Origin of the sequence: Izhakiella capsodis (genome assembly GCF_900115045.1) — a bacterium.
GTDB lineage: Bacteria > Pseudomonadota > Gammaproteobacteria > Enterobacterales > Enterobacteriaceae > Izhakiella > Izhakiella capsodis.
Genome location: NZ_FOVC01000006.1, coordinates 113,599 through 171,269, shown reverse-complemented (window position 1 = coordinate 171,269; position 57,671 = coordinate 113,599). Strand labels below are relative to the sequence as shown.

The 57,671-nt window shown below is 50.7% G+C and carries 56 protein-coding genes, 2 tRNA genes and 2 pseudogenes (2 of these 60 only partly in view); 34 read left to right on the top strand and 26 right to left on the bottom strand.

The window, feature by feature from the left end:
* Both mtnC and BM191_RS10680 read left to right on the top strand, forming a co-directional pair.
* Positions 1–374 carry the 3' portion of an acireductone synthase gene (gene mtnC, locus BM191_RS10685; protein WP_092877979.1) on the top strand. 316 nt of this gene lie to the left of the window's left edge, so only the last 374 of its 690 coding nucleotides appear in the window; its start codon lies off the left edge, out of view; its stop codon occupies positions 372–374.
* Complete coding sequence (locus BM191_RS10680; RefSeq protein WP_092877977.1) at positions 371–913, top strand: 1,2-dihydroxy-3-keto-5-methylthiopentene dioxygenase; 543 nt, start codon at positions 371–373, stop codon at positions 911–913. Before mtnC ends, BM191_RS10680 begins: the two co-directional genes overlap by 4 nt.
* 89 nt (positions 914–1,002) lie before the next feature.
* On the opposite strand, the gene mtnA is transcribed toward BM191_RS10680, so the two are convergent.
* Positions 1,003–2,031 carry an S-methyl-5-thioribose-1-phosphate isomerase gene (mtnA, locus tag BM191_RS10675; protein WP_092877975.1) on the bottom strand — a complete coding sequence of 343 codons (1,029 nt, stop codon included), beginning with the start codon at positions 2,029–2,031 and terminating at the stop codon, positions 1,003–1,005.
* A gap of 102 nt (positions 2,032–2,133) precedes the next feature.
* Here mtnA and mtnK point away from each other — a divergent pair, with 102 nt between their 5' ends.
* Positions 2,134–3,333 carry an S-methyl-5-thioribose kinase gene (gene mtnK / locus BM191_RS10670; RefSeq protein ID WP_092877973.1) on the top strand — a complete coding sequence of 400 codons (1,200 nt, stop codon included), beginning with the start codon at positions 2,134–2,136 and terminating at the stop codon, positions 3,331–3,333.
* A 308-nt stretch (positions 3,334–3,641) separates the two neighbouring features.
* On the opposite strand, the gene fadE is transcribed toward mtnK, so the two are convergent.
* Positions 3,642–6,086 carry an acyl-CoA dehydrogenase FadE gene (gene fadE, locus BM191_RS10665; RefSeq protein ID WP_092877971.1) on the bottom strand — a complete coding sequence of 815 codons (2,445 nt, stop codon included), beginning with the start codon at positions 6,084–6,086 and terminating at the stop codon, positions 3,642–3,644.
* 214 nt (positions 6,087–6,300) lie between these two features.
* On the opposite strand from fadE, the gene lpcA reads away from it, so the two are divergent.
* Together lpcA and BM191_RS10655 are read left to right on the top strand one after the other, a co-directional pair.
* A complete protein-coding gene (lpcA, locus tag BM191_RS10660) occupies positions 6,301–6,879 on the top strand; it encodes a D-sedoheptulose 7-phosphate isomerase (RefSeq protein WP_092877969.1) in 579 nt (192 codons plus the stop codon).
* Between the two features lie 146 nt (positions 6,880–7,025).
* Entirely contained in the window at positions 7,026–7,793 is a 768-nt protein-coding gene (locus tag BM191_RS10655; RefSeq protein ID WP_092877967.1) for a class II glutamine amidotransferase, read from the top strand.
* Here BM191_RS10655 and dpaA read toward each other — a convergent pair.
* Positions 7,764–8,504, bottom strand: coding sequence for a peptidoglycan meso-diaminopimelic acid protein amidase (gene dpaA / locus BM191_RS10650; protein WP_092877965.1), 741 nt, complete (start codon positions 8,502–8,504; stop codon positions 7,764–7,766). The two genes, BM191_RS10655 and dpaA, sit on opposite strands and share 30 nt — an antisense overlap.
* A gap of 246 nt (positions 8,505–8,750) precedes the next feature.
* On the opposite strand from dpaA, the gene dinB reads away from it, so the two are divergent.
* Positions 8,751–9,806, top strand: a complete 1,056-nt coding sequence (dinB, locus tag BM191_RS10640; protein WP_092877961.1) for a DNA polymerase IV — start codon at positions 8,751–8,753, stop codon at positions 9,804–9,806.
* 148 nt (positions 9,807–9,954) lie between these two features.
* On the opposite strand, the gene pepD is transcribed toward dinB, so the two are convergent.
* On the bottom strand, positions 9,955–11,412 hold the full coding sequence (pepD, locus tag BM191_RS10635) for a beta-Ala-His dipeptidase (protein WP_092877959.1): 1,458 nt from the start codon (positions 11,410–11,412) through the stop codon (positions 9,955–9,957).
* 264 nt (positions 11,413–11,676) lie between these two features.
* Here pepD and gpt point away from each other — a divergent pair, with 264 nt between their 5' ends.
* The 3 genes from gpt to crl all read left to right on the top strand — a co-directional run bounded on the left by gpt (position 11,677) and on the right by crl (position 14,003).
* Positions 11,677–12,135, top strand: coding sequence for a xanthine phosphoribosyltransferase (gene gpt, locus BM191_RS10630; protein ID WP_092877957.1), 459 nt, complete (start codon positions 11,677–11,679; stop codon positions 12,133–12,135).
* 154 nt (positions 12,136–12,289) lie between these two features.
* The gene (frsA, locus tag BM191_RS10625) at positions 12,290–13,540 is read left to right on the top strand and encodes an esterase FrsA (protein WP_092877955.1); all 1,251 of its coding nucleotides are present in this window, start codon (positions 12,290–12,292) and stop codon (positions 13,538–13,540) included.
* Positions 13,541–13,592: 52 nt separating this feature from the next.
* A complete protein-coding gene (gene crl / locus BM191_RS10620) occupies positions 13,593–14,003 on the top strand; it encodes a sigma factor-binding protein Crl (protein WP_092877953.1) in 411 nt (136 codons plus the stop codon).
* 86 nt (positions 14,004–14,089) lie between these two features.
* Here crl and BM191_RS10615 read toward each other — a convergent pair whose 3' ends face one another.
* Positions 14,090–15,217: a porin gene (locus BM191_RS10615; protein WP_092877951.1), complete on the bottom strand. Its 1,128-nt coding sequence runs from the start codon at positions 15,215–15,217 to the stop codon at positions 14,090–14,092.
* A gap of 270 nt (positions 15,218–15,487) precedes the next feature.
* Between BM191_RS10615 and proB the strand changes: the two genes are divergently transcribed.
* From proB to BM191_RS10600, 3 genes are all read left to right on the top strand, one after another.
* Positions 15,488–16,591, top strand: coding sequence for a glutamate 5-kinase (proB, locus tag BM191_RS10610; protein ID WP_092877949.1), 1,104 nt, complete (start codon positions 15,488–15,490; stop codon positions 16,589–16,591).
* Positions 16,592–16,602: 11 nt separating this feature from the next.
* Positions 16,603–17,856 (top strand): glutamate-5-semialdehyde dehydrogenase, encoded by a 1,254-nt coding sequence (gene proA, locus BM191_RS10605; RefSeq protein ID WP_092877947.1) that lies wholly within the window; start codon positions 16,603–16,605, stop codon positions 17,854–17,856.
* Positions 17,857–17,945: 89 nt separating this feature from the next.
* Positions 17,946–18,242 (top strand): carboxymuconolactone decarboxylase family protein, encoded by a 297-nt coding sequence (locus tag BM191_RS10600; RefSeq protein WP_092877945.1) that lies wholly within the window; start codon positions 17,946–17,948, stop codon positions 18,240–18,242.
* A gap of 10 nt (positions 18,243–18,252) precedes the next feature.
* On the opposite strand, the pseudogene BM191_RS10595 reads toward BM191_RS10600, so the two are convergent.
* Positions 18,253–19,176, bottom strand: a pseudogene (locus BM191_RS10595) (aldo/keto reductase).
* Between the two features lie 521 nt (positions 19,177–19,697).
* Here BM191_RS10595 and BM191_RS10590 point away from each other — a divergent pair.
* The 4 genes from BM191_RS10590 (at position 19,698) to ymcF (ending at position 21,389) form a co-directional block, all read left to right on the top strand.
* Entirely contained in the window at positions 19,698–20,174 is a 477-nt protein-coding gene (locus tag BM191_RS10590) for a cold shock domain-containing protein (RefSeq protein ID WP_092877943.1), read from the top strand.
* 18 nt (positions 20,175–20,192) lie between these two features.
* The gene (locus BM191_RS10585; protein WP_092877941.1) at positions 20,193–20,438 is read left to right on the top strand and encodes a DUF2543 family protein; all 246 of its coding nucleotides are present in this window, start codon (positions 20,193–20,195) and stop codon (positions 20,436–20,438) included.
* Between the two features lie 575 nt (positions 20,439–21,013).
* Positions 21,014–21,226, top strand: coding sequence for a transcription antiterminator/RNA stability regulator CspE (gene cspE / locus BM191_RS10580; RefSeq protein WP_092877939.1), 213 nt, complete (start codon positions 21,014–21,016; stop codon positions 21,224–21,226).
* Position 21,227: 1 nt separating this feature from the next.
* Positions 21,228–21,389 carry a cold shock small protein YmcF gene (gene ymcF / locus BM191_RS17640; protein WP_456236152.1) on the top strand — a complete coding sequence of 54 codons (162 nt, stop codon included), beginning with the start codon at positions 21,228–21,230 and terminating at the stop codon, positions 21,387–21,389.
* Between the two features lie 451 nt (positions 21,390–21,840).
* Here the strand turns inward: ymcF and BM191_RS10575 are convergent.
* The 9 genes from BM191_RS10575 to BM191_RS16790 all read right to left on the bottom strand — a co-directional run bounded on the left by BM191_RS10575 (position 21,841) and on the right by BM191_RS16790 (position 26,226).
* Positions 21,841–21,915: transfer RNA gene (locus BM191_RS10575), tRNA-Gly, on the bottom strand.
* 1 nt (position 21,916) lies between these two features.
* Positions 21,917–21,992, bottom strand: a tRNA-Lys gene (locus BM191_RS10570).
* A 21-nt stretch (positions 21,993–22,013) separates the two neighbouring features.
* Positions 22,014–22,202: a hypothetical protein gene (locus tag BM191_RS10565; RefSeq protein ID WP_092877937.1), complete on the bottom strand. Its 189-nt coding sequence runs from the start codon at positions 22,200–22,202 to the stop codon at positions 22,014–22,016.
* Between the two features lie 482 nt (positions 22,203–22,684).
* On the bottom strand, positions 22,685–22,858 hold the full coding sequence (locus BM191_RS16795) for a hypothetical protein (protein WP_177203326.1): 174 nt from the start codon (positions 22,856–22,858) through the stop codon (positions 22,685–22,687).
* A 525-nt stretch (positions 22,859–23,383) separates the two neighbouring features.
* Positions 23,384–23,644 (bottom strand): helix-turn-helix domain-containing protein, encoded by a 261-nt coding sequence (locus BM191_RS17550; RefSeq protein WP_092877935.1) that lies wholly within the window; start codon positions 23,642–23,644, stop codon positions 23,384–23,386.
* A 110-nt stretch (positions 23,645–23,754) separates the two neighbouring features.
* A complete protein-coding gene (locus BM191_RS10555; protein ID WP_092877933.1) occupies positions 23,755–24,363 on the bottom strand; it encodes a LuxR C-terminal-related transcriptional regulator in 609 nt (202 codons plus the stop codon).
* A 638-nt stretch (positions 24,364–25,001) separates the two neighbouring features.
* Entirely contained in the window at positions 25,002–25,322 is a 321-nt protein-coding gene (locus BM191_RS10550; RefSeq protein WP_230479576.1) for a SymE family type I addiction module toxin, read from the bottom strand.
* Between the two features lie 352 nt (positions 25,323–25,674).
* A complete protein-coding gene (locus BM191_RS17405; RefSeq protein WP_269017637.1) occupies positions 25,675–25,806 on the bottom strand; it encodes a hypothetical protein in 132 nt (43 codons plus the stop codon).
* Positions 25,807–26,055: 249 nt separating this feature from the next.
* The gene (locus tag BM191_RS16790) at positions 26,056–26,226 is read right to left on the bottom strand and encodes a hypothetical protein (protein WP_092877931.1); all 171 of its coding nucleotides are present in this window, start codon (positions 26,224–26,226) and stop codon (positions 26,056–26,058) included.
* Positions 26,227–26,824: 598 nt separating this feature from the next.
* On the opposite strand from BM191_RS16790, the gene BM191_RS10540 reads away from it, so the two are divergent.
* Complete coding sequence (locus BM191_RS10540; protein ID WP_092877929.1) at positions 26,825–27,379, top strand: class I SAM-dependent methyltransferase; 555 nt, start codon at positions 26,825–26,827, stop codon at positions 27,377–27,379.
* A 481-nt stretch (positions 27,380–27,860) separates the two neighbouring features.
* On the opposite strand, the gene BM191_RS10535 is transcribed toward BM191_RS10540, so the two are convergent.
* Both BM191_RS10535 and BM191_RS10530 read right to left on the bottom strand, forming a co-directional pair.
* A complete protein-coding gene (locus BM191_RS10535; RefSeq protein WP_230479575.1) occupies positions 27,861–28,874 on the bottom strand; it encodes an acyltransferase in 1,014 nt (337 codons plus the stop codon).
* Between the two features lie 887 nt (positions 28,875–29,761).
* Positions 29,762–30,430, bottom strand: coding sequence for a MarC family NAAT transporter (locus BM191_RS10530; RefSeq protein WP_092877927.1), 669 nt, complete (start codon positions 30,428–30,430; stop codon positions 29,762–29,764).
* A 204-nt stretch (positions 30,431–30,634) separates the two neighbouring features.
* Here BM191_RS10530 and ppnP point away from each other — a divergent pair, with 204 nt between their 5' ends.
* Positions 30,635–30,919 (top strand): pyrimidine/purine nucleoside phosphorylase, encoded by a 285-nt coding sequence (gene ppnP, locus BM191_RS10525; protein WP_092877925.1) that lies wholly within the window; start codon positions 30,635–30,637, stop codon positions 30,917–30,919.
* Positions 30,920–30,953: 34 nt separating this feature from the next.
* Here ppnP and rdgC read toward each other — a convergent pair whose 3' ends face one another.
* The 3 genes from rdgC to sbcD form a co-directional block, all read right to left on the bottom strand.
* Positions 30,954–31,865, bottom strand: coding sequence for a recombination-associated protein RdgC (gene rdgC, locus BM191_RS10520; RefSeq protein ID WP_092877923.1), 912 nt, complete (start codon positions 31,863–31,865; stop codon positions 30,954–30,956).
* A 346-nt stretch (positions 31,866–32,211) separates the two neighbouring features.
* On the bottom strand, positions 32,212–35,877 hold the full coding sequence (locus BM191_RS10515) for an AAA family ATPase (protein WP_092877921.1): 3,666 nt from the start codon (positions 35,875–35,877) through the stop codon (positions 32,212–32,214).
* Positions 35,874–37,100 carry an exonuclease subunit SbcD gene (gene sbcD / locus BM191_RS10510; RefSeq protein ID WP_092877918.1) on the bottom strand — a complete coding sequence of 409 codons (1,227 nt, stop codon included), beginning with the start codon at positions 37,098–37,100 and terminating at the stop codon, positions 35,874–35,876. The genes BM191_RS10515 and sbcD overlap by 4 nt, the downstream gene beginning before the upstream one ends.
* Before the next feature lie 195 nt (positions 37,101–37,295).
* Between sbcD and phoB the strand changes: the two genes are divergently transcribed.
* The 4 genes from phoB (at position 37,296) to proY (ending at position 42,599) form a co-directional block, all read left to right on the top strand.
* Positions 37,296–37,985 (top strand): phosphate regulon transcriptional regulator PhoB, encoded by a 690-nt coding sequence (phoB, locus tag BM191_RS10505; protein WP_092877916.1) that lies wholly within the window; start codon positions 37,296–37,298, stop codon positions 37,983–37,985.
* Between the two features lie 24 nt (positions 37,986–38,009).
* A complete protein-coding gene (phoR, locus tag BM191_RS10500) occupies positions 38,010–39,332 on the top strand; it encodes a phosphate regulon sensor histidine kinase PhoR (protein WP_092877914.1) in 1,323 nt (440 codons plus the stop codon).
* 505 nt (positions 39,333–39,837) lie between these two features.
* Positions 39,838–41,157 (top strand): branched-chain amino acid transport system II carrier protein, encoded by a 1,320-nt coding sequence (gene brnQ, locus BM191_RS10495; RefSeq protein ID WP_092877912.1) that lies wholly within the window; start codon positions 39,838–39,840, stop codon positions 41,155–41,157.
* A gap of 65 nt (positions 41,158–41,222) precedes the next feature.
* Entirely contained in the window at positions 41,223–42,599 is a 1,377-nt protein-coding gene (proY, locus tag BM191_RS10490; protein WP_092877910.1) for a proline-specific permease ProY, read from the top strand.
* A gap of 258 nt (positions 42,600–42,857) precedes the next feature.
* Here the strand turns inward: proY and BM191_RS10485 are convergent, their stop codons facing one another.
* Together BM191_RS10485 and BM191_RS10480 are read right to left on the bottom strand one after the other, a co-directional pair.
* Entirely contained in the window at positions 42,858–43,460 is a 603-nt protein-coding gene (locus BM191_RS10485) for a peroxiredoxin C (RefSeq protein ID WP_092877908.1), read from the bottom strand.
* A gap of 134 nt (positions 43,461–43,594) precedes the next feature.
* On the bottom strand, positions 43,595–44,176 hold the full coding sequence (locus tag BM191_RS10480; RefSeq protein ID WP_092877906.1) for an ACP phosphodiesterase: 582 nt from the start codon (positions 44,174–44,176) through the stop codon (positions 43,595–43,597).
* Between the two features lie 146 nt (positions 44,177–44,322).
* Here BM191_RS10480 and queA point away from each other — a divergent pair, with 146 nt between their 5' ends.
* The 5 genes from queA to secF all read left to right on the top strand — a co-directional run bounded on the left by queA (position 44,323) and on the right by secF (position 49,827).
* Entirely contained in the window at positions 44,323–45,393 is a 1,071-nt protein-coding gene (gene queA / locus BM191_RS10475; RefSeq protein ID WP_092877904.1) for a tRNA preQ1(34) S-adenosylmethionine ribosyltransferase-isomerase QueA, read from the top strand.
* 98 nt (positions 45,394–45,491) lie between these two features.
* Positions 45,492–46,622, top strand: a complete 1,131-nt coding sequence (tgt, locus tag BM191_RS10470; protein WP_092877902.1) for a tRNA guanosine(34) transglycosylase Tgt — start codon at positions 45,492–45,494, stop codon at positions 46,620–46,622.
* 18 nt (positions 46,623–46,640) lie between these two features.
* Complete coding sequence (gene yajC, locus BM191_RS10465; protein ID WP_092877900.1) at positions 46,641–46,973, top strand: preprotein translocase subunit YajC; 333 nt, start codon at positions 46,641–46,643, stop codon at positions 46,971–46,973.
* A 27-nt stretch (positions 46,974–47,000) separates the two neighbouring features.
* Positions 47,001–48,848 (top strand): protein translocase subunit SecD, encoded by a 1,848-nt coding sequence (gene secD / locus BM191_RS10460; RefSeq protein WP_092877898.1) that lies wholly within the window; start codon positions 47,001–47,003, stop codon positions 48,846–48,848.
* Positions 48,849–48,858: 10 nt separating this feature from the next.
* Positions 48,859–49,827 carry a protein translocase subunit SecF gene (gene secF, locus BM191_RS10455; RefSeq protein WP_092877896.1) on the top strand — a complete coding sequence of 323 codons (969 nt, stop codon included), beginning with the start codon at positions 48,859–48,861 and terminating at the stop codon, positions 49,825–49,827.
* 22 nt (positions 49,828–49,849) lie between these two features.
* On the opposite strand, the pseudogene BM191_RS17545 reads toward secF, so the two are convergent.
* A pseudogene (locus BM191_RS17545) lies at positions 49,850–50,260 on the bottom strand (DUF3251 domain-containing protein).
* Between BM191_RS17545 and BM191_RS17155 the strand changes: the two are divergent.
* The gene (locus BM191_RS17155; RefSeq protein ID WP_230479574.1) at positions 50,167–50,367 is read left to right on the top strand and encodes a hypothetical protein; all 201 of its coding nucleotides are present in this window, start codon (positions 50,167–50,169) and stop codon (positions 50,365–50,367) included. The pseudogene BM191_RS17545 and the gene BM191_RS17155 sit on opposite strands and share 94 nt — an antisense overlap.
* A 50-nt stretch (positions 50,368–50,417) precedes the next feature.
* On the opposite strand, the gene lysM is transcribed toward BM191_RS17155, so the two are convergent.
* Positions 50,418–50,843 (bottom strand): peptidoglycan-binding protein LysM, encoded by a 426-nt coding sequence (lysM, locus tag BM191_RS10440; RefSeq protein ID WP_092877890.1) that lies wholly within the window; start codon positions 50,841–50,843, stop codon positions 50,418–50,420.
* 175 nt (positions 50,844–51,018) lie between these two features.
* On the opposite strand from lysM, the gene nrdR reads away from it, so the two are divergent.
* From nrdR to pgpA, 6 genes are all read left to right on the top strand, one after another.
* Positions 51,019–51,468, top strand: a complete 450-nt coding sequence (gene nrdR, locus BM191_RS10435) for a transcriptional regulator NrdR (protein WP_092877888.1) — start codon at positions 51,019–51,021, stop codon at positions 51,466–51,468.
* A 2-nt stretch (positions 51,469–51,470) separates the two neighbouring features.
* Complete coding sequence (gene ribD / locus BM191_RS10430; protein WP_092877886.1) at positions 51,471–52,574, top strand: bifunctional diaminohydroxyphosphoribosylaminopyrimidine deaminase/5-amino-6-(5-phosphoribosylamino)uracil reductase RibD; 1,104 nt, start codon at positions 51,471–51,473, stop codon at positions 52,572–52,574.
* 94 nt (positions 52,575–52,668) lie between these two features.
* Entirely contained in the window at positions 52,669–53,139 is a 471-nt protein-coding gene (gene ribH, locus BM191_RS10425) for a 6,7-dimethyl-8-ribityllumazine synthase (protein ID WP_092877884.1), read from the top strand.
* Positions 53,140–53,156: 17 nt separating this feature from the next.
* Positions 53,157–53,576 carry a transcription antitermination factor NusB gene (nusB, locus tag BM191_RS10420; RefSeq protein ID WP_092877882.1) on the top strand — a complete coding sequence of 140 codons (420 nt, stop codon included), beginning with the start codon at positions 53,157–53,159 and terminating at the stop codon, positions 53,574–53,576.
* Between the two features lie 51 nt (positions 53,577–53,627).
* Positions 53,628–54,605 carry a thiamine-phosphate kinase gene (gene thiL, locus BM191_RS10415; protein ID WP_092877880.1) on the top strand — a complete coding sequence of 326 codons (978 nt, stop codon included), beginning with the start codon at positions 53,628–53,630 and terminating at the stop codon, positions 54,603–54,605.
* On the top strand, positions 54,592–55,083 hold the full coding sequence (gene pgpA / locus BM191_RS10410; RefSeq protein WP_092877878.1) for a phosphatidylglycerophosphatase A: 492 nt from the start codon (positions 54,592–54,594) through the stop codon (positions 55,081–55,083). The genes thiL and pgpA overlap by 14 nt, the downstream gene beginning before the upstream one ends.
* Before the next feature lie 369 nt (positions 55,084–55,452).
* Here the strand turns inward: pgpA and dxs are convergent, their stop codons facing one another.
* The gene (dxs, locus tag BM191_RS10405; RefSeq protein ID WP_092877876.1) at positions 55,453–57,318 is read right to left on the bottom strand and encodes a 1-deoxy-D-xylulose-5-phosphate synthase; all 1,866 of its coding nucleotides are present in this window, start codon (positions 57,316–57,318) and stop codon (positions 55,453–55,455) included.
* Between the two features lie 13 nt (positions 57,319–57,331).
* Positions 57,332–57,671 carry the 3' portion of a (2E,6E)-farnesyl diphosphate synthase gene (ispA, locus tag BM191_RS10400; RefSeq protein WP_092877874.1) on the bottom strand. It continues 560 nt past the right edge of the window, so the window shows 340 of its 900 coding nt (coding positions 561–900); the start codon falls outside the window, past its right edge; the stop codon is at positions 57,332–57,334.

Sequence of the window (57,671 nt, the reverse complement as noted above, 5' to 3'; positions counted from 1 at the left end):
ACGTGCCGCCCGCGCTGCGTGCCTGGCAACAGCGGGATATTATCCTCTGCGTTTATTCTTCAGGCTCGGTTGCGGCGCAGAAACTGCTGTTCGGTTACAGCGACGCAGGTGACCTTACCGGACTGTTCAGCCACTGGTTTGATACCCATGTCGGTGGAAAACGTGAAGTGACATCATACCGTAATATCCAGCAGCAACTGGGCCTACCGCCGCAGGAGCTGTTGTTTCTCTCTGATATTCATCAGGAGCTGGATGCCGCCCGATCGGCAGGCTGGCACACGCTGCAATTGGTTCGTGACCAGCCGGACACTGGCAGTACCCACCGTCAGGTCGCCAGCTTTGCAGAAATCAACCCGGAGTTATTGCCGATATGAGCGCATTGACGATCTATTCTGACACCGAAACCCGCCAGCTAACGTGGCACAGCGATAATCCTGATGAGATACGTAGTCGGCTGGCGACGAAGGGGATCCGTTTTGAGCGCTGGCAGGCCGACTGCGATCTTGGTGCCGCGCCTGACGCCGATACGGTGCTGGCCGCCTATCAGCATGCTATCGACCGGCTGGTGGCTGAAAAGGGCTACCAGAGCTGGGACGTTATCAGTATCCGAGCCGACAATCCGCAAAAAGAAGCGCTGCGCAGTAAGTTTCTCGCTGAGCATACTCACGGCGAGGACGAAGTGCGCTTTTTCGTTGAGGGCGCCGGTCTTTTTTGTCTGCATCTGGAGGGTGAGGTTTATCAGATTTTGTGTGAAAAAAACGATCTTATTTCAGTGCCTGCCGGTACGGCACATTGGTTTGATATGGGGTCTGAACCGCACTTCACCGCTATTCGCATTTTCAACAATCAGGAGGGCTGGATTGCCCGCTTCACTGGCGATAACATCGCAGACGCCTATCCGCGACTCCCCTGACGCCTGGAGATGCTGGCCTGGTGCACCGCAGAAAAAAGACGTCGTCAGGCGTTAACCGCCCGAAGTGGGGTCGCTGCAGGTCGGGGCGATCACTCCGCGGAAGGCTGAAAAATGCCGGCTTGTACCTGATCCGGGGTTATTACGCCGCTGTCCAGCACCCAGCCGCTAATCAGCTGCGCGGGGGTGACGTCAAACGCTGGGTTCCAGACGCGGGTATCTGGCTGCGCCCACTGCACCGCACCAAAGCTGCCGGCAACGCCGGTAACCTCAGTGGCAGCGCGTTGTTCTATTGGTATCGCCGCGCCGTTTGGGCATGCCGGGTCCAGCGTGGTATGCGGTGCGGCAACGTAAAATGGGACGTCGTGATAGTGCGCCAGCACCGCTAAACTGTAGGTGCCTATTTTATTGGCGACGTCGCCATTAGCCGCGATACGATCGGCTCCAACCCACACGGCATCTATCTGCTTTTGCGCCATCAGCGTTGCCGCCATCGAATCACATATCAACTGACAGGGAACGCCCAGTTCGCCCAGTTCCCATGCGGTCAGGCGCCCTCCTTGCAGCAGTGGCCGGGTCTCATCAACCCAGACGTTCTGCACTTTACCTTGCTGCCAGCCAGCGAGGATCACGCCCAGCGCGGTTCCGACACCGGCCGTCGCCAGTCCGCCAGTATTACAGTGAGTCAGTAGTTGGCTACCGGGAGTAATCAAGGCGCTTCCTGTCCGGGCGATACTTTCGCACAACGCCCGATCCTCAGCGACCAGTCGTAGCGCTTCCTCAACCATCCTATGGACATACTGCGTACTGGCCAGCGCCTGGTTCATGCGTTCCAGATTGTTCATCAGGTTTACGGCGGTCGGTCGGGCGATGCGTAGCTGTTCGAGCGTTTGCGACAATTCAGCTTGTGCCATGCCTTTTTCTGCCAGCAGCGCCAGTAGCAGGCTGGCGGAAAGGCCGATAAGTGGAGCGCCGCGCACCCGCAGCGCCTTAATATGATTAATCAGGGTGGCAGCGTCGGGCGTAAGGCACCAGTTTTTCTGCTGCGGCAGCGCCTGCTGATCGAGTATCCACAGCTGGTTATCGCGGATTTGCAGGCTGGTGGTGGTTAATGGTTGCATTGTTAATTCCATGTTGCTTTGGTGTGTACTATTGTGCCAGGATGCTTTTCAGCTGTATAGACGTCTGAACGTCTTATAATGAATTTTGTTGAGGATACGTACATGGCGCAATATCGCACGTTCACCGCCGCAGATGCCATTCAGTACGCCCGCCAGCACGTCGGATGGGACGATGCATCAGCGTTGGTCGATGCGCAGGAAGTAGGCGACGGTAATCTGAACCTTGTTTTTCGCATTGTCGACCATCAGGGTGTGAGCCGGGTGGTGGTTAAGCAAGCCCTGCCTTATGTGCGCTGCGTGGGTGAATCCTGGCCGTTGACGTTAGATCGTGCCAGGCTTGAGGCGGAAACGCTGAGGGCTCACAGCCAGCATTGTGCCGAACATACGGTAAAAATTTTGCACCATGATCCACAGCTGGCGGTAATGGTGATGGAAGATCTCTCCAGCCTGCATATCTGGCGTCGTGAACTGGTGCAGGGGCGCTATTACCCGCAGGCCGCCGCTCAATTGGGTCATTACCTGGCGCACACACTGTTTCATACCTCTGATTTTTGGCTGCATCCCCATGAAAAAAAGGCGCAGGTGGTGCGTTTTATTAACCCGGAGATGTGCGAAATCACCGAAGATCTCTTTTTTAACGATCCCTACCAAAAGCATCAGCGCAACCGCTATCCATCTGAGCTGGAAGACACGGTCGCGTTGCTACGCAATGATGATCAATTGCGAACGGCGGTGGCCGCGCTCAAACATCGTTTCTTCAGTCAGGCAGAGGCACTGCTACACGGTGATCTTCACAGCGGTTCGATTTTTATCGGTGAAGGGCAGCTGAAGGTGATTGATGCGGAGTTCGGCTTTTACGGGCCGATTGGCTTTGACGTGGGTACGGCGATTGGCAATCTGCTGCTTAATTACTGTGGGCTGGCAGGATTATTGCCGCCGCGTGAAGCGGCAGAGGCACGCGAATTGCGCCTGCAGGATGTTAAAATCGTCTGGCGGCAATTTGAACATCAATTTCTCACGCTGGCGGTGGAAAAAACAAACGATGATGCGCTGGCCTGGTCGGGTTATGCGCCGCTCTTTCTGCAAAAAGTGTTAGCGGATGCCATTGGTTATTGTGGCACCGAACTTATCCGTCGCACGGTCGGTATGGCCCATGTCGCCGATCTTGACACTATTCGTGACGACGCCATGCGTTCTGCCTGCATAGCACAAGCTATTCATCTTGGTAAGGCGTTGATCTTAGCTGCGCCGCACGTTGCACATGTCAATGATTTCATTGCTCGTATACGTCAGTACGGCTGACGTCAGGTCAGGCGGGAGGCCCCGGATGCCATGTGCCACGGACGATAAAGCGGCGTATTGGGCGCGGATCTGGCTGGCCTGCACGCTGAGCAAGACGAGGCGGTTGCTGAATCCGACAGCGAGGGTGTGAATAGATATCCAGGCGTAAAGCCGCCGCGTTGCAGGGCGCGGCGCGTAAGACGTCGAAATCACTGACTTGATGCTTTACCAGTCAGGATAGCCCGTTGTTAAATCTTCAGCAGCGCTTTGCCCGGTTCAGAAGCGCGTTCTGGCGATGACGGGCAGAGCGTGCAGGCGGTAATTCAGGATCAGGCCGCTTCAATCTCAGGCGCCTTTGGCGTTTTTTTCACCGGCTGAGTCGCCAACGCGTCGGGATCAAAATCATCAACGTTAATGCTACGCAGACGACTCGCCTCCGCCCGAGCCAACACCTCAGCCTCTTCCTGGCTAATTAGCTGGTTTTGCAGCCACTGTTGACCAAGATCATCAAGACGTGTAAACGAAAAATTCCTTTGTAACTGTCCACACAGGCGCTGATGGATCACTTCCGCTGCCAGTATATGCTCCAGCGCTTCCTCCATTTGTCCCGCCGGGTTATGTTCGCTCGGGGTTAGGTACTGTCCACGACCCAGCCGGCTGCGGGTCGCTGAGGGCAGTTGAAGGATCCTGGCCAGCTGATGATCGAGCTTGTCTGAGGGCGCCTTGCAGTGACGACCGGTCGGGAAAATGACCCATCGCATCAGAGCGGCGATCCCCCGGTTAGGAAAGTTTCGCAGCAGATCGTCAATGGCCGTTTCTGCCTGATAAAGTGCATCCTGTACGCTCCAGTGGACCAGCGGTAAATCAACGCTCTGCCGACCTTCATCGTTATAGCGTTTTAACACTGCGGAGGCCATGTATAGCTGGCTCAGCACGTCGCCGAGACGTGCTGAGATACGCTCGCGCCGTTTCAGGCTGCCGCCGAGGGCCGCCATCGCGATATCCGCCATAAAAGCCAGGTTTGCACTGATACGGTTCAGATGCTGATAGTAGCGGCGCGTCGCGTCGCGGGTCGGTGCGTGACTGGTCAGGCCACCGGTCAGACCCAGCCAGAAGCTGCGTACCTGATTGCTGGCGACGTGGCCAATGTGGCTGAACAATGCCTTATCAAAAGCCTTGATATCATGTTGCTGTACCGCCGCCAACTCTTTCAGCACGTAGGGATGGCAGCGAATCGCACCCTGACCGAAAATAATCATGCTGCGCGTCAGAATGTTAGCACCTTCTACAGTAATCGCGATCGGTGAGCCCTGATAGGCACGTGCAAGAAAGTTGCTATCACCCAGCATAATGCCCTTACCACCGGCGATATCCATCGCATCAATGATCGCCCGCTGACTGCGATGCGTACAGTGGTGTTTGACAATCGCCGAGAGCACCGCCGGTTTTTCACCGAGCATAATGCCATAGGTAATAAGTGTTGCGGCAGCGTCCAGGGCATACGCATTGCCGGCAATACGTGCCAGTGGCTCTTCGATGCCCTCCATCTTACCGATAGGAACTTTAAACTGGCGACGGATGTGGGCATAAGCGCCAATCGCCATTGCGACGGATTTCAGACTGCCGGTCGCGTTGGAGGGCAGCGTGATCCCGCGTCCAACCGAGAGGCATTCAACCAGCATTCGCCAGCCCTGGCCAGCCATCTTCGGCCCGCCGATGATGTAATCAATCGGTACGAAGATATTGTTACCGCGCGTCGGTCCGTTCTGAAAGGGCACGTTGAGCGGGAAGTGACGCTTACCAATTTCAACGCCCGGCGTTGTGGTGGGGATCAGCGCGCAGGTAATCCCCAGATCGTCGGTCTTCCCAAGAAGATGATCGGGATCGGCGAGTCTGAAGGCCAAACCCAGCACGGTAGCAATCGGCGCCAGGGTAATGTAGCGCTTATTCCATGTAAGACGCATGCCCAGCACCTGTTTATCCTGCCAGTCACCCATACAGACTACGCCAGTATCCGGGATGGCTCCGGCATCAGAGCCAGCTTCAGGACTGGTTAACGCAAAACAGGGGATTTCCTGACCGCAGGCCAGACGGGGCAGGTAGTGATTTTTCTGCTCATCGGTACCGTAATGCTGCAGCAGCTCGCCAGGGCCGAGGGAGTTAGGTACTCCAACGGTAATGGCCAGAATACCGGAAACGCCAGCCAGCTTCTGCAACACGCGCGACTGTGCGTAAGCGGAGAATTCCAGGCCGCCATACTCTTTTTTAATGATCATAGCGAAAAAACGATGCGCTTTCAGGTGCGCCCACAGTTCAGGGGGCAGATCGGCCATTTCATGCGTGATGGCAAAATCATTCGCCATGCGGCAGGCTTCTTCCACCGGACCCTCTATAAAGGCTTGCTCTTCCGGGGACAAATGTGGCTGCGGGTAATCATGCAGCGTTTTCCAGTCTGGATCGCCGCGAAATAGCTCGCCTTCCCACCACGTAGTGCCGGCGTCAATCGCCTCTTTTTCAGTACGCGACATCGGCGGCATCACCTTCTGAAAGGTGCGCATAACTGATTTGGAAAACAGCGCCCGGCGTATGCTGAGCAGATTAAATGGTAGCAAAATGACTGCCAGCGGCAGCAGCAGCCAGGTCGTCCAGAGAGACAGCGCGGCCATTAGCGCCGCCCAGATCAGCACAGTTGCGCTACTGAGCGTCAGATTCACTCGGTGATAAAACAACACGCCGATAAGCACTATCGTCGCTGCAATACTGATAAGCACCATAACCTGCTCCCTAAGTCATAAGAGGTCTGACCTGTTGATTTAAGGTTTAGATGATAATCTTTTCATTAGCAATATATTTACATTGCAATTACAACATGGCTCACACTCCGCCAGCGAAGTGAATCCATCGGCTCAGGCTAGCTGAAGCGCTTTGCGTGCCTGGGGCATTTGGTTAAACTGCCTGTGATATTTCTTGAGAAGGAAGGTCTAAGCTATGTACCAGGATATTATCCGCTCTGAACTGAACGAGGCGGCGGACACGCTGAACGCGTTTTTAAGTCATGATGCCAATATTCACGCTATTCAACGTGCGGCGGTCATGCTGGCCGATGCATTCAAAGCCGGAGGAAAGGTGCTCTCATGCGGTAACGGTGGCTCCCACTGCGACGCAATGCATTTCGCCGAAGAGTTGACCGGGCGCTATCGTGAAAATCGTCCCGGCTATCCGGCCATTGCTATTTCAGATGTCAGCCATCTCTCCTGCGTCAGTAACGACTTCGGTTATGAATATGTTTTCTCACGCTATGTCGAAGCGGTAGGACGTGCCGGTGACGTGCTGCTTGGCCTGTCGACTTCGGGTAATTCGACCAATATTATCAACGCCATCGAGGCGGCGAAAAAGCAGGGGATGAAGGTGATCGCCTTAACGGGTAAAGACGGCGGCAAGATGAATGGCCTGGCAGATATTGAAATCCGTGTTCCCCATTTTGGCTATGCCGATCGTATTCAGGAAATACACATTAAGGTCATACATATTCTGATGCTGCTGATCGAAAAAGAGATGATTAAATAAGCCTTTTGGGCAGCGAACCGGTCGCCATGCGAACAGGATGCTGGAACGCCGCGTGCAAGTTACGCGCGGGCAGTCTCAGTGGGCGATATTTCCGCTGAGGCTCTCTTTCTGGCACTCCTCTTTTGCCGGCAGTTCAAGGGGGTAGCATGTGTGAATTGCTTGGGATGAGTGCCAATGTCCCGACGGATATCTGTTTTAGTTTTACCGGGCTGATTCAGCGCGGTGGTGGAACCGGGCCGCATAAAGACGGTTGGGGGATCACGTTTTATGAGGGAAAAGGCTGCCGGACATTCAAAGATCCGCAGCCGAGTTTCAACTCGTCGATTGCCCACCTTGTTCAGGAATACCCGATAAAATCCTGCGCCGTTCTGGCACATATACGCCAGGCCAATCGTGGCAAAGTGGCGCTGGAAAACACGCATCCTTTTACCCGCGAACTTTGGGGGCGTAACTGGTCCTATGCGCATAACGGGCAGCTAAAGGGTTATCGTCAACTGGATACCGGCTATTTTCGCCCGGTGGGCGAAACTGACAGCGAGTATGCTTTTTGCTGGCTGCTCCATCAGCTGGCGAGCCGCTATCCGCGCACGCCTGGCAACTGGCCAGCGGTGTTTCGTTTTGTTGCTACACTGGCGCAACAGCTTCGCAGTAAAGGCGTATTTAATATGCTGCCGTCGGATGGCCATTTTCTGATGGCCTATTGTTCAACCCACCTCTACTGGATAACCCGTCGCGCACCCTTTGGTAAAGCGACGCTGTTGGATCAGGATATGGAGATAGACTTTCAGAAGCAGACCACGCCAGATGACGTGGTTACGGTGATTGCAACCCAGCCGTTAACTGGTAATGAGTCATGGCAGCGGATAGCGCCCGGAGAGTGGGCGCTATTTCGCCTGGGTGAGCGCCAGGGCTGAGGGACGGCTGTCAGAGAACGGCGTCTTCAGAGTGCTGCTGTTCAGCACATATTTGCCATCGCGGACGTTGACTGCCGGTGGCAGATGCGTTTTCACAAACTGTGCATAGGCTGGCTGTAACTGCTGCCAGAAGCTGTAATAAACCGAATGGCGATGACTTTGCATATTCTTTTCGGTCATGTGAAATGGATAAATGCTGATATCCACCCGCGGCTGTCCATTATGCAGCGCGGCAGCAACATACTCGTAAATGTCCTTAATATAGGCATTGGTCATCGCGTAGCAGCCAACAGAAACACAGGCACCGTGGATCATCAAATAGTTGCCTTCATAGCCTTTTTCACGATCGTACTGGTTTGGGAAACCAATATTGATCGCGCGATAGAAACGGCTGTCCGGCTTCAGCTGTGAAAGACCGACGCTGTAAAATCCTTCCGGGCTTTTAAAATCCCCTGGGCGATGTTTTGGTCCGAGGCCCCCTGAGAAATTGCAGATACGATAGCTGTCGAGCAGGCGATATTCATTACCGACTTTGCCATACAGTTCAAGAGTGCGTTCTTGTTTAAATATCTGAATATAAACCGGTGCGCCTAGCAGTTGCTTCTTGAGTTCTTTACTTACCGGAGCCAGCGGTGAAACCGGGCTTAAAAGGTCGGCCAGACAAATGGCCGGCAGGAAGATCATCGCAAACAGCAATGCGATTTTGCCCATCATATTTCCTTGAAGTCTTTTATTTAATCGGTACCAGCGGCGCGCTGCACTTGCAATATCAGCGTTTTCCTCTATCGCAGCGCAACATTATCACTGTCTGTTTTTTTATCAAGCAAGAGCGCGTTAAAAATCCACGTAATTCCACTCTTCTGTCTCGATCGCTTAATTTAATGACCTGGCTTATCGCCAGCACTCTTGCGGCGTCCTTATCATACTGTATACTTGTACAGTTATTGTGGAGGGGTAATGCGTAAAATTATTCACGTAGACATGGACTGCTTTTATGCTGCGGTTGAAATGCGTGACAATCCCAGCCTGCGCGATATACCGATTGCAATCGGCGGCAGTCGCGAAACGCGTGGTGTGATCAGCACCGCCAATTATCCTGCGCGTAAATATGGTGTTCACAGCGCGATGTCAACCGCGATGGCATTAAAACTTTGTCCCCATTTGACGCTGATCCCCGGTCGTTTTGATGCCTATAAGGCGGCCAGTAGCCATATCCGTGAAATATTTACCCGTTACACCTCGCTGGTAGAACCCCTCTCACTGGATGAGGCTTATCTTGACGTCAGTGAAAGCCAGCATTGTCATGGTTCGGCTACGCTGATTGCCCATGAGATCCGCCAGACCATCTGGCGGGAGCTGGCGCTGACCGCCTCTGCTGGTATCGCACCGATAAAGTTTCTGGCTAAGATCGCCTCCGATATGAATAAACCCAACGGACAATACGTTATCACCCCTCAGCAGGTGGCGGAATTCCTGCGAGCACTGCCTCTGGCTAAAATACCTGGCGTTGGCAAGGTGACGGCAAAAAAACTGTCTGAGCTTGGCCTGCATACCTGTGCCGACGTTCAGCGCGCCGATCTGCCCCTGTTACTGCGTCGGTTTGGTAAGTTCGGCCGCGTGCTCTGGGAACGCAGCCACGGGGTGGATGAACGTGAGGTTGTCACCGAACGGCAGCGTAAATCTCTCGGCGTCGAGCGAACGCTGGCTGAGGACATTCACTGTTGGGAGGACTGTCTTGATATTATCGACCGGCTGTATGAGGAGCTGGAAAAGCGTCTGACGCAAATCAGACCCGATCGACAGATTGCCCGCCAGGGGGTGAAGCTTAAGTTTACAGATTTCCAGCTCACTACTCAGGAGCACGTCTGGCCAGAGTTGAATAAAGATGATCTTATCGCCATAGCGCACAAAACCTGGGACGATCGCCGCGCGGAGCGGGGCGTGCGTTTAGTTGGGCTGCATGTGACGCTGCTTAACCCACAGATTGAACGCCAGCTGTTGTTAGGATTGTAGTCAGCTGCCTGGTGAGGGCGAATAGTGGTGAGGCCAAATGACACTAAAAAAGAAAATGCCGGGCGGTCTCTGACAGGATGTTAAGAAATCGGCCGGCGTAGTGTTTCGCGCAATCTGTTATCGGCCGGTGGTTAAACCGGCAAGACATTTATTTTGCCGGAATGGCTTTCAGCAATGCCGTCAGCAACTGCCAGTAGAGGCCTACGCTGGCAATGTGCACCTGCTCATCCGGCGAGTGGGGACCGGTAATAGTTGGACCGATTGATACCATATCCATTTGCGGATAGGGTTTTTTAAACAGACCGCACTCCAGCCCGGCATGGATCACCTGAATATTGGGCATTTTATTAAACAGCTTCTGATAAGTGTCACGCACCAGCGCCATAACCGGTGAATTGGCATCTGGCTGCCAGCCAGGGTAGCCCCCTTTGGGCGTAGTGGTGGCACCTGCCAGCTCGCCGAGTGACGTCAACATTTCTACGACGTAATCTTTACCGCTGTCGACCAGTGAGCGGATCAGGCAGTTAATGCTGGCCTGGTGCTCATCAAAGGTTACTACACCGATATTCAGTGAGGTTTCCACCACACCTTTCATAACGTCGGAATTGCGAATAACGCCGTTTGGCATGCTGTTTAGCAATGACAGAAAGCGGTCGCGGCAACCGTTTTTTAGCGGATGGGCGTTGCTCTCAATGTTTTCAACCAGCACGGTCAGGTTTTTATCCAGCGGGCTGGCTTCATTTTTTAATGTGGCGAGATAGGCCTGTACCGCCTCTTGTAACGCGACCCGTTTGTCAGCCGCAAGCGCCAGCGTGGCGAATGCCTCACGAGGGATCGCGTTGCGCAGCGTGCCACCACTTATATCGAGTAAACGCAGATCCAGCGGGCGAGCCTGAGCAAACAGAAAACGCGCAAGCAGCTTGTTAGCGTTGGCGAGACCCATGTGGATGTCGGCGCCGGAATGGCCGCCGCGCAGCCCTTTTATTGTCAACTTCACCGTCTGAAAACCCGTCGGCAGCGCTTCACGCTCCAGCTTCAGCGTCGAAGTAAAATCGATGCCGCCGGCGCAACCCATATAAATTTCGCCTTCCTCTTCGGAATCGGTATTAATCAGAATTTCCGCTTGCAGCCAATTGGGCTGGAGGCCGAAGGCACCATCCATGCCAGTCTCTTCGGTCATCGTCAGTAACACTTCCAGCGGACCGTGCTCAACGCTGTCATCAGCGAGCACCGCGAGCGCCGAAGCCATACCGATGCCATTATCAGCCCCCAGTGTTGTGCCGCGTGCTTTGACCCATTCACCGTCAATCCATGGCTGAATTGGGTCTTTAGTGAAGTCATGCGGGGTATCGTTGTTTTTCTGCGGCACCATATCAAGGTGGGCCTGTAGCGCGACCGGCTTGAGATTCTCCAGCCCGACGCTGGCCGGTTTCCGGATCAGAATATTGCCGATAGCGTCGCGTTCAGCAAACAAGCCTTTCTCCTGAGCCCAGGAAAGAATATGCCTCGCCAGCGCTTCTTCATGGTGAGAGGGATGGGGGATAGCACAAATTTCGGCAAAAATATCCCACAGCGGCTGTGGTGAAAGTTGAGACAATTCAGACACGATCGGTCTCCTGTTTAATCGTTACCCGGGTCGATGACCAGGCGATCAGCTAGCATTAGCGTCGAATAGAACCTGCCGACGGCGGGTCGGCACCAGACCGCCAAGAATATCACTGTTTCAACCGCAGCGCTTGTTCATGCCAGGGAAAAAAGTTATCGCGTGCCGGGCGGCATACTGGTCTTTCACATTTCACAACACTATAATCTCGCGCAATATTTACCACGGTGTTTTTAGCCAGTGCTTCTGGTCGGGGTCCTTCTATCTATGAGTGAAAAATACGTCGTTACCTGGGATATGCTGCAAATACATGTTCGTAAACTCGCCGAGCGTCTGCTGCCGGTAACACAATGGAAAGGCATTATTGCCGTCAGTCGTGGTGGATTAGTTCCCGCTTCCCTGCTGGCTCGTGAGCTCAATATTCGCTACGTCGACACTGTCTGTATCTCCAGTTACGATCATGATAATCAGCGCGACATGCATATTCTTAAACGCGCCGAGGGAGACGGTGAAGGTTTCATCGTCGTAGATGACCTGGTTGATACCGGTGGGACAGCTCAGGCAATCCGCGAAATGTACCCAAAAGCGCGCTTTATCACCGTTTTCGCCAAGCCTGCTGGTCGGCCGTTGGTTGACGACTATCAGGTGGATATTCCGCAGGACACCTGGATTGAGCAACCCTGGGATATGGGGGTGGTTTACGTTCCACCGATAGTTAAGAGCTGATTGACATCGATCAGGACATCGCCTGCTTATTACGCTATGTTTCAGGTTCATTGCGTATTTTGCCTTGGCGGGCGGTTAACTTGCCGATCCGTGTCATGCATCCCAGTGCTTTGCTATCTGTCGATGCAATGCACTATCCGGGGGAGACCTGATAATGACATCAAAAAATTTAAGTGAAGAACTCTTTAAACCCCGCTTCAAACATCCTGAAACTTCCTCTTTAATTCGGCGTCAGTCCCATCCACACCCCGGTGCGATCCATACCGCGCTTGACGGTGAAAATCAGCCCAGCTGGTATCGCATGATAAACCGCTTGCTGTGGATCTGGCGTGGCATCCCGCCTATCGAGCTGATTGAAGTGATGGCACGCATTGCGAACAGTCAGGAAGCGCGCACGCAGCAGCACCAGTTAGACACCGTTATCGGTTACCGTAACGGTAACTGGATATATGAATGGTCAAAGCAGGCTGCGGAGTGGCAGGATAAAGCTCAGTCGCTGGAAGAGACCCCACAAGCCGGTGATTGCTGGATGCGTGCCGCGACGTTGTTCAGTCTCGCTGGCTATCCTTATCTTAAGGGAGATCCGCTTGCTGAGCAGGCGCAAGTACTGGCCAACCGGGCCTATGAGCAGGCAGCCTGCTATTTGCCCGGCGAACTGAAAGAACTGAGTTTTACTATTTCCGGCGGAGGGGCCATCAACGGTTTTTTGCATATGCCAGCGGGTGTCAGCGCGCCTTACCCTACGGTACTCATCTGTGGCGCTCTTGATGCTTTGCAAAGCGACCACTACCGACTGTTCCATGATTATTTTGCCCCGCTTGGACTGGCTATGCTGACGATTGATCTGCCTTCGGTCGGCTTTTCTGCCAGGTGGAAACTGACCGAGGATGCCAGCTTTCTCCATCAGCAGGTGCTCAGGCAGCTGGTCGATATTCCCTGGATTGACCCTACGCGAGTGTCAGCATTCGGCTACCGGTTTGGTGCCAGCATCGCAGTGCGTCTGGCTTATCTTGAAACATCGCGTCTGAAGGGGGTGGCCTGCATGGGACCGATTGTTCACAGTCTGCTCAGCGATCCCCGGCAGCAGGATGCGATACCCGCAATGTATGCCGATTTGCTTGCCAGTCGTCTGGGAATGACCCATGCCAGCGATGAAGCATTACGCCGCGAGCTGAACTGCTATTCGTTAAAGGTTCAGGGATTGCTGGGGCGACGTTGCCCAACGCCGATGCTGTCATGCTACTGGCCCGGCGACCCTTTCAGTCCGGAGTCAGATTCACAGTTGATAAACCAGTCTTCAACGCAGGGAGCGCTGCTTAGCATTCCGGCGACGCCGGTTATGCAGAGTTTTCAGCACGCTTTACAACAAATTTCACAATGGATAGCCAGGCACGTCGGCGCCTGAGTTGCTACTATTGACGGGCATTACTCATTGACTAATAACAGGAACGCGCGATATGACCTTACCAAGTGGGCACCTGCGAAGTAAATTTATCAAACAGTTCACGGCGCTGGGGCCCTATATTCGTGAAGGTAAATGTGAAGGTAATTACTTCTTCTTCGACTGTCTTGCCGTATGCGTGAACGTTAAGCCAGAGCCGGAAAGCCGGGAATTTTGGGGTTGGTGGATGGAACTGGAAGCTAAACAAGATCACTTCACCTACAAATACTATTTTGGTCTGTTCGACAAACAGGGGCTGTGGCAGGAAACAGCGGTTAAGGGCAAAGAGAATAATAAGCGACTGGAAGAAACCCTGCGCAATTTTCACCAGCGTCTGAAAGACCTGCTGTCAGAACACCAATTGGCACTTAAGCCGGCGGCAGATTTTAACGATAAGCCAGTGGCATTAAGCGCTCAGAGCAGTTAGTAAGATTAAAGGCTGGAATTTCCAGCCTTTTTCATCGACACATAACAATTGGCCGCTACGTCTTTGATCAGGCGTAGCGGTTTATATCAGAACAAGTAGGTCAGACCAAGTGCAACCACGTCGTCGTTATTCAGGGCCAGTTTATTGTTACTGTTCAGCTGATTGATTTTGTAGTCAACCATTGCGGACATATTTTTGTTGAAGAAATAAGTGGCACCCACATCGATATATTTAACCAGGTCAGCATCGCCGATGCCACGCTCAATATCGTGGCCTGTGGTCTGCACGTAGCCGAGTGACGGGCGTAGACCAGAATTGAACTGATACTGCGCCAGCACTTCAACGTCTGTCGCTTTATTCGCCATGCCAGCATAGGTACCAGAGGTGGTGTTGGTCGTGCCCGCAATCGCGTTAGTGGTGATAAAGGGCGTCATATTATAGGTTTGGGTATAAATGGCCGCCAGATAGAGGCCGTTTGCGTCATACTTGATGCCGCCACCAAATGCTTCGGCCTTATTGCCGTGACCAAATACCAGTGACTGCTGCTCAGCGGTGCGATCGGACGAAGTGAAAGCACTGCTGATTGACAGGCCGGTTTCCGGAATGGCATAGGATAATGAGACACCGTATCCATCGCCATTACCTGTGGTGGGGGCGCGTAAGTTTGCGGTATCTTCGCTGTTTTTACCCTGGTACTGCAAAGCCACTTTCAGTCCGGGGATCAGGCCAAAGAAGTCGTTATTACGATAGGTTGCCACCCCGGTTGCGCGCTGAGTCATGAAGTTATCTGTATGAGCGCTGCCGTCCCCGCCGAATTCCGGGAACATATCGGTCCAGCTTTCAACGTCGTAGAGCACACCGAAGTTTCGGCCATAATCAAATGAACCGATATCGCCAAACTTCAGGCCAGCAAAGCCTAAACGAGTTTTGTTGCCGTTATTGGCATCAGCACCCTCAGAGTTGTTCACATTGAACTGAGATTCCCACTGGCCATAACCTGTGATGAGATCGTTGATTTTTGTCTCACCTCTAAAACCCATGCGAAAATAAGACTTGTCGCCATTGCTGAGGCTATTATCGCTGAAATAATGCATAGCTTTTAGCTTGCCGTAGAAATCCAGCTTGTTACCGTCTTTGTTATAGATTTCTGCTGCGTTAGCGCTGGCAGGAACTGCCATAGCCGCTAAAACGGCTACCAGTACGTACTTTTTCATTTGCTATCGATCCCGAATGAGTAGTTTTATGCCTTAAATGGCTGTTATACCGGCAGTTTGTGTACCCAATCCGTCCGGTATTTCGGGGGTAGTTTACCTACTTTTGTTGACGTTTTTATTTCAATTTTTTACAGAATATGTTTCCCGTGAACTTCTCAGGCTATGAACTGTCCTGCTAATTTTGACATTTCCCCTGCCAGGAGTTGGTTTCCTCGGCGACTCCTGATAAAAAGTCTGCTCAATAAATTTTTTTAGCTATGGCAGGACAAAATGAGCAGCAGCCAGACCCTGGTCGTCAAACTGGGGACCAGCGTACTGACCGGCGGATCGCGTCGGTTGAATCGGGCCCATATTGTGGAGTTGGTACGCCAGTGCGCACGGCTTCACGCCGCTGGCCATCGGATTGTGATTGTCACTTCAGGCGCAATGGCTGCGGGGCGTGAACACCTGGGCTACCCGGAGTTGCCGCCGACAATCGCCTCAAAACAGCTGCTGGCTGCAGTAGGGCAAAGTCGTTTGATACAACTGTGGGAGCAACTTTTTTCTATCTATGGTATCCATATTGGTCAGATGCTGCTGACCCGTGCCGACCTGGAAGATCGCGAACGTTTTCTCAACGCCCGCGATACGCTGCGAGCACTGCTCGACAACCATATTGTTCCGGTTATCAATGAAAATGACGCGGTTGCCACCGCTGAAATTAAAGTTGGCGACAACGATAATCTGTCGGCACTGGCTGCGATCCTCGCCGGGGCAGACAAATTATTACTGCTCACCGATCAGCCGGGATTGTTCACCGGCGATCCGCGTAATGACCCCAATGCTGAGTTGATTGCCGACGTTCACAGCATCGATGACGCGCTGCGCACCATTGCCGGTGACAGCGTCTCTGGCCTCGGCACCGGCGGTATGGCGACCAAGCTACAGGCGGCTGATGTTGCCTGCCGCGCCGGTATCGATACCATTATTGCCGCTGGCAGCAAGCCTGGTGTGATAGCCGAGGTCATTACCGGCACCCCGGTCGGCACCCGTTTTCACGCTATGGAAACGCCGCTGGAGAACCGCAAGCGCTGGATATTTGGCGCACCGCCCGCCGGAGAGATCATTGTGGATGATGGCGCGATTAGCGCTATTCTTGAGCGCGGCAGCTCTCTGCTGCCGAAAGGTGTCCGTACAATCAGCGGCAACTTTTCCCGTGGAGAAGTTATTCGTATTCGCAGTCTGCAAGGGCTGGATATTGCGCACGGGGTATCGCGTTACAATAGCGACGCAATGCGGATGATTGCCGGGCATCACTCCCGGCAGATCAGCACTATTCTGGGCTATGAATATGGTCCTGTTGCTGTTCATCGCGATGATATGATCGTCAGCTAAAGAGGCAAAAAATGCTTGAACAGATAGGGCAGGCTGCAAAGAATGCGTCTTACCATATTGCGCAGCTTTCCAGTACGGAAAAAAACCAGGTACTGTTAACCATTGCCGATCAGCTTGAAGCAGATAGCCATATTATCCTCAGTGCGAATGCGCTGGATTTGGTGGATGCGCGTCAGAACGGCATGAGCGAGGCACTGCTTGATCGCCTTCTGTTAAATCCGCTCCGTTTACAGGGCATTGCCAGTGACGTGCGCCAGGTGTGCCGATTGGCCGATCCGATTGGACAGATAATTGATGGCGGCCTGCTCGATAACGGCCTGCGTATCGAACGCCGTCGCGTGCCGTTGGGGGTTGTCGGCGTCATTTACGAAGCACGACCCAACGTCACTGTCGACGTTGCTTCACTGTGCCTGAAAACCGGTAATGCCGCTATTCTGCGCGGCGGTAAAGAAACCTACCGCACTAATGCTGCAACGGTTCAGGTTATACAGCGTGCATTGGCAAAACATGGCTTACCGAAAAGCGCGGTTCAGGCTATTGAAAATCCTGACCGCGAGTTGGTTAACCAGATGCTGAAACTGGATCGCTACATTGACATGCTGATCCCGCGTGGGGGCGCCGCGCTGCATAAGCTATGTCGGGAAAACTCCACCATCCCTGTCATTACCGGTGGCATTGGCGTTTGCCATATTTTTGTTGATGAGAGTATGGAGATCGAGGCGGCGCTGGCGATTATCGTCAACGCTAAAAAGCAGCGCCCTGGCGCCTGCAATTCGCTGGAAACTCTGCTGGTACATCGCAATGTAGCCGGACATTTTCTGGCACCTTTTTGCGCTCGTATGGCACAGGAGGGCATTAAATTGCATGCGGACGATAACGTTATCGCGCAGTTACGACCGGGCCCGGCAACGGTCAGCCCGGTGCAGAACTGCGAATACCGTGAAGAATGGCTGTCGCTTGATCTTAACGTGAAGCTGGTGGATGACATTGACGATGCGGTCGCCCATATTCGCGAATACAGCACTCAGCACACTGACGCGATCCTGACCCGCAATATCGCCAACGCTGAACGTTTTGTCACCCAGGTGGACTCGGCGGCAGTATTCGTCAACGCCAGCACGCGTTTCACTGATGGCGGTCAGTTCGGCCTCGGCGCTGAAGTTGCCGTAAGCACTCAGAAACTTCATGCCCGTGGCCCAATGGGATTGGAAGCGCTGACCACTTATAAGTGGGTCGCTTTCGGCCAGGATTTACAACGAAGCTGAATGTTATGTAAAGCTCTTTAGTCGGGGAATCGCTGGCGATATTCAGCAGGAGAGGCTGACGGTGCTTCGTTTACCCTGGATAGAGATAAATGTATCGACCGCCAGGCGTCGGGTCGTCTTCATTCATTCTGATATCGTATCGTGACTTGTGGCTACGCCCAGGCCCTGCTCCACGCGATCGCAGTCTCATCACTTTAGCTACGTTAATTTGCAACGGCCATGTTGAGGAGATCGCCTATCACCTGAATCGCGCAATGGACAGCGGACTGACGCAGGGACAGGCCGCTGCGGCCATCACTCATCTTGCGTTTTATGCAGGCTGGCCGAATGCCATGTCTGCGCTGCCTGTTGCCAAAGGCGTCTTCGAAAAACGACGGGACCAGTGACGAGCAAAATTTATACGACTGATGGTCTGGTGAGCGTCGACGGAGTCGCCGGCAGGGGGGATCATGCCATCCACCGGGTGCTGCAGATAAAAAGCTTTCAGCTTGGTGATCTCCGCAGCGCTAAGCAGAAATCTAACGCGCCAAGTGCTGTGGAGATGCTCGGTTTTTGTCGCCCCCATGGGTGGGGCAGTGATCACTGGCTTTGACATCAGCCAGGCGAGCGCAACATAAGCCTGTGACTCACTATGATGGTTCACAACATCGACCACAGGCTTATCCATCGTGGCTGCCTTCTGGTAGATCTTCATGGCGAAAGCATCGTTTTCACTTCGCCTGGTGCTCTCGCTCCAGTCTCGTGTCAACTTACCACGCGCCATCGGGCTCCAGGGATAACATTTCCCCCTTGATCCAGGTACTGTGGCAGCATCTCGCGTTATTCTTCACGATAAAGTAGCGTGTACTGCGGTTGCATATACACAAAACGGGTCCAGCCGTGACCTTCAGCAACATGCTGCACTTTTACGAAGCTCCATGCCTCCATAGTGAAGCACCTATATAACGCACTTTGCCGGCCTCCACAATGTCATGCAACGCCGCCATCTTTCCCTTACCGGGCGTGCCGTGATCGAAACGATGGATCTGGTAGAGATCGACATAATCCATCCCCAGTCTGACCAGTCTATCGTCGATCGACCGGAACAGGATCTTGCGCGACAGGAATCCAACATCTGGCGCGTTTCGCTGTGGGAAGAACGCGTAAGTGGCATTCACGATCTCGTCACGGTAAGCCATGTCGCGCATGGCCCGGCCGACAATTCCTTCAACGCTGTCGCCCGAATAGATGTCCGCAGTGTCGAAAAAATTAATGCCGGCCACCAATGCCTGCCGGAGCAGAGAACGTGAGACTTCCTGTCACTGTGACCTGCTGCGGCAAAGGTTAGGGTTTTCCATCGCTCATGCAGCTCAGACACAACTGGCTTACCTTCAGGCCTGTACAACCCAAATTTATATATTTCATGTTTGCTTCTTGATAGCCTGCGCATCGCCGCTGGCAGATGAAAGGTTTCTCTTTGGTTCATCATTTGGTGGTGTAAGGGCGAACAGCGCTTGTTCCCCACCAATGATTCAACAAAAGAAAAAGAGAATATTTATCGGTATATTAGGTTAGAGTCATTGGCTGTAATAGTCTTGTAAGCGATGTTCATTAATTAGCAGGACGGCACCATACCTGGGCCGTCAGGCCCTGAACAGCATGCTTTTTCATATCAGTAGCGCCAAACTCTGAGTTTGCACGGGCAGAACCCTCTACATGCAAAGTATTACCAAACATGTCATCCGCGCGTTTCACGCCAATCCAGACGTTTACGAGGCGCTAAAGGTAGTCTGCATTGGCATTGTGCATTACACTTCGCACTGCAAAATTACGTAGATAAGCGACCAGTAGGCGAAACAGCGATGAAAGGAACGATCACAACCTGGTTTAAAGAGAAGGGCTTTGGATTCATCAAAGACGAAAAAGGTGATAACCGTTATTTTCATATGGTTAAGGTGACCAATCCTGATCATCTCAAGAAAGATGCTGCGGTAACTTTTGAACCGACGACCAACAACAAAGGGCTGTCAGCCTACGCGGTGAAAGTGCTACCGGAGAGTAAATATATCTACATTGCGGGTGAGCGGCTCAAACTCACCGCGATCAAGTCTTATCTGGTATATAGCGAGGATGTGCCCGCTGATACCCGTATTGATAAAGAAAATGCGGTGCTATCGGTAGGCACCCTGATGGAGAATATCAGACCGAAATCAACCGCTAAACCGGGTGAAATACGTGCGGTGAAAAAGCTGGCGATCACCACCTTCCATGACACAATATTAATCTTCTCGGAAGATGAGATTGATGTGGATGCTACGGTAAAAATGCTCAAGGTATGAAATAAATTGGGATAACTTATGAATGACAAAATACCGCTAAAATTTTACGATATCGTGGACGAATATTCTGAGGAAACAGCCTGGCCGGTGCGCGAGCCTGAACGTGACAGCCTGGCGTACTATTTTCAGTTGCTCATCACCCGACTGATGAATAACGAGGAGATCAGCGAGAATGCACAAAAAGAGATGGTCTTAAGCACGGGGATTGACGCAGGGCGCATGGATGAAATTGCTATGTTTCTCAATCAGTGGGGCAATGAATAGCGAGGATAAAACATTTCTGAACTCACTTCTCCCCCACTGAGGCTTAATGAAAATCCTGGTCAGAAAAGAGGCGCGACGCAAAGGATAGCGGGTAATACAGATAAAAAACCGGTAACTTATGAACCCGTTTTTTGAATGGAAGATTCAAACGTAAGCATCAACTTTTCTTTGCCCGCTTTGGCGGCCATCCGCCGCGGTAGGTTGCGCTACTGGGAGCAGATAAATACCCGGGTTTACGAGTGAGAGGAAGGCCTGCTGAACTGCGGCTTTATTCTGTGCCTGGGCTTGCAGGCAATGACACTTCCGCTATGGCATCGGATAAGCATACATACGATGCCGGGTTTTAAGGATTTAAATCTGCGGTCGAATCGTCATTTTTTAGCTTGCATAGCTATTTTATATGTGCGTTAATGGCACGTTGGTCTGATGAGCAGACGGTTTCAAAATTAGTTTTTTTATTTCTCATCTATGTTAGTGCCGCCTTTCAGCCTTTCTCTTTGAGTTTTATTCGAATTTGATTTGTTTCTGCAATTCAGCCTCTGTCGCCGAAAGGCTCTCTGATAAAGGTAAATATTATGTCTGATAAAATCACCGGCACTGTTAAATGGTTCAACTCTGAAAAAGGCTTTGGCTTCATTTCACCTGAGAATGGCAGCAAGGACGTTTTCGTTCATTATTCCGCTATCCAAAGTAATGATTTCCGCACGCTTGATGAAGGCCAGCGTGTAGAGTTCTCAATCGAGAATGGCCCTAAAGGCCCTGCCGCTGCGAATGTAACAGGAATTTAAGATTATTTTAATCTCACTCTCTTTAAGATGCCCGCACTGCCGTAGTTCGCAGTACCGGACTTCTGTATTTGATATTTCTAAAGCGAACCCCGATGGTGCGAAATGTATTTTTTGCAAATCAATCATGGTGCGCTTAAAGCCAGCTAGTTGGCAATTGAATTAAAAACTATAAGAAGGTTCATACGAGAACCTTATAAGTAGATTGTTATCTGTAGCATCGCTTTGGCGATGCTTTTTTTATGGTTTTTACTGGCACCTTCTTAATCTGGCAGAAAATAGACTTCTTCACGTCACCAGGCATCCAGCTTGACAAGCGGTTTACCAGGACATTGAACTACTTATGGCCAGTCTCCACTCGCTGTGCTTCGCGCCGTGAGACTTGGCAGTGCCGTCGGCAGAGAAGGGTACGCTGGGTAGGCGATTTTCACCCTATAGCGTTTGTTTTGAACGTTGCTCAAGTATGTGGCTTCAGTTTTTAGCGTTGCGTTGCAGGAGCAGATACAGAGAATTAACGTCAGGATATTCAGGTTCATATCGACGAGTCAATCAGAGTTGAATCGGATGAGAACAATGATGGATGTGGGCGGTGGTCTTGGACTACAGATAAGCAGGTCTGGAGCGGTCAGCGGGAATCGAACCCGCATCATCAGCTTGGAAGGCTGAGGTAATAGCCATTATACGATGACCGCGTGGTGAGTCGTACAGGATTCGAACCTGTGACCGATTGATTAAGAGTCAACTGCTCTACCAACTGAGCTAACGACCCACTGCGCAAGCTATAATAGACTCAATTTGGCATAATAGCCTGATCAATATCAATATACGCAATAGAAGTTAATTTTAAAAAGCGGATTGTTACTCGCGTTGTGGCTTTGTTGCCTCTGATATTATCTGCTATCGCCAGATATGCATAAGCCTGCAGCGCGTTCTGCTCAATTATTATCCTCGGCGCGGGCTGATTCGGAGAAATTCGCATACCGAAGCCTTCAATATTTTTATGAAGGTACTCTGTGTCTCTTTACCTTTGCACTCTGGATGGCTGTTTGATGTTCTTCTCTGCGGGGATTCTGTTGATACGGAGTTCAGAATTTCAAAATGCCGGCATTGTGTCTACGAATAGCCCTTGTATGATTTCGGTAGTAAGCTGACCGGATATTTTGGGATGTTCTGCTGTAATATGTAGACCAAAAATGCACTTTTAATACCTTGAGCGATAAGGAGTGAACTTTGTACGATAAGGGCATATACGATTGCAGGCATCGTAGCGGTTTGTTTCACCTGATGAGCTGTAAATGTCAATACTGGTAAGGCTGGGGCTGATTTACCTGTCTACAGTAGTAAACCCAAATTAAGCGGGCAGCGTGTCCGTGATTCTCTTCGAATTAACCTTACGCCATGCTAAGAAATAAGCTGTCTCAGCACTATGAAGCTTCAGGTAGTAAAAGAATCTAAGAAAACTTATGCACCAGGTAGTATATAAACGCCATCACTGAAGGGAACGTTATCTTCCTGCGGTAAGGTGCCTGGCGCTACGTAATTATTTTGGTACCATACGACCTCCTCAATATCCACTTGTGATGCACATTTTTCGCAATACATCTGCGCGATACGATTATCGTGTAATGAATTCATTGACGCCCTGAATCGGTCACTGCCACACTCTTTGCAATGTAGCTTTATCACTGGCATGATGGATTTCCTGATGGTTTTAATAGTATTCGATAGAATATCTCTAAAATAGTTCTAACTTTCAATTCGATCAAGTTTTAGTTTTAATCATATATTTCATATGGTTAAGTTTATTTTATAGTCTTTATTGATTTTTTACGACTATTTTAGTTAGCTTCCAGTATGAAATAGGATGATAAGTAAAATCGGAAGAACACAATGTGGTTAAAGGGCTACAGTTATTTCATCATTTCCCCAGTGCGTTACAACGCATTTAGGTTTAAAAGCGCATATAGATGGAAAATTGCTGCTTAAGCTTAGTTATACAAGCCTCCGCGCAAAGCATTTGCCGGCGAATAGCTCAGATGCGCGACTGGCTGCTCGCTCATTCTCTTGTCGGACGGCTACTCAGAAGGAAATAAAAATAAAGCCACTGACATTTTTATCAGTGGCTTATTTTATCGCGCAACGTCAGACGTTGAACGCATGTTATTTCGTAAATGAGATGGCTTCGCAGAGGCATTTCTCAATAATAGAATGAGGACTAACCTCAAGCAGTAGACATATTTCAAGGAAAAGGTCGACCCTTAGAGGTGATATGCCTCTTTCTATACGTGAGATATGCTGTTGACTGTATCCTAAAAGAGAGCTGAACTCTGTTTCTGTGAACCGTCTCATACGAGCTTTTCTGATTTCTTTACCTATTAACCTTCTTGATTCTACAATCAAACTTTCTTCTTCCCACAACATTATATCTCCCTATTATTGCGCTCCTGCTTAATGTGACTTTCATGAATGTTCATTTCTGATTCTTAAGCGATCTGTAAACCATAACAATAAAGAGTGCTGAAGGAGAATGTTCATAGTGGCTTCCCGCTCGACAGCATGTCCATTGCAGATATCCACTTTGTGATGTCAATGTCCAGATGACAACCCGTGTTGCTTTTTATCCGGCTTTTATAGGCATAAATTGTCTTAGTGCAGACGTCCATTTTGAGCGCTGACTGCTTCACTGAAAGGCCTTCAGCCAGACAGTTTAGAAAGTCGATTTGCTTTTGGGTCAGGCTTTTCCCCTCGTCTATGATGGTATAATGCATTCCTTTTTTATTTTTGTATAAGCATTTCGCTATAGTAATATGGTTTGAAAGAATGTTGTATATTCGATTAAACTTATGATTTATTGAAATCACCTTTTTCCTTTCGCGTCGTTTTTTCTCCAGTATCGTATTACCCATTGATATTTCTTTCATTACGTTACTGGAGATTACTTGCATCCCTTTCATTATCTGTAAAAGGCTGAATGGATAATCGTGTATCAGTATGCAATTTCCAGAAGAGACGCTCAGGTTATTATCCAAAATAAATATCGGAATGAAAGATTCACTCATTGCCATATTGCTTATGAAGTGAATTAAGCCCTCTCTGAAGAAATAGTTCTCGGAAATTATTACAAAGCTAATCATGAACATGATGCTCGCCCTCTTCCTTAAAGTTAGCTAATGATTTACGAAAATTACTCTGGTTATCAAGTATTTTTTTATTTATTGTTTATTACACGATCAATAGCTTACACATGGAATTTTGCTATAATTTTATTCTTTTAATACTCATCCTGAGAGTAAATTACGGCTCAGATGCTTAATAATTTTAGGGTATATCTAATAATGTAATATTTTTGTATTGGTGGTGTAGCCATTACGCTCAAATATATTTAAAGAATGAGAGGATACAGGGCCAGAGGGATAATTGTGTTACGGTGTTGCCTGGTAAGGCCGGATGGGCTCCAAAAGGAGACTTACCTCGGATAGCACGATGTGGATCATTGAGAACCTGCTGTCGTCTCGCGGTGCTCTTAAAGGATCTGCTGGTGCGTAAAATGCCTGTATTCGTACAGACAGTCATGAAATGAGTTTTTCTGGTAATTGATATCCGACACGTGAGCTTATAGAGCAAGCGCTTTGTCCCAGCCGATATGAAATCTTTTGGTCCATCCTGACCCGAAGCCCTTGGGGGAGAGCCGGTGGAGAGAAAATGATTGCCTCGATATTCATACAAACTTGCGGCGGATTGACTGTATTGCCCGATGAAAATACCTGAGCTAAGAGGATTAGGGGAGCATTAGCATTGGATGCTGAATGATACGACCGAAGCGCAGTAACTCAATATTACATACAGGGGATTTTACATGAGGAGGATGCGATGAATGATTCCCTTCACCTTCCTGTAGCGTGATAATTAGCCTGCCCGATTGCGCTTCAAGCTGGACTGCTTTACCCGGTATAAAGCCAAAAACCGCAAGCCAGTCACCGGATAGTTTTATTTGTGGCTTTGGGTTGCCTTTACCTTGATTAGGAAGATAGCCCACATGAAGACGACGAGTTCGTGGCACGAGAGCCGCGTCCGAAATGAGGCTTTTTTGTTCTGGCATCTGCTACTCCCCTAACATTAAACGCAAAGATAACCATATCAGTGTAACTGGTGGGGATAAAATAAAAGACCGTCATTAATTGAAAATTAGCCTTATGCGGGCTGACTCACAAGACGCCAGAAAAAAGCAAACCTGAAATTAAAATATGTTTGACAGACGTAGCACTTGGCTTAATTCAGTAAGATGATGCCTTCTTTTATTACAAAAAGAATTATTACCCTGATACGTTGACGCGGATCAAGGCAGCGATTGCATAGAATAACCGAATGCTCAGTAAATCGGCTTATTTATAGGACGGCATACGGGCTTCCTGGATTTTTTGTGCTTCAGTGCTACGGCTCGCTGCACTGCGTTAATAAAGAGAAAATTGCCCTCCAGCCTCGCTGGCAATCAGCTGAAAACAAGCTTTGGGTTCGGCATTCAGCACTGATTTCAGTAAAATTTCTTGAGCGATGGTGTGCGTGGCCAGCTTTTCACTTGACATAATTCCTCCGCCTTTACGATGTCCTCAGGCTCTGAGGGTACGGTTAGTTATCGGCAGAGGAGCCAGAAGATAGTAGCATCTGCCAGCGCAATGGTGCCTTACATCCTTCTCAGGTCAGAGAGGACGTTTTCATGATAGTTGTAAGATCAGAACAGAGCGGCAGATATATCGGGTGGAACAGCTATTGCTGTGCTAATGATTTATCGTTGTCTTACTCATCTGTCAGGGTGGAGGTACAGGGCAGGGTAATCACCGGTAAACTTCTCCACACAGCAACACGACATTGGCACGACGCTCATGAACGCGTTCTGCCATCCGTTCACAGGCGGTGCGGGTAGGAAAGATATAGTCAGATACCGGTAGCGCTTCGCAGGCATCTTGGCCGCAGGCGCTTACCAGTAAAACAAAGCCAATTAGCATAATGCGCTCCTGATAACAGCAAGGCCTGAAGTTGCTAAGTATAGTTTATAACCCAGACATCCGAGATCTGCGTTGGCCTTTACTCGATAGAGAATTAGGGGGATTGCTGTTATCATACCGCGCAATTTGCAGAGCGTTAGCTATAGCTGAACAAAAACCGCACAATTCGCACCGCGCGGCCAGCTAAGGTGGCACTCCGGGCCGGTGGTAGGGCAGAGAGTGAATCGGTGTCGTGGTTCTGAACACCCTTTTGCTGCGACCTGGCTCGTGGATTGAATGACGCGTGGTGACGCTGGTGAAATGAACGGATACGCTTTTCAGCGCGAATATATAAGCAGGTGATATTTCTTAGCGCTAAATTTTATTTTGGTACGTAATCACAGCGTCTTCTCAAAGAGGTGAGAGTTTTTGAAGAGTGGATAGATTTTGAATTTTAGCAGCGAATGTACTTAGGTAACAGAATTTATCAAAATGGAAAATAGATGTATCGTGATTGGCTCAAATCTGATTATTTTTTTCATCTAAAGCTTAGAGAGTTTAAGAACTTTTTAATAAATTTATGGCCTACTAGTGATGTCTTATAACGGGAGCTATGATCATGTTGTTATCTGCGTTTTCCTATATCAAAGATAAAACGAGCTACTTGCAAGAGTTTATTTCAGATCCGCGTTCGACAGGCACTATCGCCCCTTCTTCTCGTTCTCTTTGTAAAACTATGTCTGGTGGTGTTGACTGGGAGAATGTCCGCTCGATCGCTGAACTTGGCGCCGGAGATGGTGTCCTGACTCGTCATTTGCTTAAGCGTATGCATGCTGATTGTTCGCTTTCTGCGTTTGAAACTAATCTGCATTTTTATAGTAAGCTGTCTGAAATCGGCGACGAGCGTCTGACGGTTCTTATTGATTCAGCTGAAAATATTGAACCCGGTTATGATGCCATTTTCTCAGGATTACCGCTGTTATCTTTACCTGACGACACTCGCCACCATATCCTGCAGCGCGCCCGCGATGCGCTGAATCCCGGTGGTATATTCATTCAATTTCAATACACAGCGCTCTCAGAATCTCTGCTTTCACAGTATTTCAACTGGACGCGTGCCCGTGTTATATGTAATATCCCTCCGGCTTTAGTTTATCGTTGTCATAGTGTGTAGATCGTAATTTGATATATTTCAGCTCGTTCAAAGTGCGGCCTTGCTGACGTTAGCATGAAAATGTATCAAAATGTCACTCTATAATTCAGAATCTGAAAATATCTCAGCCTTTGCTATGATTCAGTTTTAGCCGTGGAGGGAATATTGCAATTGAGATACAGGTACTGTATTTAATAAAGAAGAGGTTTGCAGCATTATTGGAAAAGTTGCAATGGTTATATCAATGACAGGCCAAACAGTCAATAACGCAACGCTTTCACTCAAATTGCTTTCAGTGGCCGATAACGATCGTGATGATGAGCGAGTACTACTCTATTGGCTCGCCCGCCGACCTTAATCTAGCCGCGTTTTTTTCGCAACAAAGATGTTAATGTTTTGATTTGAATAATTTTCATATTATTTTTTAGTCGAAGAATTTGACCAGCCGTAGTAATGTGAAGTTCTTAAGACGACTGACCTTACTACTTTTATAACGAAAAGCTTAAACAGCTTTACGCAGGACTGGGATCAGGTGGATCACCGTCACTATCATGGTTGATAGTGTGTAAACCAGCAGTGCCATTGCCGGAATGGTCAGAATTGAATATTGGCCTTCGAAGTTAATATTCAAATAGCGTAACAGGCTTTGCAGTATCAATAGGTGAATAAAAAATATACCCATACTGTACTCAGATAAGGTATTTATTATTTTTTCCTGAGTGTTTGAAAGTTTAATCTTCAAGCGCAGTAGCATGAAAAAAAACGAAACCGAAACTATCACTAAAGTCGGCGCTGAATAGTCGAGGAAAATTTGATTCGGTGCAAAAGTGCTAATCGATAATGAGTAAGTTAATATCGCCGTCAGTACGGTGCTAAGTACAAATATAAGTGCAGAGATCGGTATCTTAGGCGTAATTTTAAAGCGATGAATGACTCCTCCAAGAATGTAGTAGCCGGAAAAATAGACCACCAGATCAATATTACTTGGATGGGAAATGCTATGGCCTAACAGCAAACTTTCTTTAATGTTATTAAATAGCATATACACTGAGGCTATGGTAAACCACAGTATTAGAATATAATTCAGGCGTTGGCGGCTACCATTCTGAATGAAGGTATTGAGCATCGGTGTTATCAGATAAAGCAGTATCATGGTGTAAATGAACCACAAATGTGAGTAGGCTGGATGGCTAAGCAGGGTGAATATACTGACCGAATGGTTGTAGCCATTAATAAAATAGTCGTAAAGCTGATAGACTATCGACCAGCTAATTAAAGGTATCAGTAAGTTAACAACCCGGTTTTTCAATGTATCAATCAGCGACTCATCTTCATGCAGTGACATATAACCGGCTATCAGTAAAAACAGTGGATAGGCCATGCGCCCGATAGCCTCATATGCCACGGAGACCGACCAGGCAAGATGAAAATAGCTAAACGGAGTCGCTACAGTGCTGAGCAACGTAACAAAAAATGTAGCCAGCAATGTAATCAACTTGATGTTAGTATTTTCCAACCGCCAACTCCCGCGTCGTCACGATAATTCGGCACTGCCAGAACGGCAGCGATGAGTTCATCAAATTACCAAAATTCGGATAATGACGAATTATCGCAAGCAAATTTATTTGCGCAATGTTTTTCCGTTGAGCGGAAAATGGCCTAATTTGATGATGGATTCGCTATCATAGGTCAGGGATCGCGTTTAAGATTTGTAACTGATTGTCAGTAGCGCGGGGGAGCTGCGTTGTACAGATTTTATAAGCTATAAGCGTTTGCCTGATGCTTATCGCGATGACCTTTTCTGGCAATAAAATAAAAAGGATAAACGCCACGTTGGCTTGGTGTTTAACCGATGAGCCAGAGGGTATGAGCTATGATGCCGTCATAGTTCACGTTTAACAGGTGGGCGCTAATTTTTCCTGACGTGGGGTAATCTATTCTCAACAGCGTAGCCGTAAATTTGAATTTATGAACGTTGTTGCATTAGCCATACTGCTGGGTGAGCGCCAGCAGCAGTCAAAGACTGTGAGTTTAAGGTTATGGCTGATTACTGTGGCGGATTGCAGGATCAAAGCTATTAGGATAAAACGCATGGGTGCATGAGTTGATGAAGCACAGCACCCTGGCTTACGCGGCTCTATATAATCCCGTCGTTAACACTCACTTAGAACCCGGCGCGAGGATTGTTCTGACCAGCGCAATTGTGGACTTGTGACCATTTTATCTCGGAGCGAACTTGAAGAAGCGCACATAACTATTATGCATTGTCACAACGCCCGGCCACTAGTGTGGCTATACATATGAGTGGGATTTTGACGCCACTTCATTTAAATCATGCAATGTTCATATTCTCTCAGCTTCGTTAGGGTTTTTTATCCGCGGTCTGTCGTGGTGCTTCACTCTTCAATGCGAAAAATGAGTAATAACCTCTTCAATACCATTAATGACAAACTGAACGCCCATGCATACCAGCAAAAAACCCATCAACCGCGATATCGCTTCAATGCCCCCTTTGCCGACCAATCGTATGATCTCCCCTGAGCTGCGAAGGCATAGCCACAGAAGAACGCTGATGCATAAAAAGGTCAGGGGTGGCGCCACCATCAGAATCCACTGCGGAAAGACACTATTATCGTGAAAAGTTGAGGCGGTGCTGATTATCATTGCGATAGTACCGGGACCAGCCGTTCCGGGCATAGCCAACGGCACGAAGGCTATGCTGACCGACTTTTGCTCATTCATCTCGTCTTTCTTATGTTCAGCCTCCAGCGTACGTCCTGCCTGATGCGGTGGAAAGAGCATGCGGAAGCCAAGAAACATAACGATGAGCCCGCCAGCAATCCGCAGGCCGGGAATAGAGATACCAAATGTATCCATCACCATATTACCGGCATAAAAAGCGACCGCCATGATGATAAATACGTAGATGGAAGCTTGTAGCGCTTGTCGCTTCCGCTCACTGAAATTCATGTCTCCGGCAAGGCCAAAAAACAGGGCGACGGTAGTAAGAGGATTGGCCAGCGGTAGCAGCACTATTAGCCCAAGTCCAATCGCTTTTAATAATTCCATTATTACTCCTGACTTATTAATGCAGAATGCCGGCTCCTGCCAGCGGATGGCATAAGATTAATGAAATATTGCAAGTTGTTATAGACCCTTAACGGTAAATCTATCTTTTGCTGCTAGCAATGACTTACCCGCGGGAAATTTTAGTGACAGTGGCGAGGGAATAACTCTACACTGCCAGTCTGACTGTCATGAATTTGTGGGGAAGTTATGCTCAATGTGAATGAGTATTTTGATGGTAAGGTAAAATCGATTGGTTTTAACAGTGCCAGTACTGGTCATGCGAGTATTGGTGTCATGGCGGAAGGTGAGTATGCCTTTGGCACTCGTCAGAAGGAGGAGATGACGGTTGTGAGCGGGGCAATGAACGTTCTGTTGCCGGGGGAAACGGAATGGCGAGTCTATTCTGCCGGAGAGAAGTTTGTCGTTGCGGGACACAGTGAGTTTCATCTACAGATTGCTGAGCCAAGCGCATATCTTTGCCGTTATCTGTAAGTCGGTAAGAAAAGGCGGCGAGCCGCCTTCCTGATTAACGTTGCGCCTCTCCTCCCAGTGCAACGATAAGATTAGCAATCAATGCCGCCAGTTCACCGCTCATCAGAACGAAGTCGGCGTCAAAGCGTTGCGCCACATCTTCACGATCGATATCGTCATTCTGTTCACGCAGGGCATCAGCAAACTTCAGCCGCTTGATAGATCCATCATCGGAAAGCACCAACTGAATACGCTCCTGCCAGTCCAGAGCGAGTTTGGTGACTAACTTGCCTGCCTCAATATGATGTGCGATTTCATCGCAAACCAGCTCCTGTTTTTTGCAGCGGATCACGCCACCGTCTTCCAGCAGCGCTTTGAGTTCTGCTTCATCCATTAGTGCAAAGCCCGTGGGCAGTTCACCGGAGCGAACCCACTCAGTTAGCGTCAGTTCAATGGGGTTTTCCAGTGTCAATGAAACTACAGGCAGCGAGCCGAGGCTTTTACGCAACAGTGCCAGAATGTCCTCCGCCTTTTTGGCGCTGGCGCAATCAATGGCAATCAAATTATTTGCTCCGTCAATCCACAGATAGGTTTGACTGAAACGGCTGAAGGCTCGGGGCAGCAGGCTATGGAGGACTTCATCTTTAAGCGCGTCTTTCTCGGTCTTTTTCAGCTTGCGCTGATGTTCGGCTTCCCGTTTTTCAATTTTGGCGTCCAGTGCCTGTTTAACTACTGGTGCGGGCAAGATTTTTTCTTCTTTGCGCGCGCAAATCAGGATCTGATTGTTATTAACGTGTGTCAGTGTGTCGCTGCGGGAACCCATAGGCGAAACCCAGCCGGTCTTTGACATATCCTGACTGCCGCAAGGGGTAAATGTGAAGGCGGCGAGCTGCTTTTCTATCTCTTCTGCCGAGAAAGGGATATCGCGATTCAGACGATACACCATCATATTTTTAAACCACAACATCGTGCATTCCTTCTACAGCGCGCAATAGCATCGCGCAGCGTTTTATAGTTAGAGCGCATGATAGCGAATCGATGCGAGTGTTTCATCGTCTTTGCATTCTACTGTTGATTGGACAGGCTGAAAAAGGCGTTAAAGAGGAGGCTGGGCGATAGGTCGTGCATCATCATGGCGCGAAATCAACTACCCGCACTCCTTTTAAAGCCGGCGATCGCTGAGTGCCAGAAATCGTGTTGCTGGTTGATGGAGAAATTGTTTACAGCAAATATATGAAGACAGAACGTTTTTCGCTACTCACTGGATGGCTGACTGTATCAATCAAAGCGCGCGCCGTCGCGCGCTCAGGAGATTAAGGCAACGCCAGCTTGCTGTAGCCCAATCCGTTTTGATTGCAAACTTTAATCTGTACTGGGATCCTTTCTTTCATCGCTTCTACATGGCTGATAACGCCGATAATTTTGCCACTGGCGTTCAGTGCATCCAGTGCATCCAGCGCGATATCCAGCGTTTCGGCGTCAAGGGTGCCGAATCCTTCATCGAGAAACAATGACTCAATGCGCGTTTTATGACTCACCAGGTCTGAAAGTGCCAGCGCCAGCGCCAGACTAACCAGAAAGCTTTCGCCGCCGGAAAGAGTACGTGTGTCGCGTTGGGCATCGGCCTGCCAGGTATCAATCACCTGAAGCTCCAGTGCCTCGTTATTTTTACGTTGTAGCATATAGCGGCCGTGCAGACGCATCAGCTGATTGTTAGCCAGCCATACCAGATGATCGAGCGTGAGTCCCTGAGCAAACCGGCGAAAACGGTCACCTGTCTGTGAGCCGATGAGCTGGTTTAACCGGCTCCAGTCAATCAGCCGTTGCTCATCGGCGGCAATTCGCTGTAAAACCGCCTGCTGTTGTTCGCGTCGTTGGGCATCGCTGGTTAGCTGCTGAGTCACTTCTCCCTGCTGAAGCGCATTATTCCGCAGCTGCTGACGAAGCAACTCCAGTTCTGAAGGCAGCATCTCTGCCGAAGATGTCATTGCCTGTGGCCTGTGCGTTTGGTGTTCCTCCCAGGCTTGTTGTGCCTGATCCAGCAGTGCATTATTCTGCTGGATATGCTGATTCAGTTGCAGCTGACTGCTCTGCAACTGCTGTTGATCTGAGGGGGCTAACAGAGCATCCAGATAGTGCCGCTCGCTGCTGAAGTTGGCCCGCTGGAGAGCCGTTGCGAATTCACTTTCCTGCGCCGCACTGCGAGCTGTAATTTGTTCAAGCTGGACACTGAGTGTCTGGTATTGCCCGTCCAGAGTATTGCGCCGCTTTTCTGCCTGCTGCCAATTTGTCTGCCGTTCAGCGTGCAGGCTATCGTTCTGCTGACGCTGTTGGTACCAAAGGCTGCGAGCCTCTGCAGGTAGCCTGTCGCCAAACAATGACCGACGCTGGAGATGACCTTGCTGGTGGCGCTGTTGTAACGCATCGATCTGTTCTTGCAATTGCTGAAGGCGAGTGGCTTTCTCTTCAACATCTACAGTAAGCACTTGCTTACGAGCCTGATAGTCGCTCAGTCGATGTATATTTTCATTAAGCAGCCGTTCGTTATGCTGCCATTGTTGCCACATCTGTTCGTGCATATCCAACCAGCTCTGCCAGTCGTCTGAAGGCAGTGACAGCCCACTATCGAGCAGGGTTTTCTGCCAGTCTTCCTGCTGTGACTGGTAGATTTGCTGCTGATCTCGTCGCTGGTTGCTGAGCAGCGTAAGGTGCTCAGCGTGGGTTTGCTGGCGTTGCAGCAGCAGTTGGTGCTGTTGATTCGCCTGCATCAACTGCTGGTTGTGCTGCTGGTAATTTTCGCGAGACAAATGCCACGTGCGCTCAGCTTCTTCAAATTGCTGCAGAGTCATCTCACATTGTTGCTCCTGCAGATCCTGCTGCTGCTGCCACTCGGCCAAAGCTTCCCGCTGTTCTGGACGTAAGGTAAGCGAGAGACTGATACAACAGCGCTCCCATTCCGCTGCAAGTTCCGTAATCTGATGGCTGATATCATCAGCTTCCTGACTCTCCAGCAAAGACTGCTTTTCGAGCATTTTTAGCTGCTCGCTGCTGACGCTTTGCTGCCGGGCCAGTTGTGTTAGCTTCGACCGCAGCTCTGGCAGCCGGTTTGTAGAGTCATCGACAACCAGCTTCTGATATGACTCGACGGCGGGGTGTTGGCAGGCACCGCAAAGCGGGCAGGGCTTGCCGGCAACCAGTCGGTCCCGCTCAGCTGATAATTCAATAATTTTCTGTTCCAGAGCCTGCTGTTTTTCAACCGCGCTGACTTGTTGCAGCATCATGTCATAACGTTGACGTAGCGCTTGCGTTTCCTGCTGCTTTTCGGCGATTGCTGTTTTATTTTGCTCAGCACCCTGATACAGCGCTCGCTGGCGTAGCATCAGCGGCTGTATTTGTGAGTCCAGCAGTAGCATTCTCTGGCGAACGGGACGCAGGTTGTTGAGCTGGCAGAGGTGTTTGCGCAGTTTTTTTTCGTTATGTTGTTGCTGTAATGACGCAAGTACCTGCTCTGCCGCCTGAAGTTTGCGGTGAGCCTGTATTTCGCGCTGCTGTAGCGGCAGCATACGTTGTTCTTGTTGCGTGATTTGCTGCTGTAATTGCTGTTGTTCAGTCGATGCCAGCTGATGTTGTTTACTTAGCTGCTCGACATGTTGGCGCTGCTGCTGTAAATGGCGCAACTGCTGGCGCCAGCCGGCCAGCTCCGGGCCCCAGCTTTCCACCTTGAGGTGCTGTTTTTGCCATTGCTGACGCTGCTGCTGATCCTGTTGCTGTGTGTCGATATCAGATAGCAATTGCGTATATTTCGCTCGGCGCCTTTGTAGATCTTGCTGCTGACTTGCCTGTTCCCGTTCTTGCTCCTGCAGCTGCTGATGTAATGTTGCTAGCTGGTGATCAAGCGGGATCACCTGCTCATTAAGTATGTTTTCCTGCTGGGTGATCTGCGACTCAAGCTGTTGACGTTCAATCTTGGTTTGCTGGAAAGCCTCTGCGGCGATGTTCAGCGCTTTATCCGCCTCCTCAAGTTGTGAAAGTAACTGCTCACTTAGGTTTAAAAGTTCCAGTCGATCCTGCTGTAGTTGTTGTTTTTTTGTCCACAGCGGGCGCAGCGTTTCTGCCGGTGCGCCTTGCGCCAGCCGGTCCCGTTCATACTGCGTGGACTGCCATTTTTCCTGAAGATCCTGCTGCTGGTTTTTTGCCTGGCGAATGTGTTCCTCAATGCGCTTACTTTGTTCAAGCCAGCGGCTTTGCTGCTGTGCCTGCTCATAGTGTTGGGTGAGTGTTTGCTCCTCCGCCAGTAATTGTTGCTTTTGCTCCAACAGTGCGTTACGGGTATCGTTATCCAGCAGGGCCATCGCACCCGCTTCGGTTTTTAACAGATCGAGTTCGTTACGCACATTTTTATGTTGTTCATAAACGCTGGCGGAAATCTGGCCATAAATTTCACTGCCGGTAAGCTGTTCAAGTAACTCAGCGCGATCTTTCGCATCGGCATTTAAAAAGGCGGCAAACTGTCCCTGAGACAGCATCATCGAGCGGGTAAATCGGGCGAAGTCGAGACCGGTTAGCTTTTCTAACATTAGCTTTTTGTCGTTGACTTTGTCCGCAACAATTTTGTTATCAGCGCAGCGTACTAGCTCTACGCGCGGAGGCTGCAAGTTCCCGTCCACCGCGCCGCGCGCCCGGTTTTGTCCCCAGAAAGCGCGCCAGCGTTCGCCTTTAACCTCAAATTCCACTTCGGCGAGACACTCCGCTGTATTGCGAGTCATCAGATCGTTTTGCGTTTGCGACAATCCGCCAAGCCGGGGCGTTGCGTGATACAACGCCAGGCAGATAGCATCCAGTAAGGTGGTCTTACCGGCACCGGTAGGCCCTGTGATAGCGAACAGGCCATTACTGGCGAAGGGGCCGGTTGAAAAATCAATACGCCATTCTCCGCGCAGAGAATTGAGATTCTTAAATCGTAAAGTGATAATTTTCATTCTGCAGCCCCCCGTTCGCGAACGTCCGCAACAATCTGGTTAAACAGCCGGGTGAGTCGCTCTGCGTTTTCCGTACCTTCCTCAGGTTCACCAATCAGCCGCCGGGAGAAAACTTCTTCAACGCTGAGTTCTGCCAGCGTTTCGTTATGCTGACGGACAATGGTGTTCTCACGTTGTTCACGGCTGCGGCGAATGAGCAGAACTTCCACCGGCAGATCGGCGGTGATTGTCTGAATGCGCTGCTGAATATCGCTGAGGTAGTCCTGGCTGGCGATTTCAATATCCAACCAGACGGGTTTATCTCCCTCAGGTAGCGTCAACGTTGCCAGTTGCTGTTCAATTTCTCTCTGCGATCCTTTGATTATGCGCATGGGCTGATAGCAGGGGATTTTAAGTAGTTCAAGAGCACTGAGCTGGTCCTGTTCGAAGTCAACCATGCAGACGCTTTTCTCGCTACCAGACTCATCAAAACTTAATGCAATCGGCGAACCGCTGTAGCGAATATGTGACTGGCCGTTTATTGTTTGCGCACGGTGAATATGTCCCAGCGCGATATAATCCGCCGCGGGAAACGCGTTGGCTGGGAAAGCATCCAGCGTGCCAATGTAGATGTCACGCACCGCGTCGCTTTTCGTCACGCCAAGTGCAGTAAGATGGCCGGTTGCAATGATAGGGACGTTAAGCTGCTCCTGCGTGCGGCGTGCTTGTGCGTGCTGGTAGCATTGCTGATAGTGGGCGCTAATCGCGTCCAGCAGCGACTGCTGTTTTTGCTGTGTGCTCTGCCCGGCTTCACTGCGTAATATATCGCGCGGACGCAGGAAAGGGATGGCACACAGCAACGCGCCGGGTTTGCCGTGACGATCGTTGAGTAACAGAACCTGATGCTGCAGATTTTCGCGGGCGCTGGCAATCACCCGGGTATTCAGGCAGGCCAGTAACTCGCGGGATTCATTTAGCATAGCGACGGAGTCGTGGTTTCCACCCAGTACAATCATCTGGCAACCGCTGCTTTGTAGCCGGACCACGAAACGATTATAAATCTCGCGGGCGTAACTGGGCGGTGAGCCGGTATCAAAGATGTCCCCGGCGACAATCAGCGCGTCAATCCGGTGTGCGATAATTTGTTGATATAGCCAGTCAAGAAACGCCTGGTGTTCGGCTGCCCGGCTTTTGGTGTAAAAAAGCTGGCCCAGATGCCAGTCAGATGTGTGAATAATACGCACCGGATTTCCTCCCTGGCGAAACAGCGGGAATTATACGTAAATTGCCGCTGAAGCGGCAGTGTGGCGACATTTTTCTCTCAATCACTGTCCCTATTCTCGCTAAGTAGCCGGTATTTTTTTCATAAATTTGTCATAAAACTGACGCATAATGGCGCCGTTTATGAAGCGACGAACGTCGCGTTGGCAGGAGCAATGATGGCAAAGCGCATTCTGGTGGTTGAAGACGAGTCCTCAATTCGGGAAATGTTATGTTTTGTTCTTGAGCAAAGTGATTTTCAACCGATTGAAGCTGAGGATTACCATAGTGCTATCAATCTTCTGATAGAGCCGTGGCCGGATTTGATTCTACTTGACTGGATGCTGCCTGGTGGAACCGGTATTCAGTATATCAAGCACCTTAAGCGTGATGCAATGACACGGGATATCCCGATCATTATGCTGACGGCCCGCAGTGAAGAGGAGGACCAGGTCCGTGGGCTGGAAGTGGGGGCTGATGACTATATCACCAAACCTTTCTCACCGAAGGAGCTGATCGCGCGCATTAAGGCTGTGTTGCGACGTGTTTCTCCGATGACCGATGAAGAAAGCATTGACGTGCAGGGATTGAACCTTGATCCTTCCTCTCATCGCGTAATGTCGGGCGATATACTGATTGAAATGGGGCCTACAGAATATAAACTGCTCCATTTTTTTATGACGCATCCGGAGCGCGTTTACAGCCGTGAGCAGCTGCTGAATAACGTGTGGGGAACTAACGTTTATGTGGAAGACCGTACGGTTGATGTCCATATTCGCCGGTTGCGTAAAGCGTTGGAGGTTGGCGGCTATGACAGGATGGTGCAGACAGTGCGCGGGACGGGGTATCGTTTCTCTACCCGTTTCTGATTTTTACTCCCTGGAGTGTATACGGTGCTGGAACGCCTTACCTGGAAAATATTAGCACTGGAGCTGATGCTGGTCTGTCTGCCAGCCTTGGTTGCCGGCCTGCTGTTCGGCTACTTATCCTGGTTTCTGATACTGGCACTTCTGGCGTTAATGTTCTGGCATGCCAGAAATTTAATGCGTCTTTCACACTGGCTTTGGGTTGATCGCCGGATGACACCACCCCGTGGTCAGGGTAGCTGGGAGAGGCTGTTTTATGGTCTCAATCAGATGCAATCGCGTAATCGCCGCCGTCGCGGTGAGCTTCGACAGCTGATAAAGCGTTTTCGTAGCGGTGCTGAATCGCTACCCGATGCGCTGGTGTTAGCGACTGAAGACGGTGTCATTTTTTGGTGTAATGGCCTGGCGCAACGAATTATGGGTTTGCGCTGGCCTGAAGATTATGGTCAGAACATCCTCAACTTACTGCGCTATCCTGAGTTTGCCCGTTATCTGCGTGAGCGTGATTTCAGTCGGCCCCTGACGCTCGTCATCAGCCATGATCATCATACGGAATTTCGTATTATGCCGTACAGTGAAAACCACTGGCTGATTGTGGCTCGCGATGTCACACAAATGCACAAACTGGAGGGCGCGCGACGTAATTTTTTTGCCAATGTCAGCCATGAATTGCGCACGCCGTTAACGGTGCTTCAGGGATATCTGGAAATGATGCATGACGCAGAGATGTCACCGGCGCTGCGTGAGAAAGCGTTGAGTACTATGCACGAGCAAAGCCGACGTATGGACACACTGGTAAAGCAATTGCTAACTCTTTCACGCATTGAAGCCGCGCCATCCTTTGAGTTGCAGGATAAAATCGATGTTCCGACTGTACTGAATATGCTGGAGCGTGAAGTGGAAACGCTGAGCGCCGGTCGTCACCAGATCTATTTTCACATCGATCCACATCTTATTGTTTCAGGGAATGACGAGCAGCTGCGTAGCGCAATATCGAACCTGGTGTATAACGCGGTTACTCACACCCCTGAAGGCACGCGGATTGATATCAGCTGGTTGCGCACTCCGCAGGGCGCGGCCCGGTTTGTTGTAAAAGATAATGGCCCGGGTGTTGCCGCCGAGCATATTTCGCGCCTGACCGAGCGCTTTTACCGGGTTGATAAAGCGCGTTCGCGAGAGACAGGCGGCAGCGGATTGGGGCTGGCTATCGTCAAACATGCGCTCAGTCATCACAATGCGCGGCTCAGGATTAGCAGTAAGCCGAATGAAGAAACGGTATTCAGCTTTACCCTGGCGCCGGGATTAGTTATCGCCTCTACGCTGAAGGATGAAGCGTCTGGTAAGCGCTAATGGATCAGGAAATAAACGCGGACGCTATCCACTGACTCCTCTGCTTTCGCCGCGATAAAACCTTTTATGGCCAGGCTGTCACCTTTTCTGTTTTCAACTTTTAACCCTGCTATTGTTAGCAAAGTGTTAATCAGCCACCTTCCGCCGCCGTGAGGCTCTGCCTGAGTCGGCAGTTTCGCGCAGTCATAAAGTCAGGAGATAGCGTGATATCGCGCAAAAGGGAGGGGTTTTTGCCGCTTGTGCCAACGTAATGGCGAATATTTTACAGTAATGGGTGTTCTTTCGTTCAAAAATAATGCAAATCATATGGCGTTATAATGATGTTAATTGAACGAAATAACTAAACTTGCTGCTAAATTTAATATATAACTCTGCTTTTCCAATGTAGTATTGCCTTTCTACGCTATAAACGCTTTACTGGCGCCCGTTTACAATAATAACGCAACGCAGTACTTACCAGTACATTATCTCCAGGACCCTTGTTTTACAGGTAGCATCCACAGCTATGACACAACATTTAAAGACTAAGGATATTCTTGCGCTGGGTTTTATGACCTTTGCACTGTTTGTTGGCGCAGGGAATATTATTTTCCCCCCAATGGTTGGCATTCAATCTGGCGAACACGTCTGGACGGCAGCTTTGGGTTTTCTGATAACCGCAGTCGGACTACCGGTTATCACGGTTATTGCATTGGCGAGAGTCGGTGGCGGCATTGATGCGCTCAGTTCGCCGATTGGTAAAAAAGCCGGCGTACTGCTGGCTACCGTTTGCTATCTGGCCGTAGGTCCCCTGTTTGCGACGCCGCGAACTGCCACCGTCTCATTCGAAGTCGGTATTGCTCCGCTTACCGGTGAGGGGGCAAGTCCTCTGCTGATTTACAGCTTGATCTATTTCGCATTGGTGATCATCATCTCCCTTTATCCGGGCAAACTTCTGGACACCGTCGGTCATTTCCTCGCGCCGTTGAAGATCGTTGCGCTCACTGTGCTGGGCGTTGCCGCGCTGCTCTGGCCTGCGGGCAACCTGATACCGGCAACCGCTGACTATCAGCGAGCAGCGTTTTCCAGCGGTTTTGTAAACGGCTATCTTACGATGGATACGCTCGGCGCGATGGTGTTTGGCATCGTTATCGTTAACGCAGCGCGTTCACGCGGCGTGGAGCAGTCCTCGCTGCTGACGCGCTACACCATGATCGCTGGTCTGATTGCCGGTGTCGGCCTGACGCTACTTTATCTCAGTCTGTTCAAGCTCGGCTCCGGCAGTGGCGTACTGGTCGAACAGGGCGCTAATGGCGCGGCAATTTTACATGCTTATGTGCAGCACACCTTTGGCGGTTTTGGTAGTTTTCTGCTGGCAGCGCTGATATTCATCGCCTGTATGGTCACGGCGGTCGGTCTGACCTGCGCCTGCGCCGAGTTTTTTGCCGAGTACCTGCCGTTTTCCTACCGAACCCTGGTATTTATTCTCGGGTTGTTTTCCATGGTGGTGTCCAATCTTGGCCTGAGCCACCTTATCCATATTTCAGTACCGGTTCTGACGGCGATTTATCCGCCGTGTATTGTGCTGGTAATATTGAGTTTCACGCTTAGCTGGTGGAATAATAGCAGCCGCCTGGTCGCGCCCTCTATGATCGTCAGCCTACTGTTTGGCATCGTGGATGCGTTTAAATCCAGCGATTTCTCTGCGCTGGTACCCGCGTTCTTTCAGCATCTGCCATTAGTCGATCAGGGATTATCCTGGCTGCCCCCGACGCTGGTGGTTGCGCTGGTCGCTGCTATCAGCGATCGCCTGCTGGGACAGAAACCGCACACGGCACCTCAGTAAGAATTTTTCAGTATCCGCTATGACCACGGGCCTGCCCGTGGTTGTTTATGTGAAGGTTGAATGGAATGCAACAAGAAAGACGCTCACTGAAACGAGGATTGAGTTCCCGCCATATTCGCTTCATGGCGCTGGGTTCGGCAATTGGCACCGGATTATTTTATGGTTCTGCCGACGCAATTAAGATGGCAGGGCCCAGCGTGCTGTTGGCCTATATTATTGGCGGTGCGGTCGCGTATATCATCATGCGCGCGTTGGGTGAGATGGCGGTAAATAATCCTCAAGCCAGTTCTTTTTCACGCTACGCCCAGGATTATCTTGGCCCGCTGGCTGGATATATCACCGGTTGGACCTACTGTTTTGAAATCCTGATCGTCGCTATTGCTGATGTGACCGCGTTTGGCGTCTATATGGGCGTGTGGTTCCCTGATGTACCGCACTGGATCTGGGTGCTCAGCGTAGTGTTGATTATCGGCGCAATTAACATGATGAGCGTGCGGGTATTCGGTGAGCTGGAATTCTGGTTTTCTTTTTTCAAGGTGGCAACCATCATACTGATGATCTGCGCCGGATTTGGCATCATTATCTGGGGAATTGGCAACGGTGGGCAGCCGACCGGTATTCATAATTTATGGAGCAATGGCGGATTTTTTGCCCACGGGATCATCGGGATGCTGCTCTCTTTGCAAATGGTGATGTTTGCCTATGGCGGAATAGAAATCATCGGTATCACGGCGGGTGAAGCGAAGGATCCTGCGGTCTCCATTCCACGTGCTATCAATTCGGTGCCTCTGCGTATTTTGATATTTTATGTTGGCACGCTGTTTGTAATTATGTCTATTTATCCTTGGAGTCAGGTCGGCACCCAGGGTAGCCCCTTTGTTCTGACCTTCCAGCATCTGGGGATTGCCGCAGCCGCCTCCATCCTCAATTTTGTGGTGATTACCGCCTCGCTTTCTGCGATCAATAGCGATGTGTTTGGCGTTGGACGTATGCTGCATGGTATGGCTGAATCGGGCTATGCTCCCCGGGCGTTCACTCAGGTCTCGAAACGTGGGATACCCTGGCTGACGGTGGTGATTATGATGGCAGCGCTGCTGATCGCGGTTTACCTTAATTATCTTATGCCGGAGAAGGTTTTTCTGGTCATTGCTTCGCTGGCAACGTTTGCAACCGTGTGGGTATGGATCATGATCCTGCTCGCCAATATAGCTTTTCGTCGCCAGCTTACCCCAGAACAGCGCAAGTCATTGCAGTTTGCTATGCCTGGCGGGCGTTTTACCGCGATGGTCGGCGTGCTGTTCCTTGTGTTTATTATTGCACTGATTGGCTATTTCCCGGATACCCGAGTATCGCTTTACGTTGGTGCGGTCTGGTTAGTATTGCTGCTAGCATGCTGGAAGCGGGTCAGGTCAGCAGCAGCCCGCCGCTCTTCGTCGTTATGATCTCTGTTTTCTGATTTACAGCACCTGGTAACGGGTGCTGGTCGTGCTAAAATCTGCCTCTCATTTTCGACATTGTGCGCCGAGACGCTGTCAGTAACTGATTAATCATGAATCTCTGGCGGCAGGGCGGGATCTTAATCCAGGAACGGTGGTCTTCGTCTGTCAGCCAATAGATTCAGTGAACCTTCAAATAAAAAAAACCGGCCACGAAGTGACCGGTTTTCATCCGACGATCAGAAACCAGGCTGTGATAACCGATTACAGCTTAGCCACATTCTCGCTGAGGTATTTCGCGACGCCCTCCGGCGACGCCCCCATACCTTCCTGACCTTTATGCCACTGTGCCGGACAAACTTCCCCGTGCTCTTCGTGGAATTGCAGGGCATCGACCATACGCAGCATTTCATCAATGTTGCGGCCTAGCGGCAGATCGTTGACTACCTGATGGCGAACCACGCCGGCTTTGTCAATCAGGAAGGAGCCGCGCAATGCCACACCAGCATCAGGATGCTCGATGCCGTAAGCTTTCTGAATTTCACGCTTAATGTCGGCAACCATCGCATACTTAACCTTGCCGATACCACCGTTATCTATCGGGGTGTTGCGCCAGGCGTTGTGAACGAATTCGGAATCAAAGGAGACACCGACAACTTCCACGCCTTTTTTCTGGAACTCTTCGTAGCGTTTGTCAAAAGCGATAAGCTCTGAAGGACAGACGAAAGTAAAATCCATTGGCCAAAAAAACAGCACGGTAGGTTTGCCTGCGGTGTGTTTTTTGAAGTTGAAGCTATCAACGATTTCGCCGTTACCCAATACAGCGGCAGCGGTAAAATCCGGGGCTTGACGAGTTACCAGGACCATTTTCACTCCTGTAAGTTGGTGAGGTTTAATGACAGGACAGCGGCAGTATAAGCGAGGCGTGGTTGGAAGCCAATGTAAATAGCCTGCGCGTTGCTATCATCAATTCGAGGCGAGGCTGGCAGCTATCAAGGCGGTCAGAGCTCGACACGGCATGCCTTCGCCATCATCCAGGGGTAAAACTGCCAGAACGCCTGCTCAAGTTCAGCGTAATTATCGCGGAAATCCAGCCAGGAGTCGCGCAGTGCTGAGAGCCTTGGGCGGCGATTAGCCATTCCATTGAGTACCCGTTGCAGATAGTCCCGCTCGGCATAGCGCAGCATCCAGTTTTCCTGCCACAGATAGCGGTTAAGATCCTGAAATGCTGGGGGCGTTTGTGCCAGATAAGGAACAATATCCGCCTCTGCCCGTTGCAAAAAATCCGTCAACGATTGCTGCGGGTTCAGCAGGTCCCAGTGTCGTGACAAAAAATGATCCCAGACCACGTCAAGGGTAATGGGTGCGACACGCCGTGTTGAGGGACGAAAGTGTGCTCGCATCGCTTTAACTTCCGGCAAACTGTCCGTCAGTACGTCAACACGTCGGTGCAGGGCAATACCTGCGGCAACGTGCGGTGGCCAGTGCTTAGTGGGATTGCCACGGACAAAATCGGCCATTAGATTTCCCAGTAGCGAACTGTTCTCCAGGCTGGCGAGGTGAAGATGAGCAAGAAAGTTCATTGCGAAAGTATATTGGCATTTCAGGTTCACCGACCATATTTTTTGCCCTCGCTGAGGTTAAACCACGATTGCCGATGAGAAAGGTTCAGCTACGAGGGCTTTTCCGTTAAACTATGCGCCCTGTTTTAACTCTGCCAGAAATAACCATGCGCGTTTCCGATTTCTCTTTTGATTTACCCGACTCCCTGATTGCCCATTACCCTCAGGCGGAGCGCAGCGGCTGCCGTTTACTCTCACTGGACGGTGAAACTGGCAATCTCAGTCATGGAATATTCACCGACCTGTTGGATAAACTTCAGCCAGGTGACCTGCTGGTATTTAACAATACGAGGGTGATTCCGGCTCGTTTATATGGACGTAAAGCCAGCGGCGGTAAAATTGAAGTTCTGGTTGAACGGATGCTTGACGATAAGCGCGCTTTGGCGCACGTTCGGGCATCTAAAGCGCCTAAACCGGGCAGCGCACTTTTGCTTGGCGATGATGAGAGCGTTACTGCCACAATGGTGGCACGTCGCGATGCGTTATTTGAAATCGTCTTTGACGATCCTCGCCCGCTACTGGAAATTTTAAATGCAGTAGGGCATATGCCACTGCCGCCTTACATCGACCGTCCTGATGAAGAGGCCGATCGTGAGCTTTATCAGACAGTATACAGTCAGAAACCTGGCGCAGTTGCCGCACCGACGGCCGGGCTGCACTTTGATCAGCCGCTACTTCAGGCGCTGAGTGCAAAGGGCGTTGAGATCGCTTTTGTAACGTTACACGTTGGTGCCGGAACCTTCCAGCCTGTGAGAGTTGACAGCATTGAAAATCACGTCATGCACGCCGAATATGCCGAGGTACCGCAGGAGGTAGTAGACGCAGTGCTGGCTTGTAAATCGCGTGGTAACAGGGTAATTGCGGTCGGTACGACATCGGTTCGCTCACTGGAAAGTGCCGCACACGCGGCGCAGAATGCGCTGATTGCGCCGTTTTTTGATGACACCAGCATCTTTATTTATCCGGGTTACCACTATCAGATCATTGATGCACTGGTGACTAATTTTCATCTGCCTGAATCAACGCTTATTATGCTGGTTAGCGCTTTTGCAGGCTATCGCCATACTATGGACGCTTATCAGCAGGCGGTGGCTGAGCAGTACCGTTTTTTCAGTTATGGCGATGCGATGTATATCAGCCGTAATCCTGACGCGCCGGATGAAAGCGTGGTTAAGTGAAGCGGGAAGTTGACATGAGTAGCAAGCCGCTTGTCGCATTGGTAGAATGCGCCTCTTTTGATTAATCGCCGGACTGTTTCTCTGGTGGTGGAGTGAATGTGAAATTTGAACTTGATACGACAGATGGCCGCGCCCGCCGTGGCCGTCTTATTTTTGATCGTGGCGTGGTAGAAACGCCGGCTTTTATGCCGGTAGGCACCTACGGCACGGTCAAGGGAATGACGCCGGAAGAGGTGCAGGATACCGGCGCCCAGATCATTCTGGGTAACACCTTTCACCTCTGGCTGCGTCCCGGCCAGGAAATCATGAAGCTGCACGGTGATCTGCATGATTTCATGAAGTGGCCTGGGCCCATTCTCACTGACTCGGGCGGATTCCAGGTCTTCAGCCTCGGTGATATTCGTAAGATCACTGAAGCTGGGGTTCATTTCCGTAATCCGATCAATGGCGATGCAATTTTTCTCGATCCTGAAAAGTCTATGGAGATTCAGTACGATCTCGGTTCAGATATCGTGATGATCTTCGATGAATGTACGCCATATCCGGCGGAATGGGATTACGCTAAGCGCTCAATGGAGATGTCGCTGCGGTGGGCGCAACGTAGCCGGGAACGTTTTGATGCATTAGGTAATAAAAATGCACTGTTTGGCATTATTCAAGGGAGTGTTTACGAAGATTTACGCGATGTTTCTGTCAGAGGACTGGTAGAGATAGGTTTTGATGGATACGCTGTGGGCGGCCTGGCGGTTGGTGAGCCGAAAGCGGATATGCATCGCATTCTTGAGCACGTCTGCCCCCAAATCCCACAAGATAAACCACGCTACCTGATGGGCGTGGGAAAGCCGGAAGATCTGGTAGAAGGCGTTCGGCGTGGTATTGATATGTTTGACTGCGTTATGCCGACGCGCAATGCCCGTAACGGTCACCTTTTTGTGACGGATGGGGTGGTGAAAATCCGCAATGCTAAACATAAAGATGACACCTCTGCACTCGATGCCGAATGCGATTGCTATACCTGCCGCAATTATAGCCGCGCATACTTGCATCATTTGGATCGTTGTAACGAAATCCTTGGTGCCAGATTGAACACGATCCATAATCTGCGTTACTACCAGCGCCTGATGATGGGTTTACGCAAGGCTATTGAAGAGGGTACATTAGAGCGCTTTGTTTTTGGATTCTATCAACGGATGGGTAAGACGGCCCCGCCCTTATCCTCTGATAATTAACAATTGAGGAAAATTTTGATGAGTTTTTTCATTTCTGATGCTATGGCCGCTACCGGCGCTCCTTCACAGGGGAGCCCTTACTCTCTGGTTATTATGCTGGTAGTTTTTGGTCTGATTTTCTACTTTATGATCCTGCGTCCGCAGCAGAAGCGAACCAAAGAACATAAGAAGCTGATGGACTCCATCTCCAAGGGCGATGAAGTCCTGACGACCGGCGGGCTGGTTGGTCGTGTGACCAAGGTTGCTGAAACCGGCTATGTAGCCATCGCTCTGAACGACACAACTGAAGTTGTCGTCAAACGTGATTTCGTGGCTGCCGTTCTGCCGAAAGGTACGATAAAGGCGCTGTAATTATCTGTTTTCCCTAAGGGAACTACCGTGTTAAATCGTTATCCTTTGTGGAAGTACGTTATGCTGGTCGTCGTGCTTATCGTCGCGCTGGTTTATGCACTTCCTAACCTTTATGGTGAGGATCCGGCTGTTCAGGTTACTGGCGCGCGCGGAGCCGCCGCCAGTGAGCAAACGCTGGACCAGGTCCGAAGCATTCTCAACCAAGATAATATTCCAGCTAAATCAGTTGCGCTGGAAAGCGGTACCATTATGGCGCGCTTTGCCAGCAATGACGTCCAGCTTAAGGCGCGTGATGCACTGATGAATGCGCTTGGCGATAAATATGTCGTCGCGCTTAACCTCGCGCCGGCTACGCCTGTCTGGCTTAAGCTGCTCGGTGCCGATCCGATGAAGCTGGGACTTGACCTGCGCGGCGGTGTTCATTTCCTGATGGAAGTTGATATGGACACGGCGCTCAGTAAGCTTCAGGAGCAGAATATTGAAGGCTTGCGCAGCGATCTGCGTGCAAAAAATATTCCTTATACGCTGGTCAGCAAAGCTCCGAATTACGGCCTGCAGATCCAGTTCCCGAACTCAGCTGACCGTGATGCGGCAATTAGCTATCTCTCTCCACGTCATCGCGACCTGGTTATTTCCAGCAGCGGCAAAAACATGTTGACTGCGGTAATGACTGACCAGCGCGTGAGTGAAGCCAAAGAATATGCCGTGCAGCAGAATATCAATATCCTGCGTAATCGTGTCAACCAGCTTGGTGTCGCCGAGCCTTTGGTCCAGCGCCAGGGTTCAGATCGCATCGTGGTTGAGCTGCCGGGTATTCAGGATACGGCGCAGGCGAAAGAAGTCCTTGGCGCAACGGCGACGCTTGAATTTCGTCTGGTAAATACGTCGGTGGATGCGGCGGCGGCGGCTAAAGGCCGCGTGCCAGGCGACTCTGAAGTGAAATACATGCGTGATGGCCAGCCTGTCGTGCTGTACAAGCGCGTGATTCTGACCGGGGATCATATTACCGACTCTACGTCCAGCATGGATGAATATAACCAACCTCAGGTAAATATTTCACTGGATAGTACCGGCGGCAATATCATGTCCAATTTCACGAAGGATCACATCGGTCAGCCAATGGCGACCCTGTTCGTGGAGTATAAAAACAGCGGTAAGAAAGACGCCAAAGGCCGCCCGATACTGGAGAAACAGGAGCAGGTAATCAACGTTGCGAATATCCAGTCACGTCTGGGTAACAGCTTCCGTATAACTGGCATCAGCAATCCAAATGAGGCGCGCCAGCTTTCGCTGTTGTTGCGTGCTGGTGCGTTAATTGCACCTATCCAGATCGTTGAGGAACGCACCATAGGTCCGACTATGGGGCAGCAGAATATCAAACAGGGACTGGACGCCTGCCTGTGGGGTCTGCTGGCTTCAATTCTGTTTATGGTGGTGTTTTACAAGAAGTTTGGTCTAATCGCCACTTCAGCGCTGCTGGCGAACCTGGTTCTCATCGTCGGTATTATGTCGCTGATTCCGGGGGCAACCCTCACTATGCCGGGTATCGCTGGGATCGTGCTGACGCTGGCGGTTGCGGTCGATGCTAATGTACTGATTAACGAGCGAATTAAAGAAGAGCTACGTAATGGGCGCAGCGTACAGCAAGCGATAAATGAAGGCTATAAAGGCGCTTTCTCCAGTATCGTCGATGCTAACGTAACGACGCTGATTAAAGTCATCATTCTTTATGCTGTAGGTACCGGATCGATCAAAGGGTTTGCGATTACTACGGGTATTGGTATCGCCACCTCAATGTTCACCGCGATCCTCGGTACCCGCGCGATCGTTAACCTGGTTTACGGCGGCAAACGTATCAGTAAGCTGTCAATCTGAGGAGCGAGTTGTGGCACGTGAATACAATATTGAGCAGCTGAATCACGGGCGTAAAGTCGTAGACTTTATGCGCTGGGACGCGTTGGCTTTTGTCATCTCCGCTCTACTTATCGTGGCGTCGATCGCCATTATTAGCTTGCGGGGCTTTAACTGGGGGCTGGATTTCACCGGTGGTACGGTGATTGAAATCAACCTGCAAAGACCAACTGAGCTTGATACCCTGCGCAGTGCGTTGCTGACAGCTGGTTTTGACCAGCCCCAGGTGCAGAACTTTGGCAGCAGTCGTGATGTGATAGTCCGTATGGCCCCAACTACAGGACCAGCAGGTCAGGAGCTGGGCAATAAAGTTGTGACGGTGATTAATCGTGCATCTCATCAGGATGCGACTGTTAAGCGCATTGAATTTGTTGGCCCGAGTGTGGGGAGCGATTTGGCACAAGCCGGGGCAATGGCGCTGATGTCTGCGTTGGTCGCTATCCTGATTTATATCGGTATTCGCTTTGAATGGCGCTTGGCGTTGGGAACCGTATTGGCACTGATACACGATGTCATTATTACGGCAGGACTGCTTTCACTGTTCCATATCGACATTGATCTGACGATTATCGCTTCACTGATGTCGGTTATCGGCTATTCGCTCAACGATAAGATCGTAGTTTCAGACCGTATTCGTGAGAATTTCCGCAAGATCCGTCGTGGCTCGTCTTATGATATTACTAATGTCTCGCTGACTCAGACGCTGAGTCGTACCATCATCACTTCAGCCACGACATTGGCAATGGTGCTGATCCTGCTGATCTTTGGCGGCACTCTTCTGCAAGGCTTCTCACTGACGATGTTGATCGGCGTAACCGTTGGTACTATCTCGTCAATTTATGTCTCTTCCGCGTTGGCGCTGAAACTGGGCATGAGGCGCGAGCACATGATTACGCAGAAGGTAGAAAAAGAGGGGGCCGACCAGCCTTCAATTTTACCGTAAGCCATCGTTCCAAAGATTAGCATCAGAGCCAAACAGCACCTTCGGGTGCTGTTTTAACATTTTTTTCGTAGGACACAACGAGGTGTACCCGGACATAGCCTGACTGAACCAACTGAATGCCATTGCGATGCAACGGGACTATCACGACCTGATTGCCTGCCAGTCCGGCATCGATGTGGATACATTGAGTTTGGCTGCCGGCCGGCGGGAGTTTTGTGCTAACGTTATCACGCTCGTCCCATTCAATCTGTGCATTAAAGGCGTGCAGGCTACCTTTATCAACTGATTGAATATTCTAAGGAATCTTATTATTGCCGTTATCAGTGTCAGGAGTGATGAGTGACAGATTCAGATTACTTATTTGGTTTCGTAACACAACCGGCTTTGTTGCATCGGGGAGTAGCCAGGCACCCCGGTCTGAATTTACGTTCAGGCTGTTTTGCCGTTCTGTTGCACGGACCTGGCGGGTCAGCTGGCTTTTTCCCTATTCAGCTCGCTGACCTGATTATGCCACTGGTTAACCTGGTGCGGCGATACTGACGTGCAACCTGCCAGCAGCGCCGCTGTCGTCAGGCAATACCATCTATGACTTAATCAGGGATGCGTAGAACCTGACCCGGATAAATTTTATCGGGGCTGGTGAGCATCGGCTTGTTAGCCTTGAAGATCTTATGGTATTGATTAGCGTCGCCATAGACTTCTTTAGATATTTTGCTCAGGTTGTCGCCGGGTTTAACACTGTAAGTACGAATTTCACGCGTATCGCTGGTGATGACCTGATCGTCAACGGTTTTAATGCCATCAACGTTACCTGCGGCGACCAGAATTTTTTCTTTCACCTCTTGTGATACACCATCGCCGCTTATAGTGACTTTATCCCCGTCGACGCTGACATGAATCTTGTCACTGCCCGGAAGGTTAAGTTGTTGGATATGTTTTTGCAGCGCGGCGCTTTTGTCCTCAGCGCGGCCGAAAAGCTTGGTTCCTACCGTTTCAAGAAAGCTGAACAGTCCCATTGTCGTTCCCCTCGTAGTTAAGCCCCGATGATGGGGCGGTAACTTAATGATAGCTTCTTTTACCTGTTGTCATATTTATTGGCGAAAATTGTGGCAGAAGGTGAGCGGGTTAGCGTTTCAGTTCGCCGCAACTTCGCGTTAAACTGGGATTTATTTGCTAAAAGCAGGAATGTTTATGCATTGTCCATTTTGCTCTGCTATCGAGACAAAGGTGATTGATTCCCGTCTGGTAGGCGAAGGGGGGTCGGTAAGGCGGCGACGCCAGTGTCTGGTGTGCCATGAGCGTTTTACCACTTTTGAAGTTGCGGAGCTGATAATGCCACGGGTGGTGAAAAGCAATGACGTCCGCGAGCCTTTTAATGAGGACAAACTACGCAGTGGGATCATGAAAGCGTTAGAAAAGCGGCCTGTCAGTGCCGATGCAGTTGAAGATGCCCTTAGTCATATTAAAACGCAGCTGCGTGCCACCGGTGAACGTGAAATTGCCAGTAAAATGATCGGGGAGCGGGTAATGGACGAGCTGAAGAGGTTGGATAAAATAGCCTATATCCGTTTTGCATCGGTTTATCGCAGTTTTGAAGATGTGCGTGAATTTGGTGAAGAGATCGCCCGCTTACAGGATTGAATATGCGCGATGAACTGTTTATGGCACGTGCGCTGGAACTGGCGCAGCGCGGTGTTTATACCACAACACCCAATCCTAATGTCGGCTGTGTTATCGTTCGTAACGATGAGATTGTCGGTGAAGGCTGGCATCAACGCGCCGGGGAGCCGCACGCGGAGATTCATGCGCTACTCATGGCTGGCGAACGTGCGCACGGGGGGACCGCCTATGTCACGCTTGAACCTTGCAGCCACTTCGGCCGCACGCCTCCCTGCAGTGATGCGTTGCTGGCTGCGGGCATTCGGCGGGTCGTTGCGGCGATGCAGGATCCAAATCCGCAGGTCGCAGGTCGCGGGCTTTATCGCCTTAAGCAGGCTGGCGTTGAGGTCAGTCATGGACTGATGATGCTGGAGGCTGAGCGCCTGAACCACGGATTTCTCAAGCGTATGCGCACCGGTTTTCCCTGGGTGCAGCTTAAGCTAGGCGCGTCGCTCGATGGTCATACCGCGATGGCCAGTGGTGAGAGTCAGTGGATAACCTCATGGCAGGCTCGCCGTGATGTGCAACATTTTCGCGCCATGAGCTCTGCCATTCTTTCCAGCAGTGCCACCGTGCTGGCAGACGATCCTTCGCTAACCGTGCGCTGGCAGGATCTTAATGCGGATTTACAGCAACAGCTCACACCGGATAACCTCCGTCAGCCGGTGCGGGTCGTGATTGACAGCCAGAATCGGATTACTCCGCAGCACCGGCTGATCAATCAGCCGGGAGAAACCTGGCTGGCGCGACTCAATGAAGATGATCGGCGGTGGCCGGCGTCGGTTCATCAGCTTAGTCTGCCCGCTGTAAATCAGCGTGTAGATATTGTTTCTTTATTGATGCTGTTGGCAAAACAGCAGATTAACACGTTGTGGGTCGAGGCGGGGGCCATGCTGGCCGGTGCGTTGCTCCAGGCCGGGGTGGTTGATGAGCTTATCGTCTATCTGGCACCCAGGCTGTTAGGCAACGGGGCGCGCGGCCTGTGTGAGCTGCCTGGTTTAAGCCATCTGGCTGATACCCCGGACTTCATTTTCAGCGATGTTCGCCGGGTTGGACCGGACGTTCGCTTGATTCTGACGCCGCACTAGACTGGCGCTCTGTGCAAAACCGGAAGCAGATCGCATGAGATTATGATAAAATCCGCCCCCCTCGGGGCCATTACCGAATCCGATAAGGAACTTTATGAAAGTTATCGAAGCTGCAGTTGCATCACCTGATGCGCGCGTTGCCATTGTGATTTCCCGTTTCAACAACTTCATCAACGATAGCCTGCTCAGTGGTGCCGTGGATGCGCTGAAACGCATCGGCCAGGTCAAAGAAGAAAATATTACCGTGATCTGGGTGCCCGGCGCTTATGAAATGCCAATGACGGCGCGGGCGCTGGCGAAGGCGGGTAAGCATGATGCCGTTGTAGCGCTGGGAACGGTTATTCGCGGGGGCACTGCACATTTTGAATTCGTTGCCGGTGAGGCAAGCTCCGGCCTGGCCAGCGTATCAATGAACAGTGATATTCCTGTGGCGTTTGGTGTTCTGACGACCGAAAATATCGAGCAGGCTATTGAGCGAGCTGGCACTAAAGCAGGAAACAAAGGTGCGGAAGCTGCGCTGACCGCTCTGGAAATGATTAACGTACTGAAAGCCATAAAGGCTTGATTTTTAAGGGGAATTAAGTGAAACCAGCTGCCCGCCGCCGCGCTCGTGAATGCGCAGTCCAGGCACTTTACTCCTGGCAGTTGTCGCAAAATGACATCGCCGATGTTGAATATCAGTTTCTGGCGGAACAGGACGTTAAAGACGTCGATGTCGGTTATTTTCGCGAGCTGCTGATTGGCGTTGCGACTAATAGCGCCTATCTGGATGGGTTAATGAAGCCTTATCTCTCGCGTCAGTTGGAAGAGTTGGGGCAGGTTGAAAAAGCAATCCTGCGCCTGTCGTTATACGAATTGAGCAAGCGCAGCGACGTCCCCTATAAAGTGGCTATAAACGAAGGTATTGAACTGGCCAAAGTATTTGGCGCAGAGGACAGCCATAAGTTTGTCAATGGCGTACTGGATAAAGCTGCCCCGCAAATACGTCCAAACAGAAAGTAATCCTGTAAGGCCGGTTTCCCGGCCTGACTCTTTCACTCACGGAATATCACTATGGTCTGTGGCGAATTTGAACTTATCGCACGTTATTTTGACCGTGCAACGGGTTCCCGTCGCGACGTCGAAAAAGGCATTGGTGATGACTGTGCCTTACTGCACGTTCCTGAAAAGCAGACGCTGGCTATCAGCACGGATACACTGGTTGAAGGTATCCACTTCTTACCTGATATCCATCCGGCCGATTTAGGCTATAAAGCGCTGGCTGCAAATCTCAGCGATCTTGCCGCGATGGGCGCCGATCCTGCCTGGCTCACGCTCGCCCTTACCCTACCGAAGGTAGATGAACTCTGGTTGCAGAGCTTTAGCGACAGTTTGTTTGAGCTGATGGATTATTATGGCGTGCAGTTGATTGGCGGTGACACGACGCGTGGCCCGCTGAGTTTAACTCTGGGCATTCACGGTCTGATACCCACGGGCAAAGCGCTGAAGCGCTCGGGCGCACGACCTGGCGACTGGATATTTGTGACCGGGACACTGGGCGACAGTGCTGCTGGACTGGCGCTGTTACAACATCAGCATTGTTGTAACGAATCCGTCAGCCGCGACGCTTTGATAAAACGCCATTTGCGCCCGATACCGCGCATTTTACAGGGGCAAGCATTGCGCGGCCTTGCCAGCGCGGCTATTGATGTTTCCGACGGTCTTCTGGCGGATTTGGATCATATTCTTAAAGCCAGCGATTGTGGTGCCAGCTTGAATCTTGATGCGCTGCCGCTTTCAGCCGCGATGCAGGCTCACTTCAGTCGTGAGCAGCAAATTAGCTGGGCGCTAAACGGTGGCGAAGATTATGAACTTTGCTTTACCGTGCCGGAGATCAATCATGGGGCGCTTGATGTGGCATTAAGCCATACTGGTGTGCCTTATACCTGTATCGGCCAGATAAAGGCGGCTGCTGAGGGCGTAGCCCTGTTGTGTGACGGGCAGCCGGTGAGCAGCGGTAAAAAAGGATTCGATCATTTTGTTGGTAAATAAAGACGCGGCGAAAAGCCGCCTGAGCATGCGAAATCCCTGGCATCTACTGGCTACCGGATTTGGCAGCGGCCTGAGTCCCTGGCTTCCTGGTACGATGGGGTCGTTGGCTTCCATCCCTTTCTGGTATTTTCTGCGACTGCTGCCGCTTGAGCTTTATTCGCTGATGCTGCTACTGGGGATCAGCATCGGCGTCTATCTCTGCCATCGAACCGCGAAAGACATGGGGGTTCATGATCACGGCAGTATCGTCTGGGATGAGTTTATCGGCATGTGGATCACGCTGCTGGTCATTCCTGATAACAGCTGGCACTGGGTGCTGTCGGGCTTTGTGGTGTTTCGTATTTTAGATATGTGGAAGCCCTGGCCGATCTGCTGGTTTGATCGCAACGTACATGGCGGGATGGGTATCATGGTAGACGATATTGTCGCGGGGATCCTCTCTGCCGCTATTCTCTGGCTGGCCGAAATCTGCCTTTAGGTTAATCATGGCTGAGGCTGATTAGCGCACGGATACTCGATAACGCGCTCAGCTCCGGGACGATCGGTGAGCGCAGTGCTAAGCCAGGAGCTTGCAACAGCGAAGCGTCGCATTCAATTTGCAGGCCACAACCAGCTTCATCACTTATTCAAAATCGCTAACCGCATGTGTGATTGATAAACGCTCTTCAACCCGCCAGGCTCCTCGGTGAGAGTTCGATTCCAACTGTTTTACCACATTCTTCAATTATTCGGCGTACGAAGCGCCGACGATCGACGATGTTACTGCTGGCTGGTGATGTATTCAGGTGAGCGCAGTCACGGCGTCATTCTCTTCATGAAAGCCGTACGTAAAGAGGGGCTGCCAGACCTATTGCGCCAGCCAGCTGGCTATCTGCTGTTGGATACCTTCTGCATCCAGAAGATAATCCTGACGGATCTCTTCCTGAGTTCCCTGGGGGATAAACTCATCCGGCAGGCCAAGATTTAGCACCGGTAACGGCCTGCGTTTAGCCATGAGTAGCTCATTGACACCGCTGCCTGCACCTCCCTTGATAGCACCTTCTTCAAGAGTAATAAGCGCCTCATGGCTGGCGGCCATTTCCATTACCAGCTCTTCATCCAGAGGCTTGACAAAGCGCATATCCACCAGCGTGGCGTTAAGCTTTTCAGCAGCGATACGGGCTTCTGTCAAAAGGGTGCCAAAATTGAGGATAGCCAGCTTCTCACCGCGTTGTTTTACTTGTCCTTTACCCAGCGGCAGGGTGTTAAGTGTCTGGAAGTTTGCGCCGATACCTGTACCACGTGGATATCGCACTGCGCTAGGTCCCTCACGGTGATGATAGCCAGTGTAAAGCATCAGACGGCACTCATTTTCGTCGCTTGGCGTCATGATAACCAGATTGGGGATACAGCGCAGATAGGCGATATCGAATGCGCCCTGGTGGGTTTGCCCGTCTGCACCGACGATGCCCCCGCGATCAATAGCAAACATGACTGGCAGCTTTTGGATCGCGACATCATGTATTAACTGATCATAAGCACGTTGCAGGAACGTAGAATAAATGGCTACCACCGGATGATAACCGCCTATCGCGAGGCCCGCAGCAAAGGTAACCGCATGCTGTTCGGCGATCGCTACGTCAAAATAACATTGTGGATAGTCGCGAGAAAAGCGCACCATGCCGGAACCCTCACGCATCGCTGGGGTAATGGCGAGCAGTTTGGGTTCGCTGGCGGCCATTTCGCATAACCAGTCGCCAAATATTTTTGAATAGGTTGGCAGGCCCGGCTTACTTTCCGGCAGCGATCCACTCGCCGGATCGAATTTGGGAACGGCATGCCAGGTAATGGGATCTTTTTCAGCCGGAGCGTAGCCTTTCCCTTTTTTGGTCATAACATGCAGAAACTGCGGACCTTTGAGATTGCGCATATTGCTTAAGGTATGCACCAGAGCTAGCACGTCATGACCATCGATCGGGCCAATATAGTTAAAGCCTAGCTCTTCAAACAGCGTGCCCGGTACCACCATACCTTTAAGATGCTCTTCGGTGCGCCTGACCAGCTCTTTTATCGGCGGCAGGCCGGTAAGCACTTTTTTTCCGCTTTCACGCAGCCGGGAATAGATTTTACCGGAGAGGATTTGCGCCAGGTGATTGTTAAGAGCACCAACGTTTTCGGAAATCGACATCTCGTTATCGTTGAGTATCACCAGCAGATCGGCGCTGATATCGCCTGCGTGGTTCATTGCCTCGAAGGCCATACCGGCGGTGATCGCCCCATCGCCAATAATGCACGCGGTGCGGCGGCCTTTACCTTCTTTTTCAGCTGCGACTGCCAGGCCGAGTCCGGCGCTGATTGAGGTCGACGAGTGGCCGACACTCAGCACGTCATATTCGCTTTCATCGCGCCAGGGGAAGGGGTGCAGGCCGTTTTTTTGGCGGATAGTGCCAATACGATCACGTCGGCCGGTCAGAATCTTATGAGGATACGCCTGATGACCGACGTCCCACACCAGATGATCGAACGGTGTGTTGTAAACATAATGCAGCGCTACGGTTAGCTCAACAACGCCCAGTCCGGAGGCAAAGTGACCGCTGGATCGGCTTACGCTATCGAGTAAATACTGGCGAAGCTCATCACAGAGTTTTGGCAAGCTTTCTTTAGGCAGCAAACGTAATTCTTGCACCGTGCTTGCCAGCGCAAGCGTCGGGTATTTGGCGTTATCAAAACTCATTAGAGACTCATTATTATTTATCGCGTTCAATAATAAAGCTGGCCATTGCGCGCAGCGGTGCCGTGTTCAGCGACTGTCTGGCAAGAGTATCAAGCGCATCCAGGGACTCCTGATACAAATCCCACGCTTTTATCCTGGCCCTGTCAAGACCCATCAGGGCGGGATAGGTGCTCTTTCCTAAATCCTGATCGGCGCCCTGACGTTTACCAAGTACAGCGGTATCGCCGATAACGTCCAGAATGTCATCCTGCACCTGAAAGGCCAGCCCAATTGCGTTAGCGTAGCGATCCAGTATGGGTAGCGCAGCTTTGCCTGCATCGCCAGCGCACAGGGCGCCGAGTCGGACTGAGGCG

Coding starts and splice junctions, on each gene's coding strand:
- BM191_RS10680 (WP_092877977.1), top strand. CDS start 371: ATGAGCGCATTGACGATCTATTCTGACACCGAAACCCGCCAGCTAACG.
- mtnA (WP_092877975.1), bottom strand. CDS start 2,031: ATGCAACCATTAACCACCACCAGCCTGCAAATCCGCGATAACCAGCTG.
- mtnK (WP_092877973.1), top strand. CDS start 2,134: ATGGCGCAATATCGCACGTTCACCGCCGCAGATGCCATTCAGTACGCC.
- fadE (WP_092877971.1), bottom strand. CDS start 6,086: ATGGTGCTTATCAGTATTGCAGCGACGATAGTGCTTATCGGCGTGTTG.
- lpcA (WP_092877969.1), top strand. CDS start 6,301: ATGTACCAGGATATTATCCGCTCTGAACTGAACGAGGCGGCGGACACG.
- BM191_RS10655 (WP_092877967.1), top strand. CDS start 7,026: ATGTGTGAATTGCTTGGGATGAGTGCCAATGTCCCGACGGATATCTGT.
- dpaA (WP_092877965.1), bottom strand. CDS start 8,504: ATGGGCAAAATCGCATTGCTGTTTGCGATGATCTTCCTGCCGGCCATT.
- dinB (WP_092877961.1), top strand. CDS start 8,751: ATGCGTAAAATTATTCACGTAGACATGGACTGCTTTTATGCTGCGGTT.
- gpt (WP_092877957.1), top strand. CDS start 11,677: ATGAGTGAAAAATACGTCGTTACCTGGGATATGCTGCAAATACATGTT.
- frsA (WP_092877955.1), top strand. CDS start 12,290: ATGACATCAAAAAATTTAAGTGAAGAACTCTTTAAACCCCGCTTCAAA.
- crl (WP_092877953.1), top strand. CDS start 13,593: ATGACCTTACCAAGTGGGCACCTGCGAAGTAAATTTATCAAACAGTTC.
- BM191_RS10615 (WP_092877951.1), bottom strand. CDS start 15,217: ATGAAAAAGTACGTACTGGTAGCCGTTTTAGCGGCTATGGCAGTTCCT.
- proB (WP_092877949.1), top strand. CDS start 15,488: ATGAGCAGCAGCCAGACCCTGGTCGTCAAACTGGGGACCAGCGTACTG.
- proA (WP_092877947.1), top strand. CDS start 16,603: ATGCTTGAACAGATAGGGCAGGCTGCAAAGAATGCGTCTTACCATATT.
- BM191_RS10600 (WP_092877945.1), top strand. CDS start 17,946: ATGTATCGACCGCCAGGCGTCGGGTCGTCTTCATTCATTCTGATATCG.
- BM191_RS10590 (WP_092877943.1), top strand. CDS start 19,698: ATGAAAGGAACGATCACAACCTGGTTTAAAGAGAAGGGCTTTGGATTC.
- BM191_RS10585 (WP_092877941.1), top strand. CDS start 20,193: ATGAATGACAAAATACCGCTAAAATTTTACGATATCGTGGACGAATAT.
- cspE (WP_092877939.1), top strand. CDS start 21,014: ATGTCTGATAAAATCACCGGCACTGTTAAATGGTTCAACTCTGAAAAA.
- BM191_RS10565 (WP_092877937.1), bottom strand. CDS start 22,202: ATGCGAATTTCTCCGAATCAGCCCGCGCCGAGGATAATAATTGAGCAG.
- BM191_RS16795 (WP_177203326.1), bottom strand. CDS start 22,858: ATGAATTCATTACACGATAATCGTATCGCGCAGATGTATTGCGAAAAA.
- BM191_RS17550 (WP_092877935.1), bottom strand. CDS start 23,644: ATGTTGTGGGAAGAAGAAAGTTTGATTGTAGAATCAAGAAGGTTAATA.
- BM191_RS10555 (WP_092877933.1), bottom strand. CDS start 24,363: ATGTTCATGATTAGCTTTGTAATAATTTCCGAGAACTATTTCTTCAGA.
- BM191_RS10550 (WP_230479576.1), bottom strand. CDS start 25,322: ATGCCAGAACAAAAAAGCCTCATTTCGGACGCGGCTCTCGTGCCACGA.
- BM191_RS17405 (WP_269017637.1), bottom strand. CDS start 25,806: ATGTCAAGTGAAAAGCTGGCCACGCACACCATCGCTCAAGAAATTTTA.
- BM191_RS16790 (WP_092877931.1), bottom strand. CDS start 26,226: ATGCTAATTGGCTTTGTTTTACTGGTAAGCGCCTGCGGCCAAGATGCC.
- BM191_RS10540 (WP_092877929.1), top strand. CDS start 26,825: ATGTTGTTATCTGCGTTTTCCTATATCAAAGATAAAACGAGCTACTTG.
- ppnP (WP_092877925.1), top strand. CDS start 30,635: ATGCTCAATGTGAATGAGTATTTTGATGGTAAGGTAAAATCGATTGGT.
- rdgC (WP_092877923.1), bottom strand. CDS start 31,865: ATGTTGTGGTTTAAAAATATGATGGTGTATCGTCTGAATCGCGATATC.
- BM191_RS10515 (WP_092877921.1), bottom strand. CDS start 35,877: ATGAAAATTATCACTTTACGATTTAAGAATCTCAATTCTCTGCGCGGA.
- phoB (WP_092877916.1), top strand. CDS start 37,296: ATGGCAAAGCGCATTCTGGTGGTTGAAGACGAGTCCTCAATTCGGGAA.
- brnQ (WP_092877912.1), top strand. CDS start 39,838: ATGACACAACATTTAAAGACTAAGGATATTCTTGCGCTGGGTTTTATG.
- proY (WP_092877910.1), top strand. CDS start 41,223: ATGCAACAAGAAAGACGCTCACTGAAACGAGGATTGAGTTCCCGCCAT.
- BM191_RS10485 (WP_092877908.1), bottom strand. CDS start 43,460: ATGGTCCTGGTAACTCGTCAAGCCCCGGATTTTACCGCTGCCGCTGTA.
- BM191_RS10480 (WP_092877906.1), bottom strand. CDS start 44,176: ATGAACTTTCTTGCTCATCTTCACCTCGCCAGCCTGGAGAACAGTTCG.
- queA (WP_092877904.1), top strand. CDS start 44,323: ATGCGCGTTTCCGATTTCTCTTTTGATTTACCCGACTCCCTGATTGCC.
- yajC (WP_092877900.1), top strand. CDS start 46,641: ATGAGTTTTTTCATTTCTGATGCTATGGCCGCTACCGGCGCTCCTTCA.
- lysM (WP_092877890.1), bottom strand. CDS start 50,843: ATGGGACTGTTCAGCTTTCTTGAAACGGTAGGAACCAAGCTTTTCGGC.
- nrdR (WP_092877888.1), top strand. CDS start 51,019: ATGCATTGTCCATTTTGCTCTGCTATCGAGACAAAGGTGATTGATTCC.
- ribD (WP_092877886.1), top strand. CDS start 51,471: ATGCGCGATGAACTGTTTATGGCACGTGCGCTGGAACTGGCGCAGCGC.
- ribH (WP_092877884.1), top strand. CDS start 52,669: ATGAAAGTTATCGAAGCTGCAGTTGCATCACCTGATGCGCGCGTTGCC.
- thiL (WP_092877880.1), top strand. CDS start 53,628: ATGGTCTGTGGCGAATTTGAACTTATCGCACGTTATTTTGACCGTGCA.
- dxs (WP_092877876.1), bottom strand. CDS start 57,318: ATGAGTTTTGATAACGCCAAATACCCGACGCTTGCGCTGGCAAGCACG.